Origin of the sequence: Robiginitalea marina (genome assembly GCF_024006985.1) — a bacterium.
Lineage (GTDB): Bacteria > Bacteroidota > Bacteroidia > Flavobacteriales > Flavobacteriaceae > Robiginitalea > Robiginitalea marina.
Genome location: NZ_JAMXIB010000004.1, coordinates 115,088 through 170,249, shown reverse-complemented (window position 1 = coordinate 170,249; position 55,162 = coordinate 115,088). Strand labels below are relative to the sequence as shown.

General features: G+C 54.9%; 58 protein-coding genes (2 of these 58 cut by a window edge). 25 read left to right on the top strand and 33 right to left on the bottom strand.

Annotation, left to right across the window (positions count from 1 at the left end; translation table 11 throughout):
* Together NG653_RS06820 and NG653_RS06815 are read right to left on the bottom strand one after the other, a co-directional pair.
* A protein-coding gene (locus tag NG653_RS06820) for a dihydroorotase (RefSeq protein WP_252740937.1) crosses the window boundary here: on the bottom strand, positions 1 to 704 show its 5' portion. Its footprint begins 631 nt before the window's first position; the window shows 704 of its 1,335 coding nt (coding positions 1-704); it begins with the start codon at positions 702 to 704; its stop codon lies off the left edge, out of view.
* Between the two features lies 1 nt (position 705).
* Complete coding sequence (locus NG653_RS06815) at positions 706 to 1,434, bottom strand: polyprenol monophosphomannose synthase (protein WP_252740936.1); 729 nt, start codon at positions 1,432 to 1,434, stop codon at positions 706 to 708.
* Between the two features lie 124 nt (positions 1,435 to 1,558).
* On the opposite strand from NG653_RS06815, the gene NG653_RS06810 reads away from it, so the two are divergent.
* Genes NG653_RS06810 through NG653_RS06800 form a run of 3 tightly spaced genes read left to right on the top strand, consistent with a single transcriptional unit; the run spans position 1,559 to position 4,630 of the window.
* Positions 1,559 to 3,223: an ArnT family glycosyltransferase gene (locus NG653_RS06810; RefSeq protein ID WP_252740935.1), complete on the top strand. Its 1,665-nt coding sequence runs from the start codon at positions 1,559 to 1,561 to the stop codon at positions 3,221 to 3,223.
* On the top strand, positions 3,223 to 3,879 hold the full coding sequence (locus NG653_RS06805) for a DUF4271 domain-containing protein (RefSeq protein ID WP_252740934.1): 657 nt from the start codon (positions 3,223 to 3,225) through the stop codon (positions 3,877 to 3,879). Before NG653_RS06810 ends, NG653_RS06805 begins: the two co-directional genes overlap by 1 nt.
* Before the next feature lie 4 nt (positions 3,880 to 3,883).
* The gene (locus NG653_RS06800; RefSeq protein ID WP_252740933.1) at positions 3,884 to 4,630 is read left to right on the top strand and encodes a uroporphyrinogen-III synthase; all 747 of its coding nucleotides are present in this window, start codon (positions 3,884 to 3,886) and stop codon (positions 4,628 to 4,630) included.
* Positions 4,631 to 4,642: 12 nt separating this feature from the next.
* Here NG653_RS06800 and NG653_RS06795 read toward each other — a convergent pair whose 3' ends face one another.
* Positions 4,643 to 5,044, bottom strand: a complete 402-nt coding sequence (locus tag NG653_RS06795) for a DUF423 domain-containing protein (RefSeq protein ID WP_252740932.1) — start codon at positions 5,042 to 5,044, stop codon at positions 4,643 to 4,645.
* A 79-nt stretch (positions 5,045 to 5,123) separates the two neighbouring features.
* Here NG653_RS06795 and NG653_RS06790 point away from each other — a divergent pair, with 79 nt between their 5' ends.
* Both NG653_RS06790 and NG653_RS06785 read left to right on the top strand, forming a co-directional pair.
* Positions 5,124 to 6,497: a saccharopine dehydrogenase family protein gene (locus tag NG653_RS06790; RefSeq protein WP_252740931.1), complete on the top strand. Its 1,374-nt coding sequence runs from the start codon at positions 5,124 to 5,126 to the stop codon at positions 6,495 to 6,497.
* A 44-nt stretch (positions 6,498 to 6,541) separates the two neighbouring features.
* Positions 6,542 to 7,012, top strand: coding sequence for an Lrp/AsnC ligand binding domain-containing protein (locus NG653_RS06785; protein ID WP_252740930.1), 471 nt, complete (start codon positions 6,542 to 6,544; stop codon positions 7,010 to 7,012).
* 16 nt (positions 7,013 to 7,028) lie between these two features.
* Here NG653_RS06785 and NG653_RS06780 read toward each other — a convergent pair whose 3' ends face one another.
* The 3 genes from NG653_RS06780 to leuS form a co-directional block, all read right to left on the bottom strand.
* Positions 7,029 to 7,724, bottom strand: coding sequence for a zinc metallopeptidase (locus NG653_RS06780; RefSeq protein ID WP_252740929.1), 696 nt, complete (start codon positions 7,722 to 7,724; stop codon positions 7,029 to 7,031).
* Between the two features lie 104 nt (positions 7,725 to 7,828).
* Complete coding sequence (ald, locus tag NG653_RS06775; RefSeq protein ID WP_252740928.1) at positions 7,829 to 8,932, bottom strand: alanine dehydrogenase; 1,104 nt, start codon at positions 8,930 to 8,932, stop codon at positions 7,829 to 7,831.
* 470 nt (positions 8,933 to 9,402) lie between these two features.
* Positions 9,403 to 12,240 carry a leucine--tRNA ligase gene (leuS, locus tag NG653_RS06770; RefSeq protein ID WP_252740927.1) on the bottom strand — a complete coding sequence of 946 codons (2,838 nt, stop codon included), beginning with the start codon at positions 12,238 to 12,240 and terminating at the stop codon, positions 9,403 to 9,405.
* Positions 12,241 to 12,346: 106 nt separating this feature from the next.
* On the opposite strand from leuS, the gene NG653_RS06765 reads away from it, so the two are divergent.
* Genes NG653_RS06765 through NG653_RS06745 form a run of 5 tightly spaced genes read left to right on the top strand, consistent with a single transcriptional unit; the run spans position 12,347 to position 15,813 of the window.
* Positions 12,347 to 13,225, top strand: a complete 879-nt coding sequence (locus NG653_RS06765; protein WP_252740926.1) for a cell division protein FtsX — start codon at positions 12,347 to 12,349, stop codon at positions 13,223 to 13,225.
* A 9-nt stretch (positions 13,226 to 13,234) separates the two neighbouring features.
* The gene (locus tag NG653_RS06760) at positions 13,235 to 13,507 is read left to right on the top strand and encodes a DUF3098 domain-containing protein (RefSeq protein WP_252740925.1); all 273 of its coding nucleotides are present in this window, start codon (positions 13,235 to 13,237) and stop codon (positions 13,505 to 13,507) included.
* Positions 13,508 to 14,302 carry an undecaprenyl-diphosphate phosphatase gene (locus tag NG653_RS06755; protein WP_252740924.1) on the top strand — a complete coding sequence of 265 codons (795 nt, stop codon included), beginning with the start codon at positions 13,508 to 13,510 and terminating at the stop codon, positions 14,300 to 14,302.
* 22 nt (positions 14,303 to 14,324) lie between these two features.
* Entirely contained in the window at positions 14,325 to 15,059 is a 735-nt protein-coding gene (gene truB / locus NG653_RS06750; protein ID WP_252740923.1) for a tRNA pseudouridine(55) synthase TruB, read from the top strand.
* A 34-nt stretch (positions 15,060 to 15,093) separates the two neighbouring features.
* Positions 15,094 to 15,813 carry a hypothetical protein gene (locus tag NG653_RS06745; RefSeq protein WP_252740922.1) on the top strand — a complete coding sequence of 240 codons (720 nt, stop codon included), beginning with the start codon at positions 15,094 to 15,096 and terminating at the stop codon, positions 15,811 to 15,813.
* Here NG653_RS06745 and NG653_RS06740 read toward each other — a convergent pair.
* The 5 genes from NG653_RS06740 to NG653_RS06720 all read right to left on the bottom strand — a co-directional run bounded on the left by NG653_RS06740 (position 15,796) and on the right by NG653_RS06720 (position 21,627).
* The gene (locus NG653_RS06740; RefSeq protein WP_252740921.1) at positions 15,796 to 16,434 is read right to left on the bottom strand and encodes a thioredoxin family protein; all 639 of its coding nucleotides are present in this window, start codon (positions 16,432 to 16,434) and stop codon (positions 15,796 to 15,798) included. The two genes, NG653_RS06745 and NG653_RS06740, sit on opposite strands and share 18 nt — an antisense overlap.
* Positions 16,435 to 16,515: 81 nt before the next feature.
* Positions 16,516 to 17,925 carry a TolC family protein gene (locus tag NG653_RS06735; protein ID WP_252740920.1) on the bottom strand — a complete coding sequence of 470 codons (1,410 nt, stop codon included), beginning with the start codon at positions 17,923 to 17,925 and terminating at the stop codon, positions 16,516 to 16,518.
* Between the two features lies 1 nt (position 17,926).
* Positions 17,927 to 19,279 (bottom strand): HlyD family secretion protein, encoded by a 1,353-nt coding sequence (locus tag NG653_RS06730; RefSeq protein ID WP_252740919.1) that lies wholly within the window; start codon positions 19,277 to 19,279, stop codon positions 17,927 to 17,929.
* 1 nt (position 19,280) lies between these two features.
* Positions 19,281 to 20,948, bottom strand: a complete 1,668-nt coding sequence (locus NG653_RS06725; RefSeq protein WP_252740918.1) for a peptidase domain-containing ABC transporter — start codon at positions 20,946 to 20,948, stop codon at positions 19,281 to 19,283.
* Positions 20,941 to 21,627, bottom strand: coding sequence for a TetR/AcrR family transcriptional regulator (locus tag NG653_RS06720; RefSeq protein ID WP_252740917.1), 687 nt, complete (start codon positions 21,625 to 21,627; stop codon positions 20,941 to 20,943). Before NG653_RS06720 ends, NG653_RS06725 begins: the two co-directional genes overlap by 8 nt.
* Positions 21,628 to 21,789: 162 nt before the next feature.
* On the opposite strand from NG653_RS06720, the gene NG653_RS06715 reads away from it, so the two are divergent.
* From NG653_RS06715 to NG653_RS06705, 3 genes are read left to right on the top strand one after another with little or no spacing between them, the layout of a single operon-like run.
* Complete coding sequence (locus NG653_RS06715; protein ID WP_252740916.1) at positions 21,790 to 22,353, top strand: DNA-3-methyladenine glycosylase I; 564 nt, start codon at positions 21,790 to 21,792, stop codon at positions 22,351 to 22,353.
* Complete coding sequence (locus tag NG653_RS06710) at positions 22,319 to 22,927, top strand: hypothetical protein (RefSeq protein WP_252740915.1); 609 nt, start codon at positions 22,319 to 22,321, stop codon at positions 22,925 to 22,927. The genes NG653_RS06715 and NG653_RS06710 overlap by 35 nt, the downstream gene beginning before the upstream one ends.
* Positions 22,914 to 23,597 (top strand): DUF2490 domain-containing protein, encoded by a 684-nt coding sequence (locus NG653_RS06705; protein WP_252740914.1) that lies wholly within the window; start codon positions 22,914 to 22,916, stop codon positions 23,595 to 23,597. Before NG653_RS06710 ends, NG653_RS06705 begins: the two co-directional genes overlap by 14 nt.
* Here NG653_RS06705 and aat read toward each other — a convergent pair.
* The 4 genes from aat to NG653_RS06685 all read right to left on the bottom strand — a co-directional run bounded on the left by aat (position 23,574) and on the right by NG653_RS06685 (position 27,030).
* A complete protein-coding gene (gene aat, locus NG653_RS06700) occupies positions 23,574 to 24,242 on the bottom strand; it encodes a leucyl/phenylalanyl-tRNA--protein transferase (RefSeq protein WP_252740913.1) in 669 nt (222 codons plus the stop codon). The two genes, NG653_RS06705 and aat, sit on opposite strands and share 24 nt — an antisense overlap.
* Before the next feature lie 27 nt (positions 24,243 to 24,269).
* Positions 24,270 to 25,646, bottom strand: coding sequence for a short-chain fatty acid transporter (locus NG653_RS06695; RefSeq protein ID WP_252740912.1), 1,377 nt, complete (start codon positions 25,644 to 25,646; stop codon positions 24,270 to 24,272).
* A gap of 51 nt (positions 25,647 to 25,697) precedes the next feature.
* The gene (locus NG653_RS06690) at positions 25,698 to 26,075 is read right to left on the bottom strand and encodes a DUF3127 domain-containing protein (RefSeq protein ID WP_252740911.1); all 378 of its coding nucleotides are present in this window, start codon (positions 26,073 to 26,075) and stop codon (positions 25,698 to 25,700) included.
* Between the two features lie 61 nt (positions 26,076 to 26,136).
* Positions 26,137 to 27,030: a flavin reductase family protein gene (locus tag NG653_RS06685; RefSeq protein ID WP_252740910.1), complete on the bottom strand. Its 894-nt coding sequence runs from the start codon at positions 27,028 to 27,030 to the stop codon at positions 26,137 to 26,139.
* Positions 27,031 to 27,135: 105 nt separating this feature from the next.
* On the opposite strand from NG653_RS06685, the gene NG653_RS06680 reads away from it, so the two are divergent.
* Together NG653_RS06680 and NG653_RS06675 are read left to right on the top strand one after the other, a co-directional pair.
* Positions 27,136 to 28,299, top strand: a complete 1,164-nt coding sequence (locus NG653_RS06680; protein ID WP_252740909.1) for a sensor histidine kinase — start codon at positions 27,136 to 27,138, stop codon at positions 28,297 to 28,299.
* The gene (locus NG653_RS06675) at positions 28,286 to 28,636 is read left to right on the top strand and encodes a hypothetical protein (RefSeq protein WP_252740908.1); all 351 of its coding nucleotides are present in this window, start codon (positions 28,286 to 28,288) and stop codon (positions 28,634 to 28,636) included. The genes NG653_RS06680 and NG653_RS06675 overlap by 14 nt, the downstream gene beginning before the upstream one ends.
* On the opposite strand, the gene NG653_RS06670 is transcribed toward NG653_RS06675, so the two are convergent.
* Complete coding sequence (locus NG653_RS06670) at positions 28,628 to 29,020, bottom strand: HIT family protein (protein WP_252740907.1); 393 nt, start codon at positions 29,018 to 29,020, stop codon at positions 28,628 to 28,630. The two genes, NG653_RS06675 and NG653_RS06670, sit on opposite strands and share 9 nt — an antisense overlap.
* Before the next feature lie 85 nt (positions 29,021 to 29,105).
* Positions 29,106 to 29,582 carry a transcription elongation factor GreA gene (greA, locus tag NG653_RS06665; protein ID WP_252740906.1) on the bottom strand — a complete coding sequence of 159 codons (477 nt, stop codon included), beginning with the start codon at positions 29,580 to 29,582 and terminating at the stop codon, positions 29,106 to 29,108.
* A gap of 89 nt (positions 29,583 to 29,671) precedes the next feature.
* Here greA and NG653_RS06660 point away from each other — a divergent pair, with 89 nt between their 5' ends.
* The gene (locus NG653_RS06660) at positions 29,672 to 30,151 is read left to right on the top strand and encodes a hypothetical protein (protein ID WP_252740905.1); all 480 of its coding nucleotides are present in this window, start codon (positions 29,672 to 29,674) and stop codon (positions 30,149 to 30,151) included.
* A 12-nt stretch (positions 30,152 to 30,163) separates the two neighbouring features.
* Here NG653_RS06660 and NG653_RS06655 read toward each other — a convergent pair whose 3' ends face one another.
* From NG653_RS06655 to NG653_RS06630, 6 genes are all read right to left on the bottom strand, one after another.
* Complete coding sequence (locus NG653_RS06655) at positions 30,164 to 32,398, bottom strand: TonB-dependent receptor (RefSeq protein ID WP_252740904.1); 2,235 nt, start codon at positions 32,396 to 32,398, stop codon at positions 30,164 to 30,166.
* Positions 32,399 to 32,717: 319 nt separating this feature from the next.
* Positions 32,718 to 34,265 carry a DUF4301 family protein gene (locus NG653_RS06650; RefSeq protein WP_252740903.1) on the bottom strand — a complete coding sequence of 516 codons (1,548 nt, stop codon included), beginning with the start codon at positions 34,263 to 34,265 and terminating at the stop codon, positions 32,718 to 32,720.
* Complete coding sequence (locus NG653_RS06645; RefSeq protein ID WP_252740902.1) at positions 34,258 to 34,824, bottom strand: AAA family ATPase; 567 nt, start codon at positions 34,822 to 34,824, stop codon at positions 34,258 to 34,260. Before NG653_RS06645 ends, NG653_RS06650 begins: the two co-directional genes overlap by 8 nt.
* On the bottom strand, positions 34,785 to 35,417 hold the full coding sequence (gene pnuC, locus NG653_RS06640) for a nicotinamide riboside transporter PnuC (protein WP_252740901.1): 633 nt from the start codon (positions 35,415 to 35,417) through the stop codon (positions 34,785 to 34,787). The genes NG653_RS06645 and pnuC overlap by 40 nt, the downstream gene beginning before the upstream one ends.
* Positions 35,401 to 35,661, bottom strand: a complete 261-nt coding sequence (locus NG653_RS06635) for a YkoF family thiamine-binding protein (RefSeq protein ID WP_252740900.1) — start codon at positions 35,659 to 35,661, stop codon at positions 35,401 to 35,403. The genes pnuC and NG653_RS06635 overlap by 17 nt, the downstream gene beginning before the upstream one ends.
* A 54-nt stretch (positions 35,662 to 35,715) precedes the next feature.
* The gene (locus NG653_RS06630) at positions 35,716 to 36,375 is read right to left on the bottom strand and encodes a 4'-phosphopantetheinyl transferase family protein (protein ID WP_252740899.1); all 660 of its coding nucleotides are present in this window, start codon (positions 36,373 to 36,375) and stop codon (positions 35,716 to 35,718) included.
* 143 nt (positions 36,376 to 36,518) lie between these two features.
* Between NG653_RS06630 and ahcY the strand changes: the two genes are divergently transcribed.
* Positions 36,519 to 37,835, top strand: a complete 1,317-nt coding sequence (gene ahcY / locus NG653_RS06625; protein ID WP_252740898.1) for an adenosylhomocysteinase — start codon at positions 36,519 to 36,521, stop codon at positions 37,833 to 37,835.
* A 63-nt stretch (positions 37,836 to 37,898) separates the two neighbouring features.
* Here the strand turns inward: ahcY and NG653_RS06620 are convergent, their stop codons facing one another.
* From NG653_RS06620 to NG653_RS06605, 4 genes are all read right to left on the bottom strand, one after another.
* Entirely contained in the window at positions 37,899 to 38,483 is a 585-nt protein-coding gene (locus tag NG653_RS06620; RefSeq protein ID WP_252740897.1) for a DUF3332 domain-containing protein, read from the bottom strand.
* A gap of 150 nt (positions 38,484 to 38,633) precedes the next feature.
* Positions 38,634 to 38,894, bottom strand: coding sequence for a 50S ribosomal protein L27 (gene rpmA, locus NG653_RS06615; RefSeq protein ID WP_252740896.1), 261 nt, complete (start codon positions 38,892 to 38,894; stop codon positions 38,634 to 38,636).
* Between the two features lie 38 nt (positions 38,895 to 38,932).
* On the bottom strand, positions 38,933 to 39,445 hold the full coding sequence (gene rplU / locus NG653_RS06610; RefSeq protein WP_252740895.1) for a 50S ribosomal protein L21: 513 nt from the start codon (positions 39,443 to 39,445) through the stop codon (positions 38,933 to 38,935).
* 117 nt (positions 39,446 to 39,562) lie between these two features.
* Positions 39,563 to 40,018 carry a DUF4199 domain-containing protein gene (locus tag NG653_RS06605; protein ID WP_252740894.1) on the bottom strand — a complete coding sequence of 152 codons (456 nt, stop codon included), beginning with the start codon at positions 40,016 to 40,018 and terminating at the stop codon, positions 39,563 to 39,565.
* Between the two features lie 180 nt (positions 40,019 to 40,198).
* Between NG653_RS06605 and NG653_RS06600 the strand changes: the two genes are divergently transcribed.
* Positions 40,199 to 41,518: a M16 family metallopeptidase gene (locus NG653_RS06600; protein ID WP_252740893.1), complete on the top strand. Its 1,320-nt coding sequence runs from the start codon at positions 40,199 to 40,201 to the stop codon at positions 41,516 to 41,518.
* A 6-nt stretch (positions 41,519 to 41,524) separates the two neighbouring features.
* Entirely contained in the window at positions 41,525 to 43,603 is a 2,079-nt protein-coding gene (locus NG653_RS06595) for a M16 family metallopeptidase (RefSeq protein ID WP_252740892.1), read from the top strand.
* A 30-nt stretch (positions 43,604 to 43,633) separates the two neighbouring features.
* On the opposite strand, the gene NG653_RS06590 is transcribed toward NG653_RS06595, so the two are convergent.
* Positions 43,634 to 44,521, bottom strand: coding sequence for a DMT family transporter (locus tag NG653_RS06590; protein ID WP_252740891.1), 888 nt, complete (start codon positions 44,519 to 44,521; stop codon positions 43,634 to 43,636).
* 52 nt (positions 44,522 to 44,573) lie between these two features.
* Here NG653_RS06590 and NG653_RS06585 point away from each other — a divergent pair, with 52 nt between their 5' ends.
* Positions 44,574 to 45,041, top strand: a complete 468-nt coding sequence (locus NG653_RS06585) for a hypothetical protein (protein ID WP_252740890.1) — start codon at positions 44,574 to 44,576, stop codon at positions 45,039 to 45,041.
* Between the two features lie 3 nt (positions 45,042 to 45,044).
* Here the strand turns inward: NG653_RS06585 and NG653_RS06580 are convergent, their stop codons facing one another.
* Genes NG653_RS06580 through mutY form a run of 5 tightly spaced genes read right to left on the bottom strand, consistent with a single transcriptional unit; the run spans position 45,045 to position 49,442 of the window.
* Entirely contained in the window at positions 45,045 to 45,989 is a 945-nt protein-coding gene (locus NG653_RS06580; protein WP_252740889.1) for a pyridoxal-phosphate dependent enzyme, read from the bottom strand.
* A gap of 22 nt (positions 45,990 to 46,011) precedes the next feature.
* Entirely contained in the window at positions 46,012 to 46,572 is a 561-nt protein-coding gene (gene gldD, locus NG653_RS06575) for a gliding motility lipoprotein GldD (protein ID WP_252740888.1), read from the bottom strand.
* Positions 46,562 to 47,890 carry a gliding motility-associated protein GldE gene (locus tag NG653_RS06570; RefSeq protein ID WP_370281083.1) on the bottom strand — a complete coding sequence of 443 codons (1,329 nt, stop codon included), beginning with the start codon at positions 47,888 to 47,890 and terminating at the stop codon, positions 46,562 to 46,564. Before NG653_RS06570 ends, gldD begins: the two co-directional genes overlap by 11 nt.
* Positions 47,891 to 47,909: 19 nt before the next feature.
* Positions 47,910 to 48,374, bottom strand: a complete 465-nt coding sequence (locus NG653_RS06565) for a single-stranded DNA-binding protein (RefSeq protein ID WP_252740887.1) — start codon at positions 48,372 to 48,374, stop codon at positions 47,910 to 47,912.
* Between the two features lie 15 nt (positions 48,375 to 48,389).
* The gene (mutY, locus tag NG653_RS06560; protein ID WP_252740886.1) at positions 48,390 to 49,442 is read right to left on the bottom strand and encodes an A/G-specific adenine glycosylase; all 1,053 of its coding nucleotides are present in this window, start codon (positions 49,440 to 49,442) and stop codon (positions 48,390 to 48,392) included.
* 118 nt (positions 49,443 to 49,560) lie between these two features.
* On the opposite strand from mutY, the gene NG653_RS06555 reads away from it, so the two are divergent.
* From NG653_RS06555 to NG653_RS06535, 5 genes are all read left to right on the top strand, one after another.
* Entirely contained in the window at positions 49,561 to 49,851 is a 291-nt protein-coding gene (locus NG653_RS06555) for an HU family DNA-binding protein (RefSeq protein WP_045801496.1), read from the top strand.
* 255 nt (positions 49,852 to 50,106) lie between these two features.
* The gene (locus NG653_RS06550) at positions 50,107 to 51,654 is read left to right on the top strand and encodes an Rne/Rng family ribonuclease (RefSeq protein ID WP_252740885.1); all 1,548 of its coding nucleotides are present in this window, start codon (positions 50,107 to 50,109) and stop codon (positions 51,652 to 51,654) included.
* A gap of 120 nt (positions 51,655 to 51,774) precedes the next feature.
* Positions 51,775 to 54,198 carry an alpha-L-rhamnosidase-related protein gene (locus NG653_RS06545; RefSeq protein ID WP_252740884.1) on the top strand — a complete coding sequence of 808 codons (2,424 nt, stop codon included), beginning with the start codon at positions 51,775 to 51,777 and terminating at the stop codon, positions 54,196 to 54,198.
* 10 nt (positions 54,199 to 54,208) lie between these two features.
* Positions 54,209 to 54,694: a regulatory protein RecX gene (locus NG653_RS06540; RefSeq protein WP_252740883.1), complete on the top strand. Its 486-nt coding sequence runs from the start codon at positions 54,209 to 54,211 to the stop codon at positions 54,692 to 54,694.
* 63 nt (positions 54,695 to 54,757) lie between these two features.
* A protein-coding gene (locus NG653_RS06535) for a sterol desaturase family protein (RefSeq protein WP_252740882.1) crosses the window boundary here: on the top strand, positions 54,758 to 55,162 show its 5' portion. The gene runs 243 nt beyond the window's last position; only the first 405 of its 648 coding nucleotides appear in the window; the start codon lies at positions 54,758 to 54,760; its stop codon lies off the right edge, out of view.

Here is a 55,162-nt window from a genome sequence, read left to right as displayed (position 1 = left end):
TGGAAGATGTGGAGGCGGGCACCCGTGCGCTCGGCAAGGGCAACGGCCCTGGAGGAAGAAAGGTAGCAGGCCTCCTCGCTGCGGATATCGGGATGCATGGCCATGGGGATATCCTCCCCGTAGGTTTCCCTGGCGCGGGCCAGGTTCCGCCTGATGGTTTCCTCATCCTCGCAGTGGGTGCAGATCACCATTTCCGTACTGCTGAAAATCCGTTCAAGTACCTGCTGATCGTCGACCAGCATATCGCCAGTGGAAGACCCCAGGAAGAGCTTGATCCCCGAGCAGGCATTTTTATCGAGACGCTTGATCTCTTCCAGGTTCTGGTTGGTCCCGCCCAAAGGAAAGGAATAATTGGCGTGGGACACCCCTGCCGCCATCGCGAATTTCTCCTCGAGCTTCTCCAGGGTGGTGGTCTGGGGAACCGTATTGGGCTGCTCCATGTAGCTGGTGATGCCCCCTGCCACGGCAGCCCTGCTTTCCGAGGCGATGTCGCCTTTATGGGTCAGGCCCGGCTGGCGGAAATGCACCTGGTCGTCGATCAGGCCCGGCAGCAGGTAATTCCCTTCCAGGTCTATCACCCGGGCATCGGGGGAAGAAAGGCCTGCCCCGATTTTCGCAATGCGATCCCCTTCGATCAGCAGGTCGCCTTCAACCACGCGGCCCTCATTGACCATGCGGGCGTTTTTTAACAGTATTCGCTTCATCTTAAAATCCGTTCTTTTTAAACAGGCTTCGCAATTTCATGTTGATTACCCCGAAAACAGCTTCCCAGACAATGGACTTGCTCATTTTGGACTGCCCCTTTTCCCTGTCGGTGAAGACGATGGATACCTCCTGTATGGCAAACCCCTTGAGGTATGCCCTGAATTTCATCTCGATCTGGAAGGCATACCCCACAAATCGCACCTCATCGAGGTCGATCGCTTCCAGCACCCGACGGTGGTAACATACGAAGCCGGCCGTTGGGTCGTGGATTTTCATCCCGGTGATCAGCCTGACATAAAACGAGGCGCCGTAGGAAAGCAGGATGCGGTTTAGGGGCCAGTTTACCACATTGACCCCTTTCTTGTACCGGGAACCAATGGCCATGTCAGCCCCATCGAGGCAGGCGCGATGCAGGCGCGGCAGGTCCGTGGGGCGATGCGAGAAATCGGCATCCATTTCAAAAATATACTCGTAAGGCCGCTGGAGGGCCCATTTGAAGCCATGGATATATGCCGTACCCAACCCGGTCTTTCCCTTGCGGGTCTCCAGGTGCAGGGTTCCCGGAAATTCCCCCTGCAATTCGCGTACCCGCCCTGCCGTACCGTCAGGGGAATTGTCGTCCACCACCAGCACATCGTAGGCCCTGGGCAGCCCGAAGACAGCCCTGATGATGGCCTCGATGTTTTCGATCTCATTGTAGGTGGGGATTATGACCAGCCCTTCCGCCATAAGCGCTAATTTGGGCAAAAATACCACATTTCGCCCGGCCTTCTGCGGGAAATGCTTTTTTTCGGGGCCGGCACTCTGGTTAATCAACCCCCTTATTTGTACCTTTGGTGCCATGCCAATGCCAATGAAAACTTCCTTTCCCAGGCCATTGATCCTATTGTTGGGGGCTCTGTTTCTGGTGAACCTGGCACAGGCCTTTTTTACCGAACTCCTGTACGACGAAGCGTATTATTGGTACTACGCCCAAAGCCCCGACTGGGGGTATTTTGACCACCCCCCCATGGTAGCCTGGATGATCGGCCCCGGGCTATCGCTCTTCAACAATGAACTCGGGGTACGGTTGGTCGGTTGCCTGATGGGGATCGGGACCCTGCTGCTGATCTGGGCCATGACCAACCGCGCGGAAAAAACGGGATTCTGGAAGGAGTTCCTGGTCTGGACCGGGTCCATCCCCCTGATGCATGCCTATGGCTTCCTGAGCCTTCCGGACACCCCCCTGCTGTTCTTTACCGCGCTGTTCCTGTTGCTCTACCGAAACTTCCTTCAGCGGCCGGGATATGCGATTGCCATTGCACTTGGGGTGGTTATGGCTTCATTGATGTACAGCAAGTACCACGCCGCCCTGGTCATCCTCTTCGTTTTGCTCTCGAACCTGAGCCTGTTGAAAAACCGGTTTGCATGGGTTGCCCTGGCAGTCTCCCTCCTGTGTTACGCCCCACACCTGGTTTGGCTTTACGAGTATGATTTTATTTCGATTCGTTTCCACCTTTTTGAGCGACCGAACCAGCCCTACCGCTTTACCAAATTTACCCTGGGCTTTTTGCTGAACCTGCTGGCCCTTTTCGGGCTCACCTTCCCCTGGGTAAGCCGAACCGTGTTTCGCTTCCGCCCCGGCGACCGCTTCGAACGCGCCCTCTGGTTTGTTGCCCTGGGGGTCCTGCTGTTTTTCTTCCTCTCCAGTTTTCAGCGCAGGGTGCAGACCCAGTGGCTCATTGTCATTTGCATACCGGTCGCCGTCCTGGTCTTCCAGAAGCTTATAGATGACCCCGGGACACGAAAATGGCTCTGGCGCGCCGGGCTGGCGAACCTGGTAATCCTGTTTGGCCTACGGGTTGGGCTCATGTATGAACCCCTTTTCCCCGTGCGCTTTGAAACCCATGGGAACAAGCGGTGGACGGCAAACCTGGCCGCCGTGGCCGGGGACGCCCCTGTGGTTTTTGAGAACTCCTACAGGAACGCCTCCATGTATTCCTTTTATTCCGGGAAACCAGCCATTTCCCTGAACAACGCCTATTACCGGAAGAACCAGTATTCCATTGACGACTCGGAATCCAGGGTACAGGGAAAGCAAATTTTTTATGTCCCCAGGACACGAAAGCAAACCCCATTCCACTACCTGGATGCCGAAGGCGAAAAACGCTACGGGTTCTTTATCTCGCCTTTTGCGTCGCTCCGGAAGCTGGAAGCCGGCTTTGCCAGCCCACTTCCCCTGGAGGCGGGGAAGGACTACACCTTCTGGGTCCACAACCCTTATGACCGCGATGTTGACCTGACGGGGCTGAGGTTTGGCGTGGGGTATCTCGATGCATACAAACGCCTTAATGAAATACGACCGCTACAGGAGAAGGCCCCGGCGGAAACGGGCCTGGTACACCCCGGTGACACCCTGTTCCTGAACATCCACCTGCCGCCCCCGGGCGGGGAAGCCCCGGTCTTTGCCCGTGCCGTTATTTCTGAATACGGGCTCCCCTGGGGACTTAACGGATCTGCACAACCCATGAAACCCTGATGGAAGTCCTGGAGCGAAGCGTCAACTCAAACGACTGGATCACGGTGGTCTTCCTGTTGAGCCTGCTGTGCCTGGTCTTTGCAAAAAGCATGTTCGAAGGTCGGTTCCTTAGCTTTATCATTTTGCCTTTCAACAACAAATACATTTTCCTCTACAATAAAAAGGGGCGGCTGCTGCACGGGTTCCACCTTGTCCAGAGCCTGTTCCTGCTGCTAAACCTCGGCCTGTTCCTGCTGCTTGCCTTCCCGGCCTTCCCGGAAGCCCCGCCGGTGTCAAATGCCGCCCTGCTGTTGCTTACCATCGGGGGCCTGCTGGCCTTTTTCCTGGTGAAAGTGGGCCTGCAACTGCTGGTCGGCCTCCTCTTCGATATTGAAAGCCTCACGGCAGGGCTGATCTACAAGAAAATGACCTACCTGAACTACAGCAGCCTGGTGATGTTTGGGGCCAACCTGATACTCGCCTATGTTTTCCCGGCTTCAAAACCTGTCGTTTTCATAAGCCTTTTCTTAATTCTGCTCATCAATTTGATCGGTTGGGCAGGCATTCTGAAAATCCATCAAAAGTTGATCAGCTCCTATTTTTTCTATTTTATTTTGTACCTTTGCGCACTTGAAATGGCTCCCTTTCTGATCATTGCATACTTGCTAAAAGATTGATTTTATGAAGGTAAAGACGATTCTGGTCTCCCAGCCAGAACCAAAAATGGAGAACAGCCCCTACTCCCGGCTCATCGAGAAGGAGAAGGTGAAAGTGGACTTCAGGCCATTCATTCATGTGGAAGGGGTAGATGCAAAAACCGTCCGACAGCAAAAAATAGATCTTTCCAGGTTTACCGCCATTATCCTGACCAGCCGTAACTCGGTGGACCATTTTTTCCGCATTGCGGAGGAAATGCGGTTCAAGGTGCCCGACACCATGAAATACTTCTGCCAGTCCGAAGCAGTGGCCTTCTACCTCCAGAAATATGTCGTTTACCGGAAACGCAAAATCTATGTGGGCAAAAGGAACTTTCCCGACCTGACCACCCTGTTCAAAAAATACAAGGACGAAGTGTACCTGTTGCCTTCCTCCGACGTGCTGAAACCCCAGGTGCCCGAAACTTTGGACGAAGCCGGGATCAACTGGACCCGGGGTGTTTTCTATAAAACGGTGATCAGCGACCTTTCAGACCTGCGCCACGTTTATTACGACGTGCTGGTTTTCTTCAGCCCGGCAGGGATTGAGTCGTTGCTGAAAAACTTTCCCGATTTCAAGCAGAACGAAACACGCATCGCCGTCTTCGGGAATTCCACCATCAAGGCCGCCACGGACGCCGGGTTGCGGATAGACATCAAGGCGCCCACTCCGGAGACCCCCTCAATGACCATGGCCCTCCAGAAATACATCAATAGCGTAAATAAAAAGTAGGGGCATTCCCCCTCATCGGATTTCTTGCTTTCGCGGGGAACGAATAACGCGATAAATCAGCAGTGACCATCCGCTGATCATCAGCAGGCCCCCCAGCGGGGTAACCCATCCAATGGCTCCGAGATCCATCCCTGCCAAAGGGGCAAGGGTGAGGGCATAAATGGAAAAAGAGAAGAGGAGGATTCCGCTGAGCACCAGATACCCAACAGCCTTTCCGGCCAGTTCACCCAGCCGCCCTGACCCCCCCAGGAGAAGCAGGAATAAGGCATGGTACATCTGATAAGCCACCCCCGTTCGGAAAGACTCCAGGGCTGCCGCCCCCAGATGGGCTTTCAGCGCATGAGCGCCCAGGGCACCCAAGATGACGGCCAGCAAGCCCAGGGCAGCACCACATCCCAAAAATGTTTTGTTCATAACTAAAAAGGGTGTATTTCATGCAAATGTAACATTTTGATACCTTCGTAAAGCCTAACCCAAACGATACGCACAAACTATGGCCCGACGCATCCTGGTTGTAGGAGCCGGAAAATCCACGTCTTACCTTCTGGATTATTTCCTGGAACACGCTGCAGAGGAAGACCTGCTGATCACCATTGCCGACAAGAATCCACAGGCCATCCCCATGGAGGTCCAAAAGCACCCGCGGGCCGAGGTGACCGCCCTCGACATTGCGGATGAGGTTGCCCGGAGGTCCCGGGTGGAACAGGCTGATATCGTGGTCTCCATGTTGCCCCCGTCGCTGCACCTTGAAGTGGCCAAGGACTGCCTGCATTACGGGAAAAACCTGGTGACTGCCTCCTATATCAGCGAAGGGATGAGGCAACTCGATGCGGCCGTTCGGGAAAAAGGTCTGGTTTTTATGAATGAGATTGGCCTCGACCCGGGAATCGACCATATGAGCGCCATGCAGTTGATCGACCGGATCAAGGCTTCAGGGGGCCGGATGCTGCTGTTTGAGTCCTTTACCGGGGGGTTGCTTTCTCCTGAAAGCGACACGAACCTGTGGAACTACAAGTTTACCTGGAACCCCAGAAACGTGGTGGTTGCCGGGCAGGGGGGCGCGGCAAAATTCATTCAGGAAGGCACCTACAAGTACATCCCATACCACAAACTCTTCCGGAGGACGGAATTCCTGGAAATCGAAGGCTACGGGACTTTCGAAGTCTATGCCAACCGCGACTCCCTGAGCTATCGAGAAGCTTACGGGCTGCAGGACACCCTTACCCTTTACCGCGGGACCATGCGGCGGGTGGGCTTTTCACGGGCCTGGAACATCTTTGTGCAGCTGGGGATGACCGATGACACCTACAGGATTGAAAATTCAAAGGGGATGTCGTACCGCGATTTTACCAATTTGTTCCTGCCGTACTCCCCCACGGATTCCGTGGAGCTGAAACTCAGGCATTACCTGAAAATCGACCAGGACGATGTCCTCTGGGGAAAACTGTTGGAAATCAACCTTTTTGACCCCAAAAGCAAACTCAAGACTGAAAACGGAACCCCGGCGCAACTCCTGCAGGAAATCCTAGAAGAAAGCTGGAGACTCGGCCCCGAGGACCGTGACATGATTGTGATGTACCATAAATTCGGCTATGAAAAGGATGGGGAAAAGCACCAACTGGACTCCAATATGGTCGTCCTTGGGGAATCTGCCAGGCATACCGCCATGTCAAAAACCGTTGGGTTGCCCGTGGCCATTGGCACCCTGCTCATCCTCAATGGAAAGGTCCGGACCCCGGGGGTCCAAATCCCCATCAGGCGTGAAATCTACGAACCCTGCCTGAAAACCCTGGAATCGTATGGCATCGGTTTCAGGGAATATGAAGTCCCCTACCTCGGATACAACCCCGATTCCGTGGGGAACTAGCCTTATGGAATTGTAGTATCTTTAGCCTTAAACCTGAAACAGGGATGAAAACGAACTCAAAAGCGGTCCAGATTGACGGGATCGACAAGAAAATCCTGCGCTTCCTGATGGCGGACGCCCGTACGCCCATCTTGGAGATTGCCCGGAAAATAGGGATTTCCGGGGCAGCCATCCACCAGCGCCTCAGAAAGCTTGAAAAGTCGGGCCTTCTGGCAGGGTCTAAGTTCGTGATCAACCCCAGGGCCCTGGGGTTTACCACCATGGCCTACATCGGGATCTACCTCGACAAGGCCATGAGCAATCCGTATGCGGTAAAGGAACTGGAAAAAATCCCCGAGGTCCTGGAGTGCCACTACACCACGGGCAACTGGTCTATTCTGGTCAAGGTCCTCTGCCAGGACAACGAACACCTGATGCAATTGCTGAATAAAAAAATCCAGCAAATCGAAGGGGTTTCCCGAACGGAAACCTTCATTTCGCTGGATCAGCAAATCGACCGGCAAATCCAGGTCTGAGTCCCGGACCCGGGCCTTAGTCCCTGCTGCCAAAAACCTGCAGACCCCAGTATACCAGGGTGGCAAGTGCGCCTATGGCGGCAACCAGGTAAGTCCGGGCAGCCCATTTCAGGGCATCTTCGCTCCCCTTATATTCCTGGGAAGTAACCATGTTGCGGTTTTTCAACCAGGCCAGGGCCCGGTTGCTTGCATCGTACTCCACCGGAAGGGTTATGAAGCTGAACAGGGTAGCCAGCGCCATCATTGCAAGGCCGGCCACGGCAATCCAGTATCCCATCCCCATCCCGGCAGCGGCCCCAAGGACCAGCCCTCCGAAAACCAGCCACATCGACATCCCTGAAGTCACACTTACCACGGGCACCAGTTTGGAACGCATGGTAAGCCACTGGTATGCCTGGGCGTGTTGCACGGCATGGCCGCATTCGTGGGCTGCCACCGCGGCCGCAGCGGCATTCCGCTGGTGATAGACCCCTTCACTGAGGTTCACCGTCTTTTTCTGCGGGTTGTAATGGTCTGTAAGCATGCCCGGGGTATGTACTACCTCTACGTCGGTAATCCCGTGGTCCTGCAGCATTTTTCGGGCAATCTCCGCCCCGCTCATGCCGTTTTGGAGATGCACCTTGGAATAGTGCTGGAACTTGCTCTTCAGGCGGGCACTTACCAGCCAGCTTATCAGGGCGATCCCTCCAATGAGTATATAATATCCTGTCATGTCGTTCTTTTTTGGAATTAAAGATACCGTATTTGCATCAAAAATCCGGCCATAACGAACAGGACGGCATTCCCCTGCAAAACTGACAGGGACCAGGCCGAAAATCAGGCAGTGGCGGCTTTCAGCGGGCCAAAGGCCTCCAGGAGTTCCTCGTAAACAATCTCCCCTTTCACAATGTTCAGCCCCTTCTGCAGGGAAGCATCCTCCCGGCAGGCCCGCTCCCACCCTTTGTCAGCAAGACTCAGCACATAGGGGAGGGTGACGTTGGTCAGGGCCATGGTAGAGGTATAGGGAACAGCCCCGGGCATGTTGGCCACACAATAATGCACCACATCGTCAATGAGGTACGTGGGGTTTTCATGGGTGGTCGGGCGGGTGGTTTCCACGCAGCCCCCCTGGTCGACGGCCACATCCACAATGACGGTCCCGGGCCTCATGGTCTTCAGCATGTCGCGCGTGATCAGCTTGGGGGCCTTACCGCCTTTAAGGAGGACACCCCCAACGATCAGGTCGTGGGACCGCACGTGTTTGCGGATATTGTATTCGCTGGAGAATTCGGTCACCACGTGGCTGGGCATGACGTCATTCACATAGCGCAACCGCTTCATGTTCACATCGAGGATGGTGACATGGGCGCCCAGGCCGGCAGCCATCTTGGCAGCCTGTATCCCAACGGTGCCCGCACCCAGGACCAGGACCCTTCCCGGAGGTACCCCGGGGACCCCCCCGAGGAGAACCCCCCGCCCCTTTACGGGCTTTTCCAGATACTTGGCCCCCTGCTGGATGGCCATGCGCCCGGCAACCTCCGACATGGGGGTGAGCAAGGGCAGGGAGCCGTCTTCATCCTCCACCGTCTCATAGGCCAGGCAAACAGCCCGGCTGTCAATCATGGCCTGGGTCAGCCGTTCGCTGGATGCAAAATGGAAATAGGTGAAGATCACCTGTCCTTTCTGGACCATGCCATACTCTTCTTTTATAGGCTCCTTTACCTTTACAATCATTTCACTCATGGAATATACCTGGCCGATGGTGTCGAGGATGCGCGCCCCTACTTTTTTGTACTCCTCATCGGGGAACCCGCTGCCAAGGCCCGCACCGGATTGGACAAATACCGTATGCCCCCTGTGGGTAAGTTCCAGTACCCCCGCAGGCGTCATGCCCACCCGGCTTTCGTTATTCTTGATTTCTTTTGGAATGCCAATTTCCATGAGTTTTCCTGTTATTGGGTTAATGATGCGCTAAATTAGTTTTTTCAGTGTAATAGATTTCTTTTTTAGGGGGTGTTTCTTTGTTTTTATCACTTTATTCGTTGTATACCCCTTTTTTATAGGGGGGTATAGGTTTTTTTTATTTTCTGTCCAACAGGATCCAACCATGGCAGTAACCCCTCAGGGGGTAATTGCCCGATATGGGTTCCAAAACAGGGTCGGGGACAACGGCAGGGCAACCCGGAACAAGGGGCTTAACCAAAAAAGGTTGACAACAGGAAAATTGGCGGTTTCCCAGGGTGCAGGGAATAAAAAAAATTGAACCTGCCAGGGCGGTGCAGGGGGGTGCTATACCTTGAATGACGGGGAGGGTGGGGGTTGTACCCCCTAACGGTTTTAGGGCCTGCGGCCCAAAGGCTGAAAGGCCTGAAAACCCTGTATGCTGCAACCCTGTACCCCGAAACCTCCCGTCAGGATACGATATTGACGATTTTCCCGGGAACGACGATCACTTTTTTGGGAGCCCGGCCCTCGAGGTGGTGCCGGGTTTTTTCATGCCCCATAACGGCCTTTTCAATTTCCTCCCGACTCAGGTCCAGGGGCAACTCCAGGGTAAACCGCGTCTTCCCGTTAAAGGAAACAGGGTATTCCTTGGTGTTTTCCACCAGGTAGCGCGCTTCGAATTCCGGATAGGGGGCATGGGATATGGACCCGGTATGACCGAGCTTTTCCCATAATTCCTCCGCAATGTGCGGGGCGTAAGGGGCTACCAAAATGGCCAGGGACTCCAGGATAGCGCGGTTGCGGCACTGTTGGGCAGTCAGCTCATTTACGCAGATCATGAAGGTGGAGACCGAAGTGTTGAAAGAGAAGGCCTCAATATCTTCGGTGACCTTACGGATCGCTTTATGCAGCGATTTCAGGTTCTCCGCAGACGGGGGGCCATCGAGCACCTCAAAACGGTAGTCGGGCCCCTGGTGGTATAGTTTCCAGAGCTTTCTCAGGAATCCGTGGACCCCGGTAATCCCCGCCGTATTCCAGGGTTTTGACTGCTCAAGCGGCCCCAGGAACATTTCATACAGGCGGAGGGAATCGGCCCCGTACTCCTCACAGACCTGGTCGGGGTTCACCACGTTGAACCAGCGTTTTGACATCTTCTCGACCTCCCGCCCAACGATAAACCTGCCATTTTCAAGAATAAATTCAGCAGTCTTGTATTGCGGTTGCCAGGCGCGGAGTTTTTCCAGGTCCAGTTCATCGGCGGCATTGACCAGGTTTACGTCCACGTGTATTTCCTCAACCGGGGTGTCGCCCACCAGGCCTTTACTCAGGTACTGGTCCGTACCGCTCTTGCGGTACACAATGGCACTGGTCCCCAGGATCATCCCCTGGTTGATCAATTTGCGGGCATATTCCTCTGTCGGTACCCACCCGCGATCAAACATAAAATGCTGCCAGAAACGGGAGTAAAGCAGATGCCCCGTGGCATGCTCGCTTCCCCCGATATAGAGGTCCACATCCTGCCAGTACTGGATAGCCTCCCGGGAGACCAGGGCACGGTCGTTGCCCGGGTCCATGTAGCGGTTAAAGTACTGGGAGCTTCCCGCCCAACCGGGCATGGTGTTCAGTTCCAGGGGAAATACGTTCTTGAAATCGATCTGTTCATTGGCCACGACCTCCTCCCGCCGGGTATCCCAGGCCCAGCGGGTGGCATTCCCCAAAGGGGGTTCCCCGGTTTCGGTGGGGAGGTATTTTTCCACTTCCGGCAGCTCGAGGGGCAGGCAATGTTCGGGGAGCAGGCAGGGCAACCCCTGCGCATCGTAATAGACGGGGAACGGTTCCCCCCAATACCGCTGCCGGCTGAAAACGGCATCCCGCAGCCGGAAATTGACCTTGCCTTTGCCCTGCCCCTTCTCCTCAAGGGCTTCAATCACTTTCTGGCTGGCTTCCTTCTGCCCGAGCCCGCTGATAAACCCGGAATTGGCGATGATGGCAGAGGCCTTGTCTTCAAAGGCCTGCTCCTCCACGGATACCCCCTCGAAAATATTGGGGATGGGGATCCCGAAATGCCGGGCAAAATCAAAATCGCGCTGGTCGCCACAGGGCACTGCCATTACCGCCCCGGTCCCATATCCCGCCAAAACGTAATCTCCTATCCAGATGGGGATTCGTTCCCCGGTAAAGGGGTGTTCGGCGTAAGATCCGGTAAACACCCCGGTAATCCGTTTCACATCGGCAAGGCGGTCCCTTTCCGACCGCCGGGCGGTAGCTTCCACGTAGGCCTCCACTTCTTCCTTCTGGTCGGGGGTGGTGATTTTGGGTACCAGTCCGTGCTCGGGGGCGAGGGTCATAAAACTCACCCCAAAAATCGTATCGGGCCGGGTGGTAAATACTTCTATGGGAAAGGATTCCGGCTGGTCTGCAGAGGGTTGGGTATGAAATACCACTGAAGCCCCCACGGAACGTCCGATCCAATTGGCCTGGGCATCCTTCAGGGGTTGGGGCCAGTCTACTTTCTGCAACCCGTCCAGCAGGCGCTGGGCGTAGGCGGTGATCCGCATGCTCCACTGGGTCATCTTTTTCCTAACCACCGGGTGGCCTCCCCGCTCCGATACCCCGTTTACGATTTCATCGTTTGCCAGGACGGTGCCCAGGGCAGGGCACCAGTTTACCTCCGTATCGGCCAGGTACGTCAGGCGGTATTTCAGCAATATGCGCTCTTTCTCTTCCCGGGTAAAGGCCTTCCACCCGGCAGCGCTAAATGAGGGGGTGTCTTCATCACATGCTGCCTGAACCCCTGTATTCCCCCCAGCCTCGAATAGGGCTACCAGGGTCTCCACAGGTTCTGCCCGGTCTGCCTGCTTGTTGTACCAGGAGCCAAAAAGCTGCATAAATACCCATTGGGTCCAGCGATAATACGAGGGGTCGGAGGTGCGGACCTCCCGCTCCCAGTCGAAGGAAAAGCCGATCTGATCGAGCTGCTCCCGGTACCGGGAGATATTGGCCCGGGTTGTAATGGCCGGGTGTTGCCCGGTCTGGATGGCATACTGTTCCGCCGGCAACCCAAAGGAATCGTAGCCCATGGGATGCAATACGTTATACCCCTTATGCCTTTTATAGCGCGCATAGATGTCACTGGCGATATATCCCAGGGGATGGCCCACGTGCAGGCCGGCCCCCGAGGGATACGGGAACATGTCGAGTACATAAAACTTAGGCCTGTCCGACGGGAATTCGGCCCTGAAGGTTTTGTGTTCGGCCCAATACTTCTGCCACCTGGCTTCAATTCGCCTGAAATCGTACTGCATGTGCTACGGCTAAAAATGACGGGGCTGGAGGCCCCAGGGGTTTATTCCGCGCAAAAATAAGTGGAATCCATTTACTTTCCTATTTTTACATATCCTTAGTGCGGTTATGAGCAAGTCCTTTGAACGCTTCCAAAAGCGCAAACTGATATCCTCTTATTTTTCCGTTACCCTGAGCATTGCGCTGGTCCTTTTCCTGCTCGGGGTACTCGGATTGCTGGTGCTTAACACCCAGAAACTGGCCAACCATTTCAAGGAACAGATCACCCTTTCCGTCTTCCTGAAAGATTCGGCCCGCGAGGTGGAAATCGACCAGCTCCAGAAAAGCCTGGTCATGGCCGAATATACCAAATCGGCAGTCTTCGTCTCCAAGGAGGAAGCTGCCAGCCGGCACAGCGAAGACATCGGGGAGGATTTCATGGAATTCCTGGGCTACAACCCCCTGAAAAACTCCATTGACGTGAACCTGAATGCCGGGTTTGTCAGCACGGCCCAGGTCGATTCCATCGCCACCGACCTCGCGTCCCGATCTTTTGTGGAAGAGGTCAGCTACGACCGGCCCACCCTGGAACTGCTCACCGAAAACGTAAAACGGGTTGGGATCGGTATCCTGGTCGCTTCCGGGGTGTTCACCCTAATCGCCTTCCTGCTGATCAACAGCTCCATTCGGCTTTCGATTTATTCCAAGCGCTTTATCATCAAGACCATGCAAATGGTGGGGGCGACCAAATCCTTCATCCGCCGGCCGTTTATCTGGACGAACATAAAACTGGGCATGCTCGGGGCGATCGTGGCGCTGCTCTCCCTGGCCGGGTTGTTGTTCTACCTAAACCGGAATTTCCCCCAACTGGGCCTCACAGAGGACCCCGCCCAACTGATCGCGGTGTTTTCGGGGGTGTTCCTGCTCGGCATCCTTATTTCCCTGGTGAGCACCTATTTTGCCACCCAGCGTTTCCTGAACCTGCGCACCGACGATTTATATTACTAAATTTGCAGCATGAGCAAGAAAAACAAAGACCTGCAGGCCGGCAAACCCCAGAAGGAATTCATTTTCCAGCGCAGGAATTACCTGTTTATGTTCGCAGGACTGGTTTTAATCGCCCTTGGATACCTGCTGATGGCTGGCGGCGGCACTGAAGACCCCAACGTCTTCAGCCCCGACATCTTTACTTTTCGCCGTATCCGGCTGGCCCCCACCCTGGTACTGATCGGCCTGGGCCTTCAGGTTTACGCCATTTTGGCCAATCCCGGCAAGAACAAATCCCGATAATTGGAACTGACCGACGCCATTATTCTGGGCATTGTACAGGGGCTTACCGAATTCCTGCCGGTTTCCTCCAGCGGGCACCTGGAATTGGGGAAGGTCCTTTTGGGCGACACCTCCATCCCGGAAGAAAGCCTCCTGTTTACCGTGGTACTCCATTTTGCCACGGCCCTGAGCACCCTGGTGGTCTACCGAAGGGATGTCTGGACCATCCTGAGCGGCCTTTTTGCCTTCAAAGACAATGAGGAGGCACGGTTCTCGCTGAAAATCGTGATTTCCATGATCCCCGCCGCCCTCATCGGCCTGTTTTTCGAAAAGGAAATGGAGGTATTCTTTACCGGGAACATTATGCTTGTGGGCAGTATGCTCCTGGTAACCGCCCTGTTGCTCTTCCTTGCAGACCAGGCCAAAAACACCCATAAAAACGTTTCGTTCTGGAATTCCCTGGTCATCGGGGTCGCCCAGGCCATTGCCGTTTTGCCCGGGATCTCCCGCAGCGGGGCCACCATTGCCACCTCCGTTCTGCTGGGCGTCGATAAAAGAAAGGCTGCCCGCTTCTCGTTCCTCATGGTCGTGCCCCTGATCCTTGGGAAAATAGCCAAAGACCTCCTCAGCGGGGAACTCAGTTTCCAAAGCGACAGCATCGCGGCCCTTGGGGCCGGTTTTATCGCTGCCTTCCTGGCCGGGCTGCTCGCCTGTACGTGGATGATCCGCCTGGTGCGCAACAGCCGGCTCACAATTTTTGCCGTATATTGTTTGGTAGCCGGTTCGTTGGCCATCGCCGCCGGCTTGTGGTTTTAGGAACCCTTAACCCCCCTTTGCCTTGGAATTGACCAAGAATGCCTTTCTGGAAGGACAAACCCTGCTGATTGACAAACCCCTTGGCTGGTCGTCATTCCAGGCCCTCAATGCCGTCAAATGGACCCTGCGCAGGGCCCTTTCCCTGAAAAAAATCAAAGTGGGGCATGCCGGAACACTCGATCCGCTAGCCACCGGGCTGCTGATCATTTGCACCGGGAAAAGCACCAAGACCATCCCTGAATTACAAGGCATGGAAAAGGAGTATACCGGCACCTTCTTCCTAGGGGCCACCACGCCTTCCTATGACCTGGAAACCCCGGTGGACGCCACCTACCCTACGGAACACATCACCCCGGAATTGCTGGACGCTGCAGTGAAAGCCTTTACGGGGGAAATCCTGCAACAGCCCCCGGTGTTCTCAGCCCTTAAAAAAGAGGGCAAGCGCCTCTACGAATACGCGCGGAAGGGGACCCCGGTGGACATCCCGAAAAGGGCCGTACACATTGCGGAATTTGAACTCACCCGGGTGGCGCTTCCGGAAATCGACTTCCGGGTGCGGTGCAGCAAGGGCACCTATATCCGCTCCCTGGCCCATGAATTCGGCAGGGCGCTGGGGTCGGGAGCGTATCTGGCGGCTCTGAAAAGAACCAAAATAGGTCCCTACGACGTAAATAAAGCAATACCCCCTGACCAGTTCCGGGCGTTATTCCGGGATGCCGGTTTTAATTTCTCGTCCGGGTCCGGGGAAGGGGATTAATAAAATAAATCCGCAAAAACGCGGTTATAGCTTTATGAATTTGAGTCGCAGCCAATTGGCTTCCCTGATCACGTTCCTCTCCCTGAGCATCGTGGTGCTTACCCTGTTCAACCTCAGGCTGGGCACCCGTATGGAAGAGGAATACGTGATTGAAATGAGCCTTGCCGACGAAGAACTGGAAGCCCTGCTGGAAAAAGAAGAACGGGAGCAGGAGGCCAGGGAAAGCGACCCCATAAAATCGCACATGGCCCTGAATGAAGCGGCCAAGCCCCGTTACGGGGCCCCGGAACCCCTGAAAACCCTGGAAGAAATCCTGGCCGAGCGGGAGGAAGCCGGGGGGGAGGAACCCTCTGAAAATTTCGACTCCGATGAATTCACCTCATCCCTCAAGCAACTGGCACAACTCAGGGAGGAAAAAAAGGAGCTCCTGGGGGAAAAGGATAAGGAAAAAAAGGAATATACCAACGCCCTGGCCGACCGCAGGACCTCCATCAGCTACAACCTGGTTGACCGCAATGCCTACAGTCTGCCCCCACCCATTTACACCTGTATTGAAGGTGGCAAGGTTGTAATCAATATCGAAGTGGATGCCCGGGGGTTTGTAAGCAAGGCAGACTTTAATGCAAAAAGCTCAGGCACCAGCAACGGATGCCTGGTAGACAACGCCCTGGCCTACGCCATGCAGGCGCGTTTCAGCCCTTCCGACCGCCAATTGCAAAAGGGCAGTATTACCTATTTATTCCAACCCAAGTAGAGAAGCCAGTTCCCCGATTATTGCCCTGCCCCTGTCCTGGTTGTACCAGCGTTGCAGCGATTCCCTGAATTCGGGGCTCAGGGTGCCATAACGGGCTTTGTGGGCGTCAGCCATCCTCATGGGTTCCGCGGGTCGGGGTCCCCAACTGGCCCTAACGCTGTAATCTCCGGGGCGCACTTCCAGGAGTTTGGGGATGGCCCGCGAGCCGCCGGTCAGGAAACGGTCCATAAGGGGCAGGTTCTCGTCCCGGAAAGCGATGCGGAGCTCCAGGTTCTTGCCGGCCCTTGAAAAAGCAGCCATGACCGGCAAAACCGGGGCAGCGTCGCCACACCAGGACTCCGTGAGTACCAGCCAGGTAATGGGTTCGCTCAGGCTGCGGAGTTCCTCCCGTAACGGCGACGGCAATTCGATTTTCTTCTCCCAACGGTTCATCCGCTGGTGGTTCAGCAGGGTATAATGGATCAGGGATTCGGACTGCACCGGCCCGGAGGTGCGCCCGGACCTCGCCTGGCTGGCCACCAGTTCCCGGTATCGGGGATAATCCAGGCTTTTTTCCAAAGCCTGCCGGATCAGTTCGGTTTCGGTTTCCACAACACTTTCCCCGGGTTGCCTTGCTTGCATAGTTCTTCTGGCTTTTGAACCTTCTCAGTAGGGCCGGGCCGGCATTCCTTACAGCATCCCCTTCGGATTCTCCGCTACCCCCTATTGGCCCAAATCGGGATTGATCGCCAGGGCCTGGAACAGCTTCGCCTTGGCCATCAGGTATTTGTTTTGCACCTCATTGGCCTTCAGCCTGGCATCGATCAGGGCCCGCTCCCGCGAATTGATCAGGAAAAGGGAGCTTTCGCCAAAACTGAATTTCCGCTCCTCGGCGGAAAGCAACCGGTCATAGTCGATCACAATGGACCCGATCAGTTCATTCTGGCGCACAAAGGAATCGAGCTCATTGTACAGGGCGTATACCTTGTTCCGGATGCTCAGGCGCGTATTGTCCCTCTCGAATTCCGCGTCCCTGAGTTTGAAGCGAGCCAGCTTCAGGGCACCCCGTTCCTTCCTCAGGAAAAGGGGCATGCGGAAGGACACCCCCCCCTTGTATTCCTGGGTCTGAAAAGAATTGATGAACTCAGGGGTTTCCGTTAAGAAGTTGTATTCCAGGTCAATCTGGGGCAGGAGTTGGTTCACTTTGAGCCTGCGGTCTACCTCCAGGCCCTGGATTTTGAAATCCAGGGATCGCAGTTTAGGGTGCGCCTCCAGGGCGAAACTGTCCAGGGGCTTCCCTTCGATCTCCAGGGTGCGGTCGACCACCCCGGAAGGATCCACTTCGGGGATGACCCCTTCCTGCAATTCAATGGGCAGATTGCCCTCGAGCCAAAGGAAATTAGAAAGTTCCAGGGCCGCGTTGCGGAGCCGCACCTTCGCCTGTTCCAGGCTCAGGTCGCGGTTTTGTACTGCAATCCTGGCTTCCACGGTGTCGATAGCGGGCAGGTCCCCCGCCAGGGCGCTCTGCCGGATCCCATCGAACCGCAGGCGTGCGTTGTCGAGGAACTGGCTGAATACCAGCTGGTCCTTATAAGCCTGTAACCACTGGAAATACGCCCCGGCGGCATCGAAGAGGATCTGGTTGACCAGCAGGTCCCGGTCGGCAAGGCTCTGATTGGCAAAGAGCCTGGCCTTGCGCAGGGTAGCCATCCTTTCGTTGATCCACAACCCGCGGGCCACCGAAACGGAAACCCCGGCGCTGTATAGCCCATCGGTGGGAACCGTTTCCGAGGGATTAAGAAAGTCGCCTTCATTCTGCTCAAACTGGCCCTTCAGTTCAATCCCGTACCAGGTGGGGATTTTGAAAGTCGCATTCAGGCGGTCGTAATACTCCGAGCCCTTGAATTCCTTCCGGTCATAATCGACCTCGAGCTTTGGGTCGAACCCCCCCCTGGACTGCAGCAGGTTGGCCTCCGCAACCCCCAGGACCAGGTTGGCCTGCCGGGCCACCGGATGGAATTGCTTCACATGGGCCAGGTACTCGCGAAACCCCAGCACCAGGCTATCGGGCCCCTGGGCCGCAAGCTGCGTGGTAAGGCACGCCGTCACCAGGAAGGATATCCAGTAGCGCATTTTATTTCTTTGACGTCATTTGGGCCCCTTCGGTGGGGGTGTAGTAATTCGGGGGGAACCCGTTGAGTTGCCTCCACAATTCGAACCAGATCGGAACGTCCTCCAGCAGGGCGATGGTATTCGCCCCCGAGCCTACCCGAAGCTCCTGCGGCCAGGGGTGGTCTTCCGGGTCGGGTGCCAGCAGGATGCGGTATTTGCCATTGGGGCTGATATAGGTTTCAATGGCGACCACCACCCCCCCGTAGGTCCCGAAGGAAACATTCGGCCAGCCGCTGAAGATGATGGCCGGCCACCCATCGAACTGGATCCGCACCTTCTCCCCTTTATGGATCAACGGGAGGTCTATGGGCTCCACAAAGGTTTCCACGGCCATGTCATACCGGGAAGGCATGATGCTGACCAGTTCATCCCCTTCCTTGAAGGTTTCCCCGATGCCCGCGCGGAGCATCTTGTTCACAAATCCTTCCTGGGGGGCCCTTATATAGTACATCTCGGACCTTCGCTCATAATTGGCGTATTCGTTCTCCAGCTTGGTTACCTGGGCCTGGGAATCGAATTGGGAAGACTGGGCCGTAAACAGGTCACTCTGGGCCTTGGATACCTTGTCGGTATACTCCGCCTGTACCCTGCTGATCTCCACCTGGGCATTGATCACCTCGTTGCGGCTGGCCAGCAGCTTGTTTTCCTGGGAAATCAGCTTGGCCTGTGCCTCCTGGAGCTTCAGCCGCTTTTCCTCCACATCCGTCACGGCTTTCAACCCCTCTTCCTCCAATTGGGTCGTCCGGTTGTACTGGCGCTCAGCGATGGTTATATTGGTCTTTGCCGCCTCCAGGTCGATGCTGTCGCTTTTTACCTTCAACCCGGCCTGCATCAGTTTGTTCCGTGCCTGCTCCAGCTTTAGCTGCTGTTCCCTCTGAAGAGCCCCTATCTGGGTTTGCAGGGCACGGACCTTTTCCTGGTAAGAGGAAACAGCCATGTTCTTGGCATCGATCTGTTGTCCGGTCCGCTCGATCAGGCGGGGGTCAAAATACTCGTTCTTGACCTCCGACATAAACAAAATGGTATCCCCGACCTTCACGTAATCGCCCTCGCGCACGTACCAGTTTTCTATCCGGCCCGGTATGGGGGACTGAATGGTCTGCGGCCGCTGGTCCGGGCTCAGCGTGGTTAGGAACCCCTTCCCGGAAATGTTCTGGGTCCAGGGAAGGAACAGGATAATAAGGGTAATGATGGCAAAGGCCATCAGGAAGCGGTTGAAATGCTTGTAATGCCTCCTGTGGAAGACCTTGTGGGATGCCTTGAACCGCGTGAGGTCTACCTTGTCGTTCAGTTTGTTAGGAGATATGTTCAGCATGCTAGCTTTCGTTTAGAATCTTACCGTCCTTTATGGTGATCACCCGCTTGCAACGACGGGCCCACCGCTCGTTGTCGCTTACCACCACCAGGGCCCAACCATTGGCCGGGTCGGTGAGGAAGTCGATTATCTCGGCGGCCTCCCCCTCCTCGAAGTGGTTCAGGGGATCCTTTAGCAGCAACAGTTTGGGCTTCCTCAGGATGCTCCGGGCCAGCACGAGTTTTTTGCTCACGGTATAGGGGATTTCCTTTCCTTCCGGATAAAGGATGGTACTCAGGCCCTTTGGCTGTTCCCTGACAAAGGAAATCAATTTGGTCTTCTCCAGGACCCAGTACACCTGATCCATCGAAATGCTCTTGTCCCCAAAGGTGAGGTTGTCAAGGATGGTCCCCTCGAAGGGCGATTCCCCGGGTATCGACTTGCCCAGGTGGGAGCGGTAATAGCTCAGGTCAACTCCTTGCAGGGAGACGTTGTTGATGAAAATCTGGCCGCTGTCGGGTTCCACGACCCCCGCAATCAGCCTCAGGAGGGTCGATTTTCCGGATCCGGAAGGCCCCTTTAGCAAAATGGTGCACTCCGGGGAAATTTTAAGGTTGGCCCCATCGATGATTTTCTTTTCCCGGTAGGGCACGCGGTAGGTGATATCGCGCAACTCCACATGGAAACCTGTATTTTCGGCAAAGGGGCGCTCCCCGCCCAGGGGCTCCAGCTCCTTGTCGACCACCTGCCCCAGCTTTTCCAGGGAAGTGAGCAGGTCATAGACCGTTTCGAGGCCGAGGATGAGTTTCTCCACGGAACTGATGACCAGCAGGATGATGATCTCGGCTGCGACAAACTGCCCGATGTTCATTTCCTGGTTGAGCACCAGCAAGCCGCCTATGAGGAGCAACCCGGCAGTGACCAGTACCTTGAACCCGATCATCTGTGCAAACTGCAAGACGAGGATCTTGAAGTGGCTTTCCCGGGCATCGAGGTAGTCGCTGACCAGGGTATCGTTCTTGTCAATGGCATGGGAGGTTTTCCCGGAGAGCTTGAAGCTCACCACCGAGCGGGCCACTTCCTGTATCCAATGGGCCACCTTGTATTTGTTTTTGGATTCCGCCAGGCTGGTTTCCAACCCTTTTTGTGCCGTAAACTTGAACACCACGTAGATCAGCATGATCAGCAACAACCCGTAGAGGATGAAAAAGGGATGGTAGAAGGAAAGCAGCAGGAGCCCGAAAATGATCTGCAGCAGGGCTGCCGGGAAATCGACCAGGATCTTGGCCAGGGATTTCTGGACGGTCAGGGTATCAAAAAAGCGGTTGGCCAGCTCAGGCGGATAGTAATTGCTGAGTTCCTTCATTTTGATTTTCGGGAACCGATACGCAAATTCGAACGATGACCGGGTGAAAATTTTCTGCTGGAGGTTTTCGATAATGCGTATTTGCATCAACTGCAGGATCCCCACAAAAGCCACCCCAAGGGTAACCAGCACCACCAGGACCATCCATGAGGTGCTCACCTGGGCTCCCTGGATCAGGTTGATGATTGCCTGGATCCCCAGGGGGAGGGAGAGGTTTACCAGGCCGGCAAAAATGGCATAGTAAAACACCTGGAAAACATCTTTCTTTTCCAGGGTCAAAAGGCCTATTAATCGTTGCCAGGCCGACATCATTTTCTTAACCATGGGGCTGTTCCTTTAGTGAGGAAAATACTAAGTTCCGAAAGTACGCATAAAGCGCGTGGTTATTGCGGCAATCGGTCAGGGAGGGAAAGTGGCCCATCAGGAAATACTGATGCAGGGCGCCTTCCATCACCGTACTGGCCAGGCTGCGGGCATAGGGATAGCCGGGGTTTACCTCCGAGATCATATCCCCCAGGCGATGTACCATCCGCTTATAGATTTCAAAGTAGCCTTCCTTATTTTCGCGGTCCACCTCCTTGGTCAGGAAAGACTTTGAATACTCGTTAATCACGATTTGGTAGAGCAACACCTCATCCATGTGGGAAAAGGAAGAATCTGTCTCCACCGGGAAGGTCAGGATTTCCAGGGCCCTCTCGAGCTTCACAGACGGGTCTTCAATGCTGTTGGTGGTGAATACCAGCTGGTACTCCTTCCAACCCCAGTACCAGGAGGTAAGGTAGATGAGGAATTTGTGTTTGTTCTCGAAATACCGGTAAATGGAGCTCTCATTGGAGCCAATTAGTGCACCCAGTTTCCTGAAGGTAAAGTTTTCAAACCCTACCTCACTGATAAGCCTGACCCCATGGAGGAGGATCCGCTTCCCCAGGTCGGAGGACTCAGGGTCCTTCACATAGGTTTTTTCGTTGACGTAAATTTTTACGTTTTGAATGAGGTGCTTCATGATTTCAGGCAAATCATCGCAAATATAATAGTAATACTATTGGTTTATGTGAGTTTAACTATTATTTAACGATAGTACCTATGTTATTTATCGCACAAGGCCAGGCGGCCCACCTGCTACAACACCCATTGGGATACGGGGCATTCTGCGTACCTTTGGCGTATGGAGATCATTCGCTGCGGGTGGTGCGCGGGCAGCGCCCTATATGAGGCCTATCACGATAAGGAGTGGGGGGTCCCCGTCAGGGACGACGCCCTCCTTTTTGAATTTTTGCTGCTGGAGACCTTTCAGGCCGGCCTGAGCTGGATTACAGTTCTCAAAAAGCGGGAGGAATTCCGAAAGGCCTTTGACGGATTCGATTACCAGGCCATTTCCCAATATGGCCCCGAAAAGGTAGCCTCCCTTATGGAAAATCCTGGGATCATCCGCAACCGGTTGAAAATACAGGGAAGCATCACCAATTCCCGGGCCTACATCAAAGTAAGGGAAGAGTTCGGCACCTTCAGCGACTACTTCTGGGGGTTCACGGGGGGGCAAACGCTGAAAAACAACGTTCAGGACTACTGGAAAGCCCCTTCTACCACCCCGCTTTCCGACCAGATCAGCAAGGATTTGAAAAAACGGGGGTTTACCTTTGTGGGCAGCACGGTGGTGTATGCCTACATGCAGGCCACCGGGATGGTAAATGACCATGAAATCAATTGTTTCCGATACCATGAAGTGTAACCCCTGGCCCTGCCTTTTCCTGCTGTTGCTACCCTTTTTAGGACTGTCACAGGCTAAATACGAACGGGAATTCCGGATAAGGGAGTCCCAATTCCCGGTGGCGGCCCTGGAAAAGGCCCAGCCGTACCTCGACGGGGTAAGACGGTTGCGGTTCTACAAGGAAATCGACAGCAGCCGTCAGAGCTTCGAAATCAAATTCAGGAAAGACCGGCTGAATTACAGTGTGGAGTACAGCCCATCAGGGGTTCTGGAAGACATCGAAGTGACGATTCGCCCGAACGACATCCCTAACGAAAGCTGGGATGCCATCATAAGGCACCTGTCCAATTTTACCGATACCTACAAGATCAGGAAAATCCAACAGCAATATCCGGGGGATGCCTTTGAGACCGATTCTGTAACCTTCAGGAATGCCTTCCAGAATTTGCTGTTGCCCGAAATACGTTACGAGCTCATGATACAGACGGGGAAGGGAAAAACCTTCAAGGAATTTGAAATCCTCTACGATTCCGGGGGCGAATTCCTGCAGATGAGGGAGTCGCTGCCCCCAAACTACGACCATGTGCTGTATTAGGCCAGCATTGCTTTTCCTGTTGTGCCTGCTGCCAGCCCTCGGGTGGGCGCAGGAGCGGTTTACCGGATTCCTGCAGCCACAGCTGGCTGTGAATTACCCTGTCGGCCCAACCTATTCCCACAACTTCAGCCTGCAGCAAAGGGCTTTTTTTTACAGGGATGGAGCCTCGGTGTTGGAAACCCGGCATATCGACCTTTCGCATTTCTCAGACTTCAAATGGGGACCGGGTCGAAGCCTGGGCCTTGGGATTCTTTACCGGTTTCGCGAACCCTTCTCAGACACCGGGGAAAACGAGGTGCGGCTGACCCAGCAGGTAAACCTCAACCAGCGGGCAAATATCGTGCGAACCGGACACCGTTTCAGGACCGAGCAGCGCATTTTTCCTACCGAAACACTGCACCGGTTCCGATACCGCCTGGCCCTGGACGGGCCCCTGCAAGGGGAAAAGCTCGATGTGGGCGAGGCATACTGGATCGGAAGTGCGGAAGGCCTGCTCACAGCGGCAAGGGGCCAAAAACCCGTTTACAGCCTGAGGGTCGGGGGTATGGCAGGCATCATGGCCAGTACCGAACTTAAAGTGCAGGCCGGTTTTGAATACCGCCTGGTCGGCATTGCCCGCTTCGACCAGTCGGTCCTTTTCCTGTTGTCATCCCTGATCCTCTCCCTGTAAAAGCTCCATGAAGGCCTTCCTGGAGATCTCTTCGGCCCCAAGGCTTTCCAGGTGTTCGGTATAGACCTGGCAATCGATACAGCGGTAGTTTTTCGCCCGACGGTCTTCCACCATTTGGATAAAGGCAACCTTGGAGGCATTGGATACCAGGCTGAACATGCTCTCCCCGCAAAAAATGTGTCCAAGGTCTATCCCGTACAACCCGCCCACCAGTTTTTGGTCCTGCCAAACTTCATAGGAAACGGCATGGCCCAGCTTGTGGAGTTCCTCGTAGGCCTGGTTCATGCGTTCGGTGATCCAGGTGCCCGCCTGTCCTTTTCGCCTGATCCGTGCGCAGTGGGCAATCACCTCTGAAAAGCTCCGGTTGCAGGTGACTTTCATCGTTCCCTTGTTTAAAACCTGTCGCATGCTTTTGGAAACCCGGAGTTTCTCCGGGAACAATACCATGCGGGGGTCGGGACTCCACCAAAGCAGCAGGGAATCATCGTTAAACCAGGGGAAGACCCCCGAACGATAGGCGAGCATGAGGCGATCTGTACTCAGGTCGCCGCCTACGGCCAGCAAGCCTTCCGGGGTAGCCAGGGAAACCGGGGGGAACTCCAGGGCTTCTGTAAGGACGGGAACAGGGATACCGCGGGCTCTCATAACACTTTTTGCGAAGATAAAATTCCTTCAGAAGAACCACAACCCCGCCAGGTAAACGGCCCCGGCCACGACCATAAACAACAGGGTATAGGGCAGGATTTCCCGGGCCTTTAACCCCGTGATGGCCAACAGGGGAAGGGCCCAGAACGGCTGGAGCATATTGGTGAGCTGGTCGCCGTAGGCAAGCGCCATAACGGCCCTGGGAAAAGGGACGCCCAGGGTTTGGGCGGCTTGCAGCACAATAGGGCCCTGCACAGCCCACTGCCCTCCCCCGCTGGGCACGAAGAGGTTTACCAGCCCTGCACTGAAAAAGGTGAAAACGGGAAAGCTCCCTGCAGTGCTCACAGCCACGAAAAAATCGGAAATCCGGTGGATCAGGCCGCTTTCAGTCATCATGCCCATGATGCCAAAGTAAAGGGGGAACTGTATGAGGATACCCGAAGTGTCCCCTATGGCTTCCCCCACGGCCCGGAGGAACCGGGTCATATTCCCATGCAGCAGGATCGCCAGGCCTAGCATAAAGAAATTGAGCATATCGGGGGTGAGGTTGAGCGATCGCAACATGGGGAGGTACTGCACCAGGAAGGCCAGGAAAATCAGTACTGCAAAGAGGGTGGCAAACCCCCTGCTGCGCTCGAGCTTTTCGGCCCCTTGCCCAGGGCCTTCTGCCCCCCGGTCAAATTCCCATGCGGGCAGCGACAGGTGGGTGCCCCCTCCTTTGTACCCCAGATAGGTAGCCAGCAGCCCGGTAACCAGGACCACCACGGCAAAAACCCCAAGGTTCCACAGGCTGAAAATCGTGTCTGAAGTAGGGATGGTGGCCGGAAAACCGGCCAAAACCGCCTGGGGCAGGATCCCTTCAAGCAAGCCGGCCAGGTGGCCTGGCTCCGAAGCCTTCAGAGGGGCAGAGCCGCTGATCCCCCCGTGCCAGACCATCAGGCCCAGGTACCCGCAGGCCCCGATGAGCGGATAATTCAGCGCTATCCCCTGTTGCCGGGCATACTCCCCAACCTTTCGGGCCAGGATGGCCCCGAAGATCAACCCAAGCCCCCAGTTGAAAAAAGACACCAGCATGGTCGATACCGAAACCAGGAAAGCGGCCGAGGCCCCGTCGCGTACCAGGGAAGTCAACCGGTGGATCAATCGTTCCACGGGCTTGCTCAGCACCAGTACATGGCCAAGGACCAGGATGAGCATCATCTGGAAGGCAAACACCAGCATGCCCGGGTTCCACAGGCCCCGCTCCCAGGCGGTGAGCACCCCTTTCCAGGGGGAAACCCCTTCCGGGAACCTCCCGAAGCCCAGGGCCAGACCCATAGTGAGCAGGGTCAGCAAAACCGCTATGGCAAATGGGGAAGGCAGAAAGCGCCTGAAGACAATCTCGATGGAACGGGTCAGGGACATTTAGGTCTGGGTTGCACTCAAAAGCAAGCGGAAAACGGCTTCCCGGGCCCGTCAGAAGGGCAGGTCGTCGTAATCCTCTTCCTTCAGGTCCTTTGCGGGCTCAAAGGCCTCCATGGGCGGAACCGGCGGCAGGCCTGAACCTGAATCCCCCTCTTGCAGGGCTTCGATTTTCCATCCCTGAATGGAATTGAAGTATTTGGTCTCCCCCTGGGGGTTGACCCATTCCCTTCCCTTCAGGTTGATGCTGATACGGACCTGCTGCCCGGCCTGAAAGCTGTTCAGCAAATCCGTTTTGTCCTGGATAAACTCGACCAGCAGGTGCTGTGGGTACTGCTCTTCGGTGGTAAGGACCACTTCCCTTTTCCTGAAACCGTTGCTTCCGTAGGTTTTCGTTTCATCGATCCATTTGATGGTGCCTTGTACTTCCATAATTCTATTTTTTCTTTAGGTGTTTGAACTCTTGTTTTCGTTCCCCTTGCGTGAGCCGGGGTTAGTTTTCCAGGGAAGCCAGCAGGACCTTCCAGGCCGAAGCCACATCGTTCCCTTCCAGCAAACGTTGGGCATGCCGGTGTATTTCCAGGGAATCGGCCTGCTTCAGCAGCTCGCGTACCTCCCCGTGGGCCTGCACAAAAAGACGGACCTCTTCCCTGCCGGGCAATGCTTCAACGTTCCCCAAAAGGCCCAGGTCATTCCCGGTGAGGACCGGGCTCAACCGGATCGGGCCGGGGATGACATCCACCCCAATCCCCCGGCTGGCCAGGGGCTTGGGGACCTCAAAAAGGCCGGAGGCGGCCCGGGTGTACCAGTCGCCCCCCATGCGGGCGACCAGGTCGAGCTTCCGGGGGTCGATTCCATCCCGTTCATCGAGCACGGAGCGCCTGATATGTATCTTCAATACCTCGGCGTGGATAAGGTTGCCTGCCCCGCCTTCACTACCCAGGGGTTCCACTTTGGTCACCCGGCACTCGAATTGCACCGGTGCCTCGCCTACGCGATACGGGGCGACACGGTCTGAGGGCACCATGGTGAAGCCCGCCTTTTCAAATTCATTGACGCCCCTGTCGTACTCTGTGCTGGCCAGGGACATTTGCTGGACCATCGGATAGGAGACCACATTGACCACCACCTCCCCGGTCTGCTGCACATTCTCCAGGGTATGCTTTGTGGTATTGTCCCGTACCCTTCGGGCCGGTGAAAAGATGAGGACGGGCGGGTTGGCGCTGAAGACGTTGAAGAAACTGAACGGCGCCAGGTTGGGCCTTCCCTCCCCGTCCACCGTGCTGGCAAAGGCGATAGGCCTCGGCCCGACGGCGCCCAGCAGGTACCCGTGCAACACGCGGGTTTCCACCTGTTCCGGGAGAACGGCAAGGTATTCTTCCTCCATAGGGCAAAGGTATTGAAAACTATAGGAACGCCCAGTGCTAAAAACCGGGTTCTCACAACATTTCCCTGCAAAATCAGTTATCTTTAGGGAACAGATGCAAGGGGTATGCGACTGAATCCTCCGAGGAAATTTTTCAATGCTTTTTTACTGGCCTCCGCCTTCGTTATCGTGAGCCTGATCCTTTGGAACACCAATAGTTTTTTCAGGAAATTCAAGGACGAGGAACGCCATAAAATGGAAATCTGGGCTACCGCCCAGTCGGAACTGCTGCGCTCCTCGGAAAACGAGGAACTGGGCACCCTGCACCTTAAGGTCCTACAATTAAACACCACCACCCCTATGATCCTGGTCAACGCAGATGGGTCGGTAAAAGTCAATAACCTGCCCGGCGTTTCGGTGGAAGACCACTCCCTGATCCGGGAGAAGATCGACGTTTTTGAATCCGAGAATAACCCCATCCGCATCGACTACCAGGGCGAGCACCTGGCTACCCTGTACTACGGCAATTCAGAAGTGCTCAATAAACTGAAGTATTACCCCATCGCCCTTTTGCTGATCATCTTCCTCTTCGGGGCGGTGATTTTCTTTTTCTTCCGGACCAACAAAATTTCCGAACAGAACAAGCTATGGGCGGGCATGGCCAAGGAAACGGCACACCAGATCGGCACCCCCCTCACCTCCCTGCTCGGCTGGAATGAGCTGCTCAAGGGCGAAGCCATCAACCCGGGCATTACCCTGGAGATCGAAAAGGACATTGGAAGGCTGCAGGCCATTACCGAACGATTTTCACAGATCGGCTCCACGCCAAGGCTGGAACGCCTCGACCTGGTAGCCGAAACCCGGGATGCTTTTGAATACCTTCGGGCTCGGAGCTCAAAATTGATCCGCTTCAGCTTCCATTCCAGGGCGGAAAGCCTTCCGGTGCTGCTGAACCGGTCGCTGTACCACTGGTCGATTGAAAACCTGGTAAAAAACGGCATCGACGCCATGAAAGGCAAAGGGGAGGTCTCCATCGAAATCGTGCCTTCCGGTCATTTCGTGAATGTGCTGGTATCCGACACCGGGCATGGCATCCCCAGGCACCAGTTCCAGGAAATCTTCCACCCCGGGTTTACCACCAAAAAAAGGGGATGGGGCCTGGGCCTTTCCCTGGTTAAACGGATTATTGAAGAATACCATGGGGGAAAAATCAAGGTACTGTCGTCGGGGAAGGCGGGGACGGTAATGCAACTTTCCCTGGCTTTATTAAAAACAAATGGCAAAAAGTAAACTGGCCCTCATTAGGGAAACCCACCTGACCAACAACTGCCCGGAGTGTTTCAACCAGGACCTCAACCTGAAGTTCTACCAGAAGCACCTCTACAGCCGGCTTTTCCATCGGACCACTTCGGAGATCTCCCACGAATTGACCTGCAATACCTGCAAGAGCCGGATTTACCCGGTTGGGTGGACCCCCGATATCGAACGCAGCGTCGAATACTTCCAAAAGGCCCTGGAGCCCGCGAAAGCCCGACTGGAATTCAGGCCCCTTTTCTTTGTGCTGGTCCTTTTGGGCATCGCATTGGCAGGGACCCTGGCGTACTTCTACCTCCAGGGGCTATTGTAGTTTAGCCCTTATTTTGGCCGCGGTGGCTTCGAAAATTTCCGGCCCGGGGGAGACCTTCGTTTGAAAGGTCGCATCCGCCATGGTATTCAAAGGGATGAGGTGCACGTGTACATGGGGCACTTCAAGGCCGATCACCGTAAACCCGACCCGGCGGCACTCCATGCTCTGTTCAACGGCCAGGGCCACCTTGCGGCTGAAATGCATCAGGCTGTGGTAGGCATCCTCATCGAGGTCCGTGATTTTATCGACCTCTTTTTTGGGCACGCAAAGGGTATGCCCAATGCTGTTTGGGTTGATGTCCAGAAACGCAAAGTTATGTTCATCCTCTGCAATTTTATAGCAGGGGATCTCTCCATTGATGATGCGTGTAAAGATGCTTGCCATCGGAATCAGGATGTTATTCCTCCATAATTATTAAATCCGGGATGGTTGGGTAACCCCACCGCGGGTTCCTCTTTTGGGCCTCCATTCAGGAGCGGGTAATCTCCAAAATGCGGAACTTCAGGGTCCCGTTGGGAACCTGTATTTCAGCAGTCTCGCCTTCCTTCTTGCCGAGCAGGCCCTTTCCGATAGGAGAGGTGACCGAAATTTTTCCGGCTTTAAGGTCGGCTTCGCTTTCGGCAACAAGGGTGTAGGTCATTTCCATCCCGTTCTGTTCATTTTTCAGCTTCACCGTCGAAAGGACCAGCACCCGGGAAGTATCGAGCTGGGATTCGTCAATCAGCCTGGCGTTGGCCAGGAGTTCCTCCATTTTCGCGATTTTCATTTCCAGGAGGCCCTGGGCTTCCTTGGCCGCGTCGTATTCGGCATTTTCGGAAAGGTCCCCCTTGTCGCGGGCTTCGGCTATGGCCTGGGAAGCCCTGGGCCGTTCCACATCCCGCAGGTGGTTCAACTCGTCTTTAAGCTTCTGCAGCCCTTCTTTGGTATAATAGGATACCTTGCTCATAACCTCTTCATTAAATAAACAGAAAATCCCCTTCAATACCTACAAAAATTGCAAGTTATTCAGAGGATTTAAACAAAGATAGTCAAAATTTGCTGATTTTTGCAGGGAACTCAAAGATGCCCATGGTACGCAACCGGCTGATTCCAATCTTCCTTCTCGCCCTCACACTGGTTTGCTGCGACAGCGATACCACCCAACGAAACCCTTACCTGCAGGAAGTGGGCTTCCGGTTTGAGGTCAACCTGAACCTTCCCCTCTACAGCCCCCTGACGACTACCGGGAACGCCGTCTATATCGGAAATACCGGGGTGGGCATCCGCGGGGTTTTTGTGATGAATACGGGCTTTGACCTGTTCAGGGCCTTTGAAGCCACCTGCCCCAATCACCCCCCCAATGCCTGCTCCACCTTGTCCCTCGACGGACAGGTTGCCCGCTGCGGGTGCGAAGACTTTGAATACAGCTTGTTTACCGGGCAACAACTCAACCGGCCCGATGACGGCAACCGGTATTTCGACATGCTGGAATACCGGGCCTCCCGGAGCGGCAGCAGCCTGATCATCACCAACTGATCTCCCCCCCGGTTAAAACCGGAAGGTGGCCCCGGCCAGGAAATGGATCCCGGCCTGCGGGTAGTATCCCACCCCTTCTATGGTCGTTACGGTCCCCGGGTTGCTGAAATCGTCGTCGAAGGTGTAAAAATACCCGTTGGAGCTAAACCTGGCGTCGAAGAGGTTATTGACCAGCAGGGAAAAGGTGATGCCCGAAAACCACCGGTCGGGTTCCCAGGTATACACCAGGTTCAGATCGGTCTGGCTATACGCCTCCAGCCGCGATTTTTCCGCATCGATATTCCCCATATATTGCTCCCCCACATATTTGGTCAGCAGGGCAACATCAAAGTTCTCCAGGGGCGAAACCACCAGCCTGCTTCCCGCCACCACCCCGGGGGAAAAAGCGATGCGGGTATTTCCAAGGTTGGTGAGCTGCCCGTCGCGGCGAAAGATAAAATCGACATTCCGGTTGGTGCTCAGGGCCAGGTTCGGTTGCCAGCGGACCCTGCTCCCCCAGGGAATATCCGCATCGATTTCCAGGCCAAGGCGATAGCTATCGCCCACGTTGGCTCGCAGGGGGGCGCCCACATCATTGAGCTCCCCGGTAAGGACCAGCTGGTCGCGATAACGCATGTAATAGAGGTTTGCGTTCAGGCTGGCCCCTTCTTTCTGGTACCTCCAGCCGAGTTCGAGGTCCTGGAGGCGCTCCGGTTTCGGGTTCCCGTTCTCGTAGTCGTTCCGGTTGGGTTCCCGGTTGGCAACGGCATAGGAAGCATAGAGGTTCTGGAAGGCGTCAAGGCGATAGGTAAGCCCAAGTTTTGGGTTAAAAAAGCGGAACTGGTCATCGACCAGGCCGGTTTCCCGCGCATTGGCCCGGTAGCTTACCCCGCGGTACTGAAGGTCGGCAAAAAAGCGCCAGTTCCCCCCGGCATTATAGTTGGCCTTGGCAAAAAGGTTCAGGTCGTCTTTGCGGGAATCGTCTTCATAATAGCGGGCCCCGGGGTCCAGGTCCCCGGCATACCGCGCCCAGATTACCTCCCCGAAATGGTCGCCCCGATAGGTGTTCCAGCCGCCCCCGAGCGTGAGCTGCCAGGGGCCTTCCTGGTAGGCCGAAGAGAATACCGTGCCGTAAAAATCGTTGTCGAGCCACCGGCGGCGGGCGTAATCCATGGTCGTAATCTCCTGCCCGTTCACCACGGGGGGCTCCAGGCCCAGGAAAGCCAATTCGGCATCGGGGGCGAACAGGACGTTGGTGTAATACCAGGCATCCACGTATTCTTCGAAGAACCCCCGCCCCCGGGTATAGTGGAAGGCGATATTGGATTGCCAGGAACTGCTCCATTGCTGGTTCCAGTGCAACTGGAAATGGTCCTGCTTGTAATTGTCGACCTGGTTGGGGTAAAACCCCTCGAAGGTGCCCGCTTCATCGAATTGTATGCCGGCAATGTTGAACCTGCGGTTGGTTTCCAGGCTGGGGTCTTCCCCAATAGCCGAAATCACGGAGGGGTCAAAGCCATACCAAGACTGGTAGGTGATCTCATGCCCCCCGAACAGGAGGGCCTTCACCAGGGTCTTGTCGCTGAGGAACGCCCCCTGCAGGAAGTAGGAATCCAGGTCGGAAGACGCCCGGTCGATATACCCGTCCGAGGCGATGCGGGAAAGGCGTCCGGAAAGCTCAAAATGGTCATTTATAAGGCCCGTACTGAACTTGGCCGTGGCCTTTAGGGTGTTGAAACTCCCGGCGGAAGCGGAAATTTCCCCATAAGCCTCCTGGGAAACCGCATCTGTGAGGATATTCAGGCTCGCCCCGAAGGCCCCGGCCCCGTTGGTGGAAGTACCCACCCCGCGCTGCAGCTGAAGGCTTTCGGTAGACGAGGCAAAATCGGGCATGTTTACCCAGAAAGTCCCCTGAGATTCCGCATCGTTATAGGGAATCCCGTTAATGGTCACGTTCACGCGGGTGGCGTCGCTTCCCCGGACGCGGATGCCCGTATACCCTATTCCTGCCCCGGCATCGGAGGTGGTGACCACCGATGGGAGGTAGTTCATCAGCACCGGGATGTCCTGCCCCAGGTTTCGGGGCGCAATGCGGGCCTTGGTTAAATTCGAAAAAGTCACCGGGGCTTCCCGGGTAACCCTCACGGCGGAAACCAGTACTTCATCGAGTCTGATTTCGTCTGTTTTCGTAGTGTCCTTTGGTGTTTCCTGTGCAGCACCGAGCCATCCGAAGCCCAGGCTGATTCCTAACAAAATAGCATTTTTCATTCGTAAGTATGGTTACGAACAAAAGGGGCTAAATTCTTTGTTACACTTGATTTTGCAGCAGCGTGCTGCCCGTACCGGAAGATGTTGGCGGCCGGTTCGAGGGCCGCTTCCCATCTCATTGCTCCCTTGGCAGCATTACCTGCCCAGGTTCAGCGGGTATAATCTCAGCCGGGTCGTTTCTGGGTTGGGACCTTCTGCGACCAAGCACCCCTTTTTGAGATGGGGCAAAGATACGCCACGAATTGTAAAAGCCGCACAAGGCCACCAAAAAAATACGCAGCCACCCCTGGAAGGCAGCTCCTGCCTTCCCCTGCCGACCTCATTGCGCCGCGGCCTGGTGAGCTGGCTTCAGCAGGTCATTCACCGTCTTTACCGGGTTAAAGGTGCTTATGGGCACTTCGACGAAAACGGTATTCCAGTAGGCCATTCCCCCATTCCAGAGCCCCGGGAGCTCCAGGGCCTTCAGAGGCCTCCCTTCGAAGGTTTTTCCGGTAATGAACCCTTGTTTCGGGTCGCGGAAGTTCATCAGGTCATACTTGCGCCCCGTGGCATCCCGCACCCCGCAAACCAGGTCGACGGGGTTGAAATGGGTGGCTTCGTCAAAGAGGGCTTTCTGGGACTCCTCCCCGAGGTCGGCCTGGGCCGATTCCACAATCTGCAGGGATTCCCTCCCCTGGGCATCTGTGATCCAGAACGGGCCGCCCCCGGGTTCCCCTTCATTTTTTACCATGCCGCAGACCCGGATCGGCCGGGAGAGTTTGTCTTGCAGCACAGACAATTGTTCCTCCAGGCTGTAGCCGGAAAAGCCTTCCGAAAACCTTACATTGAGGGCTGTTTCCAGGAATGTCCGGATGCGTTGTAACAGGTCGTGGTCGGTCACCCCCTCCCCCAGCATGCGGGAAAAGCGGAAGGCCTGCTCCTGGACCTCCAGCAAATGCCCCCCCAGGACTTCTTTCCAGTAACTGACTTCCGGCAGGGAGGCCCCCGTTACCACATTGTCTATATTCTTGATGAATATCAGGTCAGCTTCCTGCTCGTTGAGGTTTTCCAGCAGGGCGCCGTGGCCCCCGGGCCTGAAAAGCAGCTTGCCTTCCCCGTCCCGGAAGGGTTCATTTTCGGGAGTTACTGCCAGGGTATCGGTGGATTCCTTTTGGAAGGAATAGGAAATATCGAACTGGCATGAGGTGCGTTCCCCGACGGGCCCCACAACCCTGCGGGCTTCCTCCCCGAACAATTCCCTGTGCTGGGGGGAAATGGTAAAATGCAGTTTTGCGCCATCCCCGGTCCGCCCGTAGGCCGCCCCTTCTTTCAGGTGCTCTTCGAAAGGGGTGGCCAGGTGTCCCCCATAGTTGTGGAAAGGTAGCAGGCCTTTCGGGTAAAACCCATAGTTAAGGCCCTTTTCTTCGAGCATTTCCCGCACGAAGTGGTATAGGCCTGCCCCTGAAGACAGGGCGCTTTCCCCAAGGCGGGACTTTACGACCTTATAGAAAGGGAATCGCTCCAGGCCCTCTGCAAAAACACGGAGGTCCTTGTTTTGCGGGTGGTCCAGGTATGCCTGCAGGGAATCCCTTTCCGGGTCAAACTCATGCAGGAAGGAAAACAATGCTTTGAACATCCGCGAAGCGGCCCCCGAAGCCGGGATAAACTTTACGACCTGCAAGCCCTTGCTGTGCTGCCGGTACACCCCCCGGAGGCGTTCCTGCGCTTCCCCTGAGAGGCGCAAAATCCCGTCCCCCACCACGGCGGCACGGGCGAGCCGCACAGGAGGGATCCCTTCCCGGAAGGTCTCCATCTGTTGGTATGCCTGCCGGGGCTCGATGCCCTTGGCAGCTAACAATTGCAAGTCGTCCTCGCTGAACCTATACATGTGCCAATAGTTTATCAATGTGGGTAATGGCCTGGCGGAAACGCTCCTCCCGGCTGCCCTTTAAGGTAACAAATCTGCGGTTATTTTTTTCAAGGGCTTCCCTGAAATACCCGAACATCCGTTCACGGTCGCGGGGCCTGTCCCTCAGGTCGTCTGCCTCCCAGGGGATGTCGACCGAGGTCAGCAAATACAGGTCATACTGGTTTTCCAAAGCGTACTTCTCCAGGACCGGGTCGCAATACCCCAGGTAATAGGCCTCGGAATACACTTTGGTCTCCAGCAAATCGGTGTCGCAGATCAGGAGTCCGTCTGCCTGCCGGGCCAGGGCGTTTTCAAGCCTCATCTGCCCGATGGCAATGGGCATCAGGTCTTTGGGCTCGCAGGTCTTTTGTTCCCGGTCCCATTTTGCCTGAAGGTATTCCCTTGCGTATTCCGGGACCCACCGGGTCTGGTAGTGGTCCGCCAGTTCCCTTGCCAGGGTGGTTTTCCCCGTGGATTCCGGCCCGAAAAGGACCACTTTCAGGAGGTCTGAAGGTTCCTGTTTAAGTGCTTCTTCCATGCGATATATCCCTGGATGGCCAAGATAGTGAATATGAAATATTGCAGCGACAACATCCCCCAACCCCGATAGGCATACAGGGGTACGGTGATGATGTCGCCCAAAATCCAAAGCGTCCAGTTTTCCAGTTTTTTAGTGGCCATATACCACATGGCCGTGAAAAAAATCCCCGAGGTGAGGATGTCGACATAATTGCCGGGGCCAATCGCGGTTCCAAAGAGCCGGTAAACCCCGTAATTGACCCCTGCGGCGGCGGCAAAGAGCAGCACGCCAACGGCTTTTTCCCGGCGGTTGGTCCGCGAAATCTGAACTACCGGCCGGCCCTGGGTGCGCCGGGACCAGTTCCACCAACCGTACACGCTCATCAGGGAATAATACAGGTTGATCATCATGTCGCCAAGGAGCTGGTCCCGGTAAAAGATGAACAGGGTGATCACGGTGGCGACCAGGCCTGTCGGATAAACCCAGATCCGCTCCCGCCTGGCATAAACGACACTTGCAATGCCAAAAACGAAAGCCACGGCTTCCAGGACAATCAGGTAGTCCGGGCGATCCCTGTAGGGATCGGCGAAAAAATCAAAAATGGGGTGCATACCCGCTGCGGTCTCCCCTGACCATTTTCAGGAGGAAAACCCCCTGGTTCACAGCTCCAAGGCTTTGTTTCATTTCCCTGGCAAGCACCTGCATTACCGCATCATACTCCCCATAAACCTGGGTGCTCAGGGGGTTTTCCAGTACGGTCAGGCCAGAGTCGCGCATGGCTTTGATGAATCGTATGATCTCGGGTTCATAAGAATCCTGCAGGGGGCTGAAGGTTAGTTCCACGGAAACGTTCATAGGCGGTAGTTTGGACCACAAAGGTAGGCAGTGGGGCAGAGATTGAAAAACCCGTCATGGGCGCGGGGCCTGATTTGCCGTCGGGACCCTGGTGGCATAGGCACAGGTGAACCCCTCCAGCTCCAGGAAAAAGGCATTGAAATGCGTACACTTCCCCCCGTATACCACCCTGGCAGTGGTCTGCCCGTCGTCGAGGTCGAAGTTGTCTACCGTAATATGGTTCAAAAAACTCAACCCATGGATTCCCATGACCTTATAAAGTGACTCCTTGACCCCCCAGACAACCGTCAATTTCCGTACCAGGGCCTCCTCATTGGCAAGGTCGTGGTATTCGCTCAGGGGCGTAAAGCGGTGAGCGATACGCAGGATCTTATGCCGTTGTTTCTCTATATCGATCCCCACCTCCAGCTGCCGTGAGAGGATAATGCCGGTCATTTCAAAAGAGTGGGTGATGGAAATATGGGTGCCGTCGCGCAGGTGCGGTTTGCCGTTTTGGTCATAAAACAAATCCGCATCGCGGTATCCCCCTTCGGCCATCAGGTGCCGGATGCTCAGAAACCCCCTTCGATGCAGTTCAGATTTCATACTGCTCATCCGGCCCTGGCAATGGGGGGTGAGTTCAATCCCCCTGGCCAGCCAGGATTCGGGTTCCTCAATTTTCCAGAGGAAGGCCTGCAGGCCCGGATGGCTCTCGATTCTTTTCAGCAGCGGCATGGGAAATATAAACTAATCAGTACCTTTGTAACCGTCCTTTCCAGATATAGGACAGATTGGTAAACTGGTTTTTCGGGGTATCCAAACCGGCCTTTGGCAGGCAAAAGAAACCCCGCATAAATATCCCAAAAATAATTGGAATCATGAGAACGAAAGCGGTGGAATACATCCCCTATAAAGTCAAAGACCTCTCCCTGGCCGGGTGGGGACGGAAGGAAATAGCGCTGGCCGAGGCGGAAATGCCCGGGCTTATGGCCCTGCGGGAGGAATATGGGAAAAAGAAGCCCCTACAGGGTGCCCGGATAGCCGGGTGCCTCCATATGACCATCCAAACCGCTGTGCTGATCGAAACCCTGGTGGAACTGGGGGCTGAAGTCACCTGGAGTTCCTGCAATATCTTTTCCACCCAGGACCATGCGGCGGCAGCCATTGCCGCGGCCGGGATTCCCGTGTATGCCTGGAAAGGCATGACTGAAGAGGAGTTTGACTGGTGCATCGAACAGACCCTGTTTTTCGGCGAAAATCGTGAGCCCCTGAATATGATCCTGGACGACGGGGGCGACCTGACCAATATGGTGCTGGACCGGTATCCGGAGCTGGCTGCGGGTATACGGGGGATTTCCGAAGAAACCACCACCGGGGTGCTGCGCCTTTACGAAAGGGTAAAAAAGGGAACGCTCCCCATGCCGGCCATCAATGTGAATGATTCGGTGACCAAATCCAAATTTGACAACAAATACGGGTGCCGGGAAAGCGCGGTGGATGCCATTCGCCGGGCTACCGATACCATGCTGGCCGGAAAGCGCGTAGTGGTTGCCGGGTACGGCGACGTCGGCAAGGGAACGGCCGCCTCCTTCCGGGGGGCCGGGGCCATTGTTACCGTTACCGAAATAGACCCCATCTGTGCCCTGCAGGCCTGTATGGACGGATATGAGGTAAAACGGATGGAAACCGTGGTTGGGCTTGCAGATATTGTCATCACGGCCACGGGGAACAAAGACATTATCAGGGAAGAACATTTCAGGGCCATGAAAGACAAGGCCATCGTCTGCAACATCGGGCATTTCGACAATGAAATAGACATGGCATGGCTCAATACCCATTACGGGCATACCCGCGACGAGATCAAGCCACAGGTCGACAAATACACCATTGAAGGCAAAGACATCCTGGTTTTGGCGGAAGGCCGCCTGGTGAACCTCGGGTGTGCCACAGGGCACCCCAGCTTTGTAATGAGCAATAGCTTTGCGAACCAGACCCTGGCTCAAATGGAACTGTGGACCAACCCCGATCAGTATGAGAACCAGGTCTACACCCTGCCCAAACACCTCGATGAGAAGGTAGCCGCCCTGCATTTATCAAGGCTTGGGGCAGAGCTGACCCCACTGAGGCCCGAACAGGCTGCCTATATAGGGGTAGCCCCGAAAGGCCCTTTTAAACCCGAATATTACCGGTATTAAGCCAGGGAACAGGAAAGAAAAAACCCCGGGGATGCCCGGGGTTTCTTTTTTGGTGGCTGGCATTTACCTGGCCTCGGCCAGCATGCCTTCCATCATATAACAAGCCTTGTATTCCTTCAGCAGGGCGAGGCCTTCATCCCTGGGCATGTCCGGATCGATACGCAGGGCATTCCCGTTGGGCAGGTAAACCATATAGAAGCCTTCCTCCATGGAAGACAACCTGATGATTTCCCCGTCTGGCCGGATGGCATTCCACGACTTTTCATCGGGCCGGTAAAACAATTCCAGTTTTTTGCCCGTTTCCGGGCCATCCACAACGGCGATCTGCATCCGGTTCTTTGTGGCGACCATTTCCAGGGTGTTCCCTTCATATTCAACCAGTTGAACCTCCTTCTCCCCTTCGTCCATGGCAATGGGGTTAGAACCTGACCAAAATTCAATGACATTAAAAATCAGGGTATCCCCTACCAAAAAGAGGGCATATACAGGGACGATGTTCAACCCCCAAAAAATCAGGTTATTTACCCATTTGCTTTCGGATACACCCTGGTTCCATTCTTTCAGGTTGTTAAACGCCTGGAAAGATCCCAGGCAGCTGCTGAAAAGCAGGCTCGCAGCCAGAGCCATGGCGATGATTGGTTTTTTCATGTTTTTTCATTTTAGGGTTACGGTACCCGGAAGATAACAAATTCCGCCGAGTTCGCCCCACAATGGGAAAAACGGGTGCCACACCCCCGGGCATAAAAAAACCCGCCCTTTAACAAAGGCGGGTTTTTTTAAAGAATTTCAGGAAGGGAACTATGCCTCCGCCGGCTCGATGGAAACAAAGGACTTGCCCCCGGTCTTCTTGCTGAACCGGACAATCCCGTCGACTTTGGCGTGCAGGGTATGGTCCTTGCCAACATATACATTGTCACCGGCATTGTGCCTGGTGCCGCGTTGCCTAACGATGATGTTCCCGGCAACAGCCTTCTGGCCGCCAAAAATTTTCACGCCGAGGCGTTTCGATTCCGACTCCCGCCCGTTTTTGGAACTACCTACACCTTTTTTATGTGCCATGATCTATACTATTTACGGGAAAATCCCGGTTACTCGATTTACTTTCCAGACAACGCTTCGATAAGCTCTGCCTTTTTCATTGCGGAATACCCGCTGATACCCTTATCCCGGGCCAGCTCCTTCAGTTCGGCCACGGTCATCCCGGAAAAGTCCTCCGCCGGGCTGGCTGCAGGCTTTGCAGCTTCCGGCCGGGCCTTGGCGGCCGGGGCCTCTTTTTTGGCAACAGCCTTTTTAGCACCCGAGGCAGCAATGCCTTCAATGACCACTTCGGTCAGGTACTGGCGGTGGCCATTTTTAACGCGGTATCCTTTCCGCCTTTTTTTCTTAAAGACAATGACTTTGTCTCCCTTCAGGTGCCTGAGGACCTTTGCCTCAACAGCTGCACCTTCTATAGCCGGGGCGCCAATGGTTACCTGCTTGTCATCGCTTAACAGAAGGACATGGTCAAAGGTAACTTTACCCCCCTCTTCCTCTTTAAGCCGATGTACGAAAACCTTTTGGTCTTTTGCAACTTTGAATTGCTGCCCTGCTATCTCTACGATTGCGTACATAGCGATTGTGTATAAATGAACGTTATGGTTTGGCCCGCCAGTCTCATCTGGGATTTTGGCAAAGGCGGGTGCAAATATACGGTTTAATCCCCAAATGCCAAGGGGCAGATGTAGATTTTAGAAGTTTTTTTGCCGGTGGTTGTTGCTCCTCTTGAAGAGCTGCATAAATGACAGGGTCAGGACAAGGGTAGTGGCAAAGCCCATGATGGCTACCGTAAAGAAAACGATGGCCTCAAAATTCCGGAAATCGTCGAAAAAAGAGGTGGAAAGGGCCGGAAGAAACCCGGTGTTTACTTCCGTACTGTAAAAGGCAAAGAAAAGGGTGAAGAGCACCGTTGCGATAAACCCGACGGTGAGTCCGGCCACAAAGCCCTTTCCGTAAGTAAACGCGCCTCCCTGCTCCAGCTTGTAGTACCTGATCGCCTCGTAAATCCCAAACCCGGTAATGACCCCGTTAAACAGGCTGTAGAACACATTGGTATGAAGGTCAACCAGGGAGAGGAGCAGGAAATAGCCAATAAGAATACCAGAAGTCGCCAGCCCGAAGCGAAGGGGAAGGGCAAAGTTTTTCAACGGAAGCATCGGATTATTTTCCTTTAATTTAGCATTTTTTCGCTGAAAAAGTGGTAAAAGATTGTTAAACCAGGGCTCTGATTCCCCGTGATTTTCGTTCAGGGCTTATTTTTATGCCTGAGATTCGACGTAACCTAAACCTCATTTTGACTACAAACCCTTCTATCAAAAACCACTGACATGAAACACATTTTACTAACGGCGCTGCTTCTGGCAGGAACAGGGGCGCTTTATGGCCAGGAGGTCTCCTATGAGGAATACGACCTCGACAATGGCCTCCACGTGATCCTGCACCAGGACAACTCCGCCCCGGTTGTGGTCACCTCCGTGATGTACCACGTGGGAGGGAAGGACCGCACCGACGGGCGGACCGGGTTTGCCCACCTTTTCGAACACCTCCTTTTTGAAGGCACCAAGAATATCGAAAGGGGCAAATGGTTTGAGATCGTCTCCTCGCGCGGGGGGCAGAACAACGCGAACACCTCCCAGGACCGGACCTATTATTACGAGGTATTCCCCTCCAACAACCTGGAGCTCGGGCTATGGCTGGAATCGGAACGCCTGCTGCACCCGGTAATCAACCAGGAGGGCATCGACACCCAGCAGGAGGTGGTAAAGGAGGAAAAGCGGCTTCGGTACGACAACTCCCCCTATGGCCAGATCCTCCCCGTCCTTGGGGAAACCCTTTTCAAGGTACACCCCTACAAGGACCCCAACATCGGCTACATGGAAGACCTGGACGCCGCGACCCTGGAGGACGTGGTTGCCTACAACCAGAAGTATTATGTGCCCAACAACGCGGTATTGGTTGTAGCCGGGGATATTGACCTGGCTGCCACCAAAACCCTGGTGGAACGCTATTTTGCCGAAATCCCCAGGGGGGAGGATATTGTACGGGATTACCCGGAGGAAGCCCCCATCACCCAGGAAATAAGATCCAAAGCCTACGATAAAAACATCCAGATTCCGGCTTCCATCGTGGCCTACCGCACCCCTGGCTTTGCGGAAAGGGACGCATACGTATTGGACATGATTTCCACCTACCTCAGCGACGGAAAGAGCTCAAAGCTCTACAAAAAGCTGGTGGACGAACAAAAACAAGCGCTGCAGGTCGGCGCTTTCAACATTGCCCAGGAAGACTACGGCATGTATGTGGTATTCTCCCTCCCGGTGGGGGAGACCGCCCTGGAGACTTTGGTAGAGGAATCTGAAGAGGAAATCGCCAAACTTCGACTCGACCTGATCTCAGAAAGGGATTACCAGAAGCTGCAGAACAAATTCGAGAATGATTTCGTGAGTTCGAATTCAAGCATACAGGGGATTGCGAGCTCCCTCGCCACCTACTATATGTTATATGGCGACACTTCCCTGATCAACAAGCAGATCGACATCTACAGGTCCATCACCCGGGAAGAGATCCGGGACGTGGCCATAAAATACCTGAAACCAACCCAGCGGGCGGTGATCGAATACCTGCCCGGAGACAAAATGGACAACTAAGACGCTATGAAAAAGATATTTTTAACCCTCGCGCTGGCCCTGGCCTCCACGGTGGCGGTAGCCCAGGCAGACCGTTCAAAAATGCCTGAAGCCGGACCAGCCCCCAAGATCAACCTGCAGGAAGCTGAACGCTTTGAAACCCCAAATGGCCTTACAGTTTTGGTGGTGGAGAACCACAAGCTGCCGCGCGTATCTATACAGTTGAACATAGACAACCCCCCCATTTTGGAAGGGGATAAGGCCGGGGTTTCGAGCCTTACGGGAAGCCTGATCGGCAACGGTTCCCGAAACATCCCAAAAGACGACTTCAACGAGGAAATCGACTTTATGGGCGCTACCCTGAATTTTGGCTCCCAGGGGGCTTTCGGGTCGAGCCTTACCAAATACTTCCCGCGCCTGTTCGAATTGATGGCTGATGCGGCGATCAACCCCAACTTCACCCAGGAGGAGTTCGACAAGGAAAAGGACAAGCTGATCACCGGCCTTAAAACCCAGGAAAAAAGCGCCTCGGCCATCGCGAGCCGGGTTCAGGGAGCCCTGGCATATGGCAAGGGACACCCTTATGGGGAATTTATCACCGAAGAAACTGTCAACAATGTGACCCTCGCCGATGTGCAGCGGTTCTACCAGAATTATTTTGTGCCCGCAAACGCCTACCTGGTGGTTATCGGAGACACGAACAAGGAAGAAGTTCAGGCCCTGGTGGATAAGCATTTTTCGCGCTGGTTAAAAGCTTCTCCACCCCATTTTGCGTTTTCCAAGCCTTCAGACGCCCAATACACCCAGATCAATTTTGTAGATGTGCCCAATGCCGTACAGTCAGAGATCAGGGTACAGAACCTGGTGGACCTAAAAATGAAGGACCCTGATTACCTGCCTGCCCTGGTGGCCAACCGTATCCTGGGCGGAGGGGCTGAAGCCCGCCTTTTCCTTAACCTGAGGGAAGACAAGGGCTACACCTATGGTTCCTATTCTTCCCTGGGCAACGACAAATGGGCCCCCTCGCGGTTCCAGGCCAGTGCCAGCGTCCGCAATGCGGTAACAGACAGTTCCGTGGTCGAAATCCTGAAGGAGGTGGACCGCATCCTGACCGAGCCGGTTTCCGAAAAAGAACTGGAGATTGCCAAGGCAAAATATGTGGGCTCCTTTGTCCTTGCCCTGGAACAGCCCTCCACTGTGGCGCGCTATGCCCTGAATACCATACAGGAAGACCTTCCTGCGGATTTCTATTCCAACTACCTGGAGCGGATCAACGCCATTAGCGTAGAAGATGTGCAGCGGGTGGCACAGAAGTATTTCAAGGTAGACAACGCCCGTGTGGTGGTGGCCGGAAAGGGGAGTGAGGTCCTGGAAAACCTCGAGAAGGTGGAATTCAAAGGCAAAACTGTCCCTGTTTTCTATTTTGACAAATACGCCACCCCTGCGGAGAAACCCGATTTAGGAGCTGCCGTCCCGGAGGGCGTGAGCGTGCAGTCGGTTATCGACCGCTATTTCGAGGCCATAGGGGGAAAGGAAGCCACGGAGAAAATAAGCAGCCTCAAACTGGTTTATGAAAGCTCCGCCATGGGGGCGACCATTAAGGTGGAAGAGCTCCGTACTGCGGACAGGCTTTCCCAGACGACCTTCATGAACGATTCCCCCATGATGGGGGTCATCGCCAAAGGGGATGAACTCTACATGAAACAGGGGGGCAACAAGATGCCCCTGCCCGAAGGGATGAAGAACGACCTGCAAAAAAGCCTTGGAATCTTTGTGGAACAGGCCATTAGTGCCAACCCCGAAGCCAGGGTAGCCGGGGTGGAAACGGTTGAGGGAAAATCGGCCTATCGCATAGACGTACCGGGCGAAGTGGTGCAGGCCAGCTACTTCTACGATGTGGAAACCGGCCTTAAAATCAAGGAAGCCACTGTGACCAGCATGAACGGCCAGACCCAGAACCAGGAAGTATTCATCAAGGAATACCAGGAGGTGGACGGGATTAAATTCCCCTCCCTCCGCATGGTGCCCATGGGGCCGCAACAAGTGGAGAGCAAGTTGCTGGAGGCAGTCATCAACTATGAAGTAAAGGAAACCGATTTCAATTAACCCCGGTGACGGGATAAACAGGAAGGCGCCCTACCCGGGTGCCTTTTTTGTTTTGTTGACCAGGTAAACCCCCAGCAGGATCAGGGCAGCCGCCCCCACCTGCCCGGGGCTGAAACGCTCCCCGTCCAGAAGGCCCCAGAAAACCCCCACCACCGGGATCAGGTAGGTAACCGACACGGAAAAGACCGGGGTGGAAATCTGTATAAGCCGGTTGAACATCACCTTGGCGATGGCGGTCCCGAAAATACAGAGCAGGGCGATATACCCCAGGGAGGACCAGAAATGGGGCCCTTCCCTGACCGGCGACGACAGGGCTCCCGATCCGAGTATGATGGCCAGGGCCGGGGGCAGCAAAAACAAGAAATTGCCCACGGCGATCCCCATGGGGCTTACTGACTGCAACTTGCTTTTGATGATATTTGCATTAAAGGCATAACAGAGGGCGGCTAGTACAACCAGGCCCGCAAACCAGTAATTCTGGCCCGGGTTTACCCCGGCCCCCAGCCAGATGAGCAGGGCTGCCCCCAACAACCCCACCAGCACGCCCGCCAGTTGGTTTAGAGAAAAGGATATCCGGAAAAGGAGGTAGCCCACAAAAAGGGTGAAAAGGGGCACCAGGGAGTTCAGGATCGAGGCGATACTGCTGTCGATTTCCGTCTCGGCCCAGGCGAAAAGGAACATGGGAATAAAGCTGCCCACCACGCCGCTAAGGGCCACCCAGGGCCATTCGGCTTTCCCAATGGTGCGGAGGGAACGGGCCCCGATGGCCAAAAGCAAAAGACCGGCCAGCAGCACGCGGACACTCCACAACTGGGTGGCCGAAAAACCTTCGAGCCCCTTTTTGATAAGGATATAGGAACTTCCCCATATTAGGGATAGCAGGGCCAGGTAGAAAAGGCGTCGGTTTGTATCGCTCATCCCAGGGGTTAGTTTGGGCAAAGTTGCTACATTTGGCATAGATTCCGAAACCATGAAAGCGAAAACCACAGCTTCCCTGAACTTTTCACGAATATTCCTTTTCACCGGCCTCCTGGCCAGCGTACTTTATATGGCCTCATGCCGGGAAGCGGAAAAGGAACCCTCCCGGATGGAGCAGGTAATGGCCATCCACGATTCGGTAATGCCGGAAATGACCACGATCTCCAAACTGGTGGCAGACCTGAAGCCCCTGGCAGACAGTACCGAACAGGGTCAGGAGTACCGCAGGGCAATGCAGGACCTCCAGAAGGCCCATACTTCAATGATGGACTGGATGCAGGGGTTTGGGGAACGCTTTGACCACGAGGAAATCATGAAGGGAAAAGCGCTGAGCCGCGAAAAAGAAACCTGGCTGGTCGAGGAAGAGGTCAAGGTCAGGGCTATGCAAAACCAGGTCATGGGGAGTATCCGCAGGGCAAGGGCGCTTCTAGGGGCCCGCGACAGTATCCCGCAAGAGTAGCCTTCAGAAAGGCAAACGCCCCAGGTCCACATTCCCGCCTGAAATCAGAAGGCCTGTACGCTTCCCCCGGAAAAGAGCTGGCTCCCTCAGGACTGCCGCAAGGGTAACGGCGCTGGAAGGCTCAATGACTATTTTCATGCGTTCCCAGACCAGCCTCATGGCCCCGACAATTTCCTCTTCAGTGACCCTGACAATGGTGTTCACATACTCCTGAATTACGGGAAAGGTATACGACCCCAAAACGGTCTTCAACCCATCGGCAATGGTATCGGTAGTCGCGTTTCCCAAAATCTTCCCCGCCTTCAGGGAGCGGTAGGCGTCATCCACTGCCAGGGGTTCCGCCCCAATGGCCTGGCAGTTGCTGCCAAAAAAAGCTGCCGCCAGGGCAGTGCCCCCCAGCAGGCCACCCCCGCCCACAGGGGCCACTGCAAAATCAAGGGCCTCCACCTCTTCGAGCAGTTCTTTGCAGGCCGTACCCTGGCCCAGCATTACCCACGGATCGTTTGAGGGGTGTATGAATACCGCACCGGTTTCACGCCCGATGCGAGCGGCCTCCCTTTCGCGGGCCTCCAGGGTAGGGGCGCATTCAAAAATCCGGCCCCCATACTCCCGCACTCCCTGCTTTTTTACTTCCGGGGCGTTCTGCGGCATTACGATGTAGGCAGGGATGCCGAGGTTTTTCGCAGCCAGCGAAAGGGCCTGGGCAAAATTCCCGGAGGAATGGGTGACCACGCCGGGCAAGGGGCCCTCCTCCATTTTTACCAGGAGGGCATGGGTGGCCCCCCTGATTTTATATGAGCCGCCCCGCTGGAAGTTCTCGCATTTGAAAAACAGGCTGGCCCCTGAAAGTTCGTCGAGCAACCGGGAACGAAGCACGGGAGTCCGATGGATGTAAGGGGTGATTTTGCGGTGGCATTCAGCCAACGCTTCTGCTGTGTACGGGGTCATCTGAGGTCTTTTGAAAGCATGCCTATTTCCATCGGATGGTTTCCATGATGCGGCGGATGTCTTGCTGCAGGTAGGAAGCTGCCGGCAGGATGGAATCATAATTGGGCTTGGCGTAAAAATACACCGATCCGGTAACAAAATGCCGGGTGCTGTCGGTGACGTAAAACTGCGACTGGGAGGCGGCATCGCCCCGCACTTCATAAAACATGCCATAGACGCGTTCCTGCTCGTTTACATAGGGCTGCTCCACAATATTGTCGGCCTTCACCACATGTTGGTACGAGAGTTTCTGTGCATCCGAGAGCAATTCCCTGAGGTTTCCCTCCACCGGCTTATAGGTCAGGTACACCGATCCGTTCATGGGGCGGTAGTCCAGGACCATATCGCAGCCTTCCCTCAGCCCGGCAACGGCCATCTGGTTATACTCAAACTCAAAGGGGCAGGGCGCATCCATCAGGCGATAAGCCGGGCGGGGATACTCGAGCCGCAACAGGGCCCGGGGTTTGGGCTGGGGGTCTTCCTTGCAGGAACACAGGAGGCCAAGTACCAGGCAGCAGCCCAGAAGGAGGAGGTTATTTCTCATGGGGGAGGGTCACTTTTATTTGTTTGAGTCGTTTCCGGTCCATGCTTTCCACCATAAACTGGTATCCGTTAAAGGGTACTTTCTCGCCCTTCCGGGGGAAATCCCCGGCAATTTCCAGGACAAAGCCTGCCACCGTTTCCGATTCGCCCTTCCGGTTCTCAAATTCCACAGGGTCTTCCAGGTGGATGACCTTGTAAAAGTCCTTCAGGTTGGTCTTGCCCTCGAAAACGTAGTTGTAATCGTCGAGTTTGGAATAGACCAGGTCCTCGTCATCGAACTCATCGCTGATGTCGCCTACAATTTCTTCGATGACATCTTCCAGGGTAACGATTCCGGAGGTGCCCCCGAATTCATCCACCACAATGGCCAGGTGGTTTTTTTTGTTCTGGAATTCCAGCAGGAGGTCATCCAGTTTCTTGTTCTCGGGGACAAAGAAGGGCTCCCTGATCAGGGAAACCCAGTTGAAGGACTTCCGATCCAGGTAAGGAAGCAGGTCCTTGACGTACAACACCCCCAGGACGTTGTCGAGGTTCTCGTTGTACACCGGGATGCGGGAATAGCCGTTTTTCTGGATCTCTTCCAGCACCTCGGAATACTTCATGGATTCGTTCAGGGCGAAAATATCGATCCGCGGTCGCATGACCTGCTTGGTGTCGGTATTGCCAAAAGAAACAATTCCCTGCAGGATCTTTTGTTCCTCCCGGGTGGTGTCGCCTTCGGAAGTCAGTTCCAGGGCCTGTGAAAGGTGGTCTACACTGAGGTTCGATTTCTGTTTCCCCAGGTATTTGTAGAGGAGCAGGCTCCCCTTCCGCATGGGGCTGGTCACCGGGGTGAACAGGATGTCGAGTACCCTGATGGCATAGGTCATCCGCAGGGCAAAAGCACGGCGGTTTCGGTTCGCGTAGATCTTGGGCAGGATTTCCCCGAACAAAAGGATCAGGAAGGTCGCGAGCACCACTTCCAGTAAAAACCTGGCGGAGAGGACCCCCAGGAAAACCTGGTCAATGCCCGCAAAGAGGGTGTCCCCAATATCATTCAAAAGCAGTACAATCCCAATGTTGATGGCGTTATTGGCGATCAGGACCGTAGCGAGGAGTTTCCGCGGCTTTTCCAGCAGGTTGTGGATAACTTTGCCCTTGGCATCCCCGGAAGCCTTGATTTCATTCAGCTCAGTCTGCGACAAGCCAAAAAAGGCGACTTCCGCCCCTGAAATCAGGCCGGAACACAGCAACATTACCACCAACAAGGTAAACTTCAGGATCAGGTAGGCGTCGGGAGCCATCCCGAGGAAGAGAGCGCTTAGGGGGTCAGGGTCCAAGTGCTTGGTATTTGGTTACTTAAAAAGGCAGGTCGTCCTCTTCCTCCGGGGGTTCCGCCCTCGGGGGAGTTTTTCCGGCAGCCGGCCCCTGGGAAACGCCGCTTCCCATGTTGGATGCCGGGGAGGCACCCCTGGCCTCTTCCCCTCCCTTGTTGGAGAGGAAGGTAAAATCAGTGACCTGTACCTCGGTGGAGTACCGGGTTGCCCCGTCCTCGCCCTGCCACTGCCGGGTCTTCAGGCGTCCTTCCACGTAGATCAGGTCGCCCTTGCTGAGGTATTTCTCACAGATTTCCGCAGCTTTGTTGCGCACCACAATATTGTGCCATTCGGTATTGGTGACCTTTTCACCCGTCTGGCGATTGGTGTAGGTCTCATTGGTGGCGATCGGGAATCGCCCGATGCAATTGCCGCCTTCAAAATAGTGTAACTTGACCTCGTCTCCCAGATGGCCAATCAGCATTACTTTATTTAATGTTCCGCTCATAGAATTTCCCTTCGGTCAAAAGTACGAATTTTTAACCGTTTCCATGAAATTTGCAATCAGCACGGGAACGGGGTAGGAATGCATTTGGGAAATGGGCACCGCGCCTTCCAGGGAACCGGGGAGGTGCACGATCCAGAAGGTTACGTAAAGGTGTTGATGGGAGAGTTTGTGGATGATGGGGTTCGGGTTGAATCGCACCACATCCGTGGCTTCGCCCAGCCCCTGTATCCCTGCCCCGGGCAGGAGGGCCCTGATCCCATCCTCGGGGACGACGCCCCCCGATTCCACCAGGGGAAATTCGAACAACCCCTCCCAGATTCCAGGTCCATTGCGGCGGGTAAGCAGGGTCCGGAATTCCCGATCCACGGGGAACAGGTAGTTGAAATACCTCGTGCGCACCCCCTTCTTCGGCAGCTTGACCGGGAGTTCGCCCACCCTGCCCTGGCGGACTGCCTCACAACCCCCGCCCAGGGGGCAGGCCGCACAATCGGGGTTCCGGGGAACGCATTGCAGGGCGCCAAATTCCATCAGCCCCTGGTTGTAATCCCCGATTTGCTCTGCATCCATTACTTCCCGGGCCAGTTTGGCGAAATAACGCATCCCCTCCGGGGCGTTGACCGGAAGGTCGACCCCGAAATACCGGCTCAGTACCCGGTACACATTCCCGTCTACCACCGGGTTGGGCTCTTGGAAACAAATAGAACTGATTGCCGCGGCCGTATAGGCCCCCACGCCTTTTAGTTTAAGGAGTCCTTCATACGTCTGCGGGAAATTGCCCTCATATTCCCTGGAAATGGTTTTGGCCGCGGCATGCAGGTTCCGCGCCCGGGAGTAATACCCCAGGCCCTGCCAGAGCTTCAGGACTTCTTCTTCGGGGGCAGCCGCCAGGTCTCCCACCGTGGGGAAATGCTCCATGAACTTCAGGAAATAGGGCAGGCCCTGGGCGACCCTGGTCTGCTGGAGCATGATTTCAGAGAGCCAGATAGGGTAAGGATCCCGGGTATTTCTCCAGGGCAGATCCCTTTTATGGGTGCGGTACCAGGCGAGAATTACATCCGAAAATTCCATGGGTCTTTAACAGGGATCCAAAACTAACTGTATTTAAGGACTTAAAAATGAAGGGGCAGGAAAAAAAATTGAATAATATTTATATATTTGCAACCCTGAAACCTACAGATAATTTAAAATGACGAAAGCGGATATCGTATCGAGGATCTCAGAAAAACTGGGAATGGAAAAAGGAGATGTACAGGCTACTGTGGAGAGCTTTATGGAAGAAGTAAAGTCCTCTTTGGAAAACGGCGACAATGTATATCTCAGGGGCTTTGGCAGTTTTATCATCAAAACCCGTGCTGAAAAGACAGGAAGGAACATTTCCAAAAATACAACCATCAAAATACCTGCTCACAATATTCCGGCCTTTAAACCTGCCAAGGTGTTTGTCGAAGGAGTGAAGAGCAACGTGCAGGTTAAATAGTAACCGTTAAAACTGAGCTATGCCGAGTGGTAAAAAAAGAAAAAGACATAAGGTAGCGACCCACAAACGCAAAAAGAGAAGGAGAGCTAACCGACACAAGAAAAAGTAGTTCCAACAACTACTTTTTCCTTTTTTCTATACGTTCATTGACATAGAAATTCTTTCGAGGATTTCGACGGGTTTACGATACAACCTGTATACTTATATTGTTTAATCCTTTCATTTTCTACGGAAAGTGGAACTAAATCAAATCAGGTGAATAGAGAATTAATCGTAAGATCCAGACCTGATTCCGTCGATTTTGCCTTACTCAAAGATGGCAGGCTTATAGAGCTCCACAAGGATGAAAACGACCACAATTTCAATGTGGGAGACATCCTGGTCGCCAAAATAAGAAAACCGGTTCCCGGGCTAAACGCAGCCTTTGTGGACGTTGGATACGAAAAGGACGCCTTTTTGCACTACCACGACCTCGGGCCTCAGCTGGGCAGCATGCTTAAGTTTATAAAGATGGTGCGCTCCGGCAAATTGAGGGATTACTCCCTCAAGAATTTCCCGGTTGAAAATGACATCGATAAAAATGGCAACATCAAGGATGTTGTCAAGCCGAACCAGTCCATGCTGGTGCAAATTGTCAAGGAGCCCATTTCCACCAAAGGCCCGCGGATCAGTTCAGAGCTGTCCATTGCCGGGAGGTACCTGGTGATGGTTCCCTTCTCGGACAGGGTTTCCGTTTCCCAGAAGATCCCCAGCAAAGAGGAAAAGGACCGGTTGAAGCGCCTGGTGCAGAGCATCAAGCCAAAAGGTTTTGGAGTGATCATCCGGACAGTAGCCGAAGGCAAAAAAGTAGCCGAATTAGATAAGGATCTGGAAAATCTGATGTCCAAATGGACGTCGATGTGCAAGAAATTGCAACAGGCACCCACCCCCTCCAAGGTTTTGGTGGAACTGAACCGCGCCTCCTCCATATTGCGGGACGTATTCAACGACACCTTCACCGGGATTTATGTGGATGACGAAACGCTTTACACCCAGATCAGGGATTATGTGCATGAAATTGCCCCTGAAAAGGAATCCATAGTGAAGTACTATACTTCCAATGTCCCGATTTTTGAAAAATTCGGGATAGAAAGGCAGATCAAAACTTCCTTCGGACGGACAGCCTCCATGAGCAAGGGGGCCTACCTGGTGATCGAACATACCGAAGCCCTGCACGTAATAGATGTGAACAGCGGAAACCGGTCAAACAAAGCCCGCAACCAGGAAGATACGGCCCTGGAGGTCAACCTCCTTGCGGCTACGGAAATTGCCAGGCAATTGCGCCTTCGCGATATGGGTGGCATTATCGTCATCGATTTTATCGACATGGCGCGCCCGGAGCACCGTAAGAAGTTGTTCAACAAGCTTCGGGACGAAATGGCCGACGACCGTGCGAAGCACAAAATCCTGCCCCCGAGCAAATTTGGCCTGGTGCAGATTACCCGGCAAAGGGTCCGCCCCGAGGTGAACATCAAGACCTCGGAAGCCAACCCCAGCGGTGACGGACAGGAAGTGGAAGCTCCCATCATGCTGATCGAAAAAATCAGTTACGACCTGGAGCAAATCCTGAAATCAGGCGGTCGGGAGCGGAGCATTACCCTGAATGCGCACCCCTTTATTGCCGCCTACCTTACCAAAGGATTCCCTTCCATTCGTTCCAAATGGTACCTGGAGCACAAAAAATGGATCAAAATCCAGCCCAGGGACGCCTATACCTACCTGGAATACCGGTTTACAGACCGGGAAGGCAATCCCCTGGAATAACACAAAACAGCCCCCTCGCCGGGGCTGTTTTTTTTTGTCCCCTGCCCTTGGCCCTTTCTGTACTCTGCGCCCAAATACGTATTTTTAGGAGATGGTAACCCTCTAAACCCCTATGCGGTCATGAAATTCCCCACGCTGTACCCCTTCGCCCTGGGCATCTTGCTGATGTTTTCCTGCCAGGAACGCCCGCCGGCTTCCGATAGGCCCTTAGGCAGCCTCCTGAAGGGGGAGCCCTCCATTGAGGGTAAAAAGGAGTACCTGCAGAGCCCCTTCCTGACAGCCGGAGACCGGGTGTATATGGTCGGGTACCAGGATGGGAGCTTCCCCGACCTCGGATGGCACATCAAAGGGGAAATGGGGGGGATCTGGGACCACCCCATTAAACTGATGGACGGGTTCACAGCCTTCCTGACCCTCGATGGGGTGACCCACCCCCTTGAAGGGGCCCACAGGTTTGTGAATTACCCCATGGCGGGGCGCCACGACTATTCTCGGGGCTTGCCGGGCCTGGAGGCTGAGCGATGGCAGTTTGTGCCCGACGCGAAAGAGGGCGTGGTAGTGGAGTATGTCCTTCGGAATACTTCCCAAAAGGAAATGCCCCTGGAGTTCGGCTTTGTGGGACACACCGACCTTCGTCCGACCTGGTTGGGGGAACGCACCGGCATGGCCGACGGCAAAGACCTTCCGGCTTTCGACGAGGCACTGGGGGCCTGGGTGGTCAAAGATTCGCTCAACCCCTGGTTCGTGGTCTTTGGCTCGGACCTTCCGGCAGATAGCCGGGAGTCCCCAGCGCCTTTGGACACCCCCGGGAAAGCGGGAAACGAAACCAGTTCAGTCCTGTCCTATGCCGTGACCCTTCCCCCCGGTGGGCAAAAAACAATCCGCTTCGCCATTGCAGGATCCTATAGCGATGAAGCGCAAGCCAAAGCCACTTTTTCAGACCTCCTGAAAAATGCCTCTGCAGACCTGATAGCCAAGCGGGAGCGTTACGCCGGCCTGGCTTCCCGTTCTCGACTTACCACCCCCGACAGCGCGCTGAACGAAACCTTTGAATGGCTGAAGTACAATTGCGACTGGCTGATCCGGGACGTCCCTGAAATCGGAAGGGGGATCGGGGCCGGTATCCCGGACTACCCCTGGTGGTTCGGGGTCGACAGCGAATATGCCCTGCAGGGGTACATGGCCCTCGGGCAACGCGAAATCGTCTATGAAACCATCCGCCTGCTCGACAGCGTTTCAGAAGCGGTAAACGGCAATGGGCGGATCCTCCACGAAATGTCGACCAACGGGGCGGTCTTTAACCCGGGGAATATCAATGAAACCCCCCAGTTCGCCTCCCTGGTCTGGCAGGTATATAAATGGGATGGCAACCGCGACTTCCTGAAGCGCTATTTCCCCACGGTGAAGAAAGGGCTCCAATGGCTGATGGATGAGAATGACCGGGATGGAAACGGATTCCCCGACGGATTCGGGATGATGGAAATCCACGGCCTCGACAGCGAGATGATAGACGTGGCCTCCTATACCCAGGCGGCCTTCTCCCATGCCGCCCTTATGGCAGAGGAACTCGGGGAAACCAGTTTGGCCCGGGCCTACGCCCAACAGGCCGATACCTTAAAGGCCCGGATCAACAGGGAGTTCTGGTCAGCCCCGTTCCGGTCCTATGCAGATTTTATAGGGACCGACCAGCAGGCCCTGGGGCTAATCGAAGACGCCATAGTCCGGGCCGACACCCTGGGCAAACCCTGGGCGGCGAGGGAACTGGAGCAGACCCGGAACCAGATCCTGCAAAACCCGCATCCCCGGCCAAGGCCATTTGTGGTACATCATAATTGGGTGGTGAACACCCCTATGGAAATGGGGATTGCCGACCGGGACAAAGCCCTGGAGGCTTTGGAAACGGCCCGAAACTTCACCAATCCCTTTGGGATGTTCGTCACGGGCATTGACCGGGACGAAACTGCCGGTGACGACAAAGGGTCCTTCAAGGGGAGCTCTGTCTTTTCTTATACCGGGGCGGTAATGACCCTGCCCACCGGGGTACAGGCGATCGCGGAAAACAATTACGGAAGGCCCGACCAGGCCCTGGACTACCTCAACCGCATGGTCCGCAGCTTTAGCTACGCCTTTCCCGGCAGCATGTACGAAGTCTCCCCCGATTATGGCATGATTGCACAGGCCTGGAACAGCTACAGCTTTGCGGTCCCGATCATCCGGCAATTCTTTGGGATCGACCCGATGGCCTCGCGCAAACAGGTACGCCTCCGGCCTCAGATGCCTGCTTCCTGGGAGAAGGCTTCTTTGGAGGATGTTCACATAGGGGAGAACAGGGTATCGGTTTTCTACGAGAAGGATCCGGAGGGCAGCATCCGCCTGCGGGTGGTACAAACCCGCGAAGACTGGAACCTGCTGCTCCACCTGGAAGGGGTCCTGGAAGGGAGTTTGGAACTCCTTGAGGGGGAGGCCCTGCAAAGGTGGGAGAACGGAACCCTTGAGGTTTCCGGCAAGGGGCAGGCCATTGAACTCAGGTACATAAAAAACTAAGCTCCCCGGGATGGCCTTTCCGCAAAAATCCTTTACCCTGGAAGAAGCCAAAAAACGGATGGAACGGTATTGCGCCTTCCAGGAGCGCAGCCACCAGGAAGTAGTGCAGAAGCTCAGGCAAATGCGCATGATCCCTGAAGCCATTGACGCCATTGTGGTCGGACTGATCGAATCGGGTTTCCTGAGCGAGGAACGGTTCGCCCTGGCGTTTTCCAGGGGTAAATTCCACCAGAAGGGATGGGGCAGGGTCAGGATCCGGAAAGCCCTGGAACAACGCAACCTTTCGGAATACCTCATCCAAAAGGCCCTGGACGAAATTCCCGAGCAGGAATACCTCAGGGCCTTCCATGCCCTTGCGGAAACCCGCTGGGGGCAATTGGCCAGGGAAACCGACGTACAGAAAAAGAAACGGAAATTCGCCGACTACTTCTTTTACAGGGGCTGGGAAATGGAGTTGGTCCACGACAAAATAAAGGTGCTGGAACGCAACCCCTGAAAACACTACCCCTGCAAGGTTTCGGATATTTTTGTATCTTTTGAGAACCAAATGCAAGGGAAAATGAAACCAAAGGTAACCACAGAATTCCAGCACGGGCAAGCGCAAATTTTCAAAAACCCTTTCCTGGAAAGCCTCACCAAAACCAACCCCACCCAGAACATCATCGTCTACGGGGGCACCATTGCGGGGTTACTTGCTTTGGCGCGGTTCCGCATTGGCCTGGAGCCATGGCTCCTTGCCGGACTCTTTGTGGTCGGGCTGCTTTTCTGGACCCTGGCCGAATACCTGCTCCACCGCTATGTGTTCCATTGGGTTTCCGAAGCCAGGTGGTCGCAGCGGTTCCACTTTATCATGCACGGGTCGCACCACCAGTTTCCCAGGGATAAAGAACGCCTTTTGATGCCCCCCGTCCCGGGGCTGCTTATGGCAGGAATATTATTTGGCATTTTTTATCTGGCCTTCCTT

Excerpts from the sequence above, each read along its gene's own strand:
- NG653_RS06815 (WP_252740936.1), bottom strand. The coding sequence starts at position 1,434 with ATGGCGGAAGGGCTGGTCATAATCCCCACCTACAATGAGATCGAAAAC.
- NG653_RS06810 (WP_252740935.1), top strand. The coding sequence starts at position 1,559 with ATGAAAACTTCCTTTCCCAGGCCATTGATCCTATTGTTGGGGGCTCTG.
- NG653_RS06805 (WP_252740934.1), top strand. The coding sequence starts at position 3,223 with ATGGAAGTCCTGGAGCGAAGCGTCAACTCAAACGACTGGATCACGGTG.
- NG653_RS06800 (WP_252740933.1), top strand. The coding sequence starts at position 3,884 with ATGAAGGTAAAGACGATTCTGGTCTCCCAGCCAGAACCAAAAATGGAG.
- NG653_RS06795 (WP_252740932.1), bottom strand. The coding sequence starts at position 5,044 with ATGAACAAAACATTTTTGGGATGTGGTGCTGCCCTGGGCTTGCTGGCC.
- NG653_RS06790 (WP_252740931.1), top strand. The coding sequence starts at position 5,124 with ATGGCCCGACGCATCCTGGTTGTAGGAGCCGGAAAATCCACGTCTTAC.
- NG653_RS06785 (WP_252740930.1), top strand. The coding sequence starts at position 6,542 with ATGAAAACGAACTCAAAAGCGGTCCAGATTGACGGGATCGACAAGAAA.
- NG653_RS06780 (WP_252740929.1), bottom strand. The coding sequence starts at position 7,724 with ATGACAGGATATTATATACTCATTGGAGGGATCGCCCTGATAAGCTGG.
- ald (WP_252740928.1), bottom strand. The coding sequence starts at position 8,932 with ATGGAAATTGGCATTCCAAAAGAAATCAAGAATAACGAAAGCCGGGTG.
- leuS (WP_252740927.1), bottom strand. The coding sequence starts at position 12,240 with ATGCAGTACGATTTCAGGCGAATTGAAGCCAGGTGGCAGAAGTATTGG.
- NG653_RS06765 (WP_252740926.1), top strand. The coding sequence starts at position 12,347 with ATGAGCAAGTCCTTTGAACGCTTCCAAAAGCGCAAACTGATATCCTCT.
- NG653_RS06760 (WP_252740925.1), top strand. The coding sequence starts at position 13,235 with ATGAGCAAGAAAAACAAAGACCTGCAGGCCGGCAAACCCCAGAAGGAA.
- NG653_RS06745 (WP_252740922.1), top strand. The coding sequence starts at position 15,094 with ATGAATTTGAGTCGCAGCCAATTGGCTTCCCTGATCACGTTCCTCTCC.
- NG653_RS06740 (WP_252740921.1), bottom strand. The coding sequence starts at position 16,434 with ATGCAAGCAAGGCAACCCGGGGAAAGTGTTGTGGAAACCGAAACCGAA.
- NG653_RS06735 (WP_252740920.1), bottom strand. The coding sequence starts at position 17,925 with ATGCGCTACTGGATATCCTTCCTGGTGACGGCGTGCCTTACCACGCAG.
- NG653_RS06730 (WP_252740919.1), bottom strand. The coding sequence starts at position 19,279 with ATGCTGAACATATCTCCTAACAAACTGAACGACAAGGTAGACCTCACG.
- NG653_RS06725 (WP_252740918.1), bottom strand. The coding sequence starts at position 20,948 with ATGGTTAAGAAAATGATGTCGGCCTGGCAACGATTAATAGGCCTTTTG.
- NG653_RS06720 (WP_252740917.1), bottom strand. The coding sequence starts at position 21,627 with ATGAAGCACCTCATTCAAAACGTAAAAATTTACGTCAACGAAAAAACC.
- NG653_RS06715 (WP_252740916.1), top strand. The coding sequence starts at position 21,790 with ATGGAGATCATTCGCTGCGGGTGGTGCGCGGGCAGCGCCCTATATGAG.
- NG653_RS06710 (WP_252740915.1), top strand. The coding sequence starts at position 22,319 with ATGAAATCAATTGTTTCCGATACCATGAAGTGTAACCCCTGGCCCTGC.
- NG653_RS06705 (WP_252740914.1), top strand. The coding sequence starts at position 22,914 with ATGTGCTGTATTAGGCCAGCATTGCTTTTCCTGTTGTGCCTGCTGCCA.
- aat (WP_252740913.1), bottom strand. The coding sequence starts at position 24,242 with ATGAGAGCCCGCGGTATCCCTGTTCCCGTCCTTACAGAAGCCCTGGAG.
- NG653_RS06695 (WP_252740912.1), bottom strand. The coding sequence starts at position 25,646 with ATGTCCCTGACCCGTTCCATCGAGATTGTCTTCAGGCGCTTTCTGCCT.
- NG653_RS06690 (WP_252740911.1), bottom strand. The coding sequence starts at position 26,075 with ATGGAAGTACAAGGCACCATCAAATGGATCGATGAAACGAAAACCTAC.
- NG653_RS06685 (WP_252740910.1), bottom strand. The coding sequence starts at position 27,030 with ATGGAGGAAGAATACCTTGCCGTTCTCCCGGAACAGGTGGAAACCCGC.
- NG653_RS06680 (WP_252740909.1), top strand. The coding sequence starts at position 27,136 with ATGCGACTGAATCCTCCGAGGAAATTTTTCAATGCTTTTTTACTGGCC.
- NG653_RS06675 (WP_252740908.1), top strand. The coding sequence starts at position 28,286 with ATGGCAAAAAGTAAACTGGCCCTCATTAGGGAAACCCACCTGACCAAC.
- NG653_RS06670 (WP_252740907.1), bottom strand. The coding sequence starts at position 29,020 with ATGGCAAGCATCTTTACACGCATCATCAATGGAGAGATCCCCTGCTAT.
- greA (WP_252740906.1), bottom strand. The coding sequence starts at position 29,582 with ATGAGCAAGGTATCCTATTATACCAAAGAAGGGCTGCAGAAGCTTAAA.
- NG653_RS06655 (WP_252740904.1), bottom strand. The coding sequence starts at position 32,398 with ATGAAAAATGCTATTTTGTTAGGAATCAGCCTGGGCTTCGGATGGCTC.
- NG653_RS06650 (WP_252740903.1), bottom strand. The coding sequence starts at position 34,265 with ATGTATAGGTTCAGCGAGGACGACTTGCAATTGTTAGCTGCCAAGGGC.
- NG653_RS06645 (WP_252740902.1), bottom strand. The coding sequence starts at position 34,824 with ATGGAAGAAGCACTTAAACAGGAACCTTCAGACCTCCTGAAAGTGGTC.
- pnuC (WP_252740901.1), bottom strand. The coding sequence starts at position 35,417 with ATGCACCCCATTTTTGATTTTTTCGCCGATCCCTACAGGGATCGCCCG.
- NG653_RS06635 (WP_252740900.1), bottom strand. The coding sequence starts at position 35,661 with ATGAACGTTTCCGTGGAACTAACCTTCAGCCCCCTGCAGGATTCTTAT.
- NG653_RS06630 (WP_252740899.1), bottom strand. The coding sequence starts at position 36,375 with ATGCCGCTGCTGAAAAGAATCGAGAGCCATCCGGGCCTGCAGGCCTTC.
- ahcY (WP_252740898.1), top strand. The coding sequence starts at position 36,519 with ATGAGAACGAAAGCGGTGGAATACATCCCCTATAAAGTCAAAGACCTC.
- NG653_RS06620 (WP_252740897.1), bottom strand. The coding sequence starts at position 38,483 with ATGAAAAAACCAATCATCGCCATGGCTCTGGCTGCGAGCCTGCTTTTC.
- rpmA (WP_252740896.1), bottom strand. The coding sequence starts at position 38,894 with ATGGCACATAAAAAAGGTGTAGGTAGTTCCAAAAACGGGCGGGAGTCG.
- rplU (WP_252740895.1), bottom strand. The coding sequence starts at position 39,445 with ATGTACGCAATCGTAGAGATAGCAGGGCAGCAATTCAAAGTTGCAAAA.
- NG653_RS06600 (WP_252740893.1), top strand. The coding sequence starts at position 40,199 with ATGAAACACATTTTACTAACGGCGCTGCTTCTGGCAGGAACAGGGGCG.
- NG653_RS06595 (WP_252740892.1), top strand. The coding sequence starts at position 41,525 with ATGAAAAAGATATTTTTAACCCTCGCGCTGGCCCTGGCCTCCACGGTG.
- NG653_RS06590 (WP_252740891.1), bottom strand. The coding sequence starts at position 44,521 with ATGAGCGATACAAACCGACGCCTTTTCTACCTGGCCCTGCTATCCCTA.
- NG653_RS06585 (WP_252740890.1), top strand. The coding sequence starts at position 44,574 with ATGAAAGCGAAAACCACAGCTTCCCTGAACTTTTCACGAATATTCCTT.
- NG653_RS06580 (WP_252740889.1), bottom strand. The coding sequence starts at position 45,989 with ATGACCCCGTACACAGCAGAAGCGTTGGCTGAATGCCACCGCAAAATC.
- gldD (WP_252740888.1), bottom strand. The coding sequence starts at position 46,572 with ATGAGAAATAACCTCCTCCTTCTGGGCTGCTGCCTGGTACTTGGCCTC.
- NG653_RS06565 (WP_252740887.1), bottom strand. The coding sequence starts at position 48,374 with ATGAGCGGAACATTAAATAAAGTAATGCTGATTGGCCATCTGGGAGAC.
- mutY (WP_252740886.1), bottom strand. The coding sequence starts at position 49,442 with ATGGAATTTTCGGATGTAATTCTCGCCTGGTACCGCACCCATAAAAGG.
- NG653_RS06555 (WP_045801496.1), top strand. The coding sequence starts at position 49,561 with ATGACGAAAGCGGATATCGTATCGAGGATCTCAGAAAAACTGGGAATG.
- NG653_RS06545 (WP_252740884.1), top strand. The coding sequence starts at position 51,775 with ATGAAATTCCCCACGCTGTACCCCTTCGCCCTGGGCATCTTGCTGATG.
- NG653_RS06540 (WP_252740883.1), top strand. The coding sequence starts at position 54,209 with ATGGCCTTTCCGCAAAAATCCTTTACCCTGGAAGAAGCCAAAAAACGG.